The organism is Ignavibacteriales bacterium (genome assembly GCA_026390575.1).
GTDB lineage: Bacteria > Bacteroidota > Ignavibacteria > UBA10030 > UBA10030 > Fen-1298.
Genome location: JAPLFR010000006.1, coordinates 173,014 through 230,684, shown reverse-complemented (window position 1 = coordinate 230,684; position 57,671 = coordinate 173,014). Strand labels below are relative to the sequence as shown.

Below are 57,671 nucleotides of genomic sequence, written 5' to 3'. Positions count from 1 at the left end.
GCACCTCTAATATTTGCCTGGGATGGAATCGTTTCTTCTCTCCGTTCGTATACAGTTCCGGAGCTTCTTGAGTTGGCAACGACTCCCGAATCTGATGACTATACATGGGAGGCAGGACAGGTGCCCACAGCACCAGGTGATTCTATGCCTCTCACTTATCTCATTGGACTACCAAAGTAGTCACTATGCATCGAAGCCGCCAAATAAGCCGCGGCTTACTTGTCTACCTTCTTTTAGATGGAACGCCCATCTACTTGTTGAAGGTTAATGTAAAATGGAGGAGGAAATTCATATTTGAAAGGAAAAAGTTCAGATATGATTGACTTTGAGAAATTGATAGATTACCTTTGACAAGTTAAACTTGAAATATAAACAATGGGCTGACACAAGCACATTTATTAAAATTCATCTAAAGGATAAAGACTGTATGAACTTCAACCGCAGAAAAAATTTTATATTGTTCGCATGTATTCTCACATCAATATTCTCTCCCTGTCTTTTTTCGCAATCCGGCAGCATCTCCGGAAAAATTGTTAACTCTGATGATCAAGCACCTCTCTCAAATGTAAATGTCATTTTGCTCGACAAATCAGTCAAGACATCGACGAACTCTGAAGGAATGTATGAACTTGCTAATATTCCTGCAGGAGTTTACACGCTGCAAGCAAGTTGCGTCGGATTCAAAAAGGTCCGATTATCTGCGACAGTCGCTGATTCAAAAGTAATCCTGGATATTCAGCTTAAGCTCGAACCGATTGGCATGAACGAAGTGGTTATCTCTGGTTATAGGGAAAGCTATACAACAGGTGATAATTATTCAGCCTCTCGTATTAATGCTCCCATGATGACACTGCCGTTGAGCACAGGACAGGTCACGAACAAGCTTCTCGCAGATCAGAATGTTATTAATGTGAACGATGCATTGAAAAACGTAAGTGGAGTAGTGTCAGAGTTCGGCGGACCTCATCCACTGATCGTCAACATACGGGGTTTTAACGCTTCAATTTTCAAAGACGGATTCAGAGTCGGTGGATGCAATAACATGTCCCCTGGTGGTGACGATCTTCCGATCAGTGTCGTCGCCGTGGATCGCATCGAGGTACTCAAAGGTCCGTCGGCAATTCTGTATGGAAGAGGAGAACCCGGCGGGATCGTGAACTTTATTTCGAAGCAGCCTCAGATGGAACCGAGATATAACATTGAAACCATGGCGGGCAGCTTTCAGCAATACCGTATTGGTGGTTCGGCTACCGGGCCTCTGTTGAATGAATCCATTTCCTATCGTTTGGACGGTTCGTACGAAAAGAGTAATAGCTATCGGGATCTCGTGAAGATGAACACATATTTTGTTAAACCATCATTTGCGATCAATGTAACAGAAAAAACAAAAGTGTATGTGGCGGGCGAGATCTCACGTTCAGAATTCACGCCGGATCGCGGTGTTTTGATGCTTCCCTCTATGGATTCGAATGGTAAACTAACAGCATCTCTTGCTCCAATCTCCAGCCGCTCTTATAATTTTGGCGAGGAAAACGATAAGACAAATCAGAAACAGCAACGCGCTAACGTCGAAGTTGAACACTCGATTACTCCGGATTGGACTGTGCGAGTTGCGGCGAACTACGAACACGCTGACCAACAGTCCACATATGTATGGGATTGGTATTATACATACAACGGTGCAATTCCTCCAGGATTTCCACCTGTCGACCAGAATGGAAATCCAACTTTCCCACCGAACTGGACAGTCCGACCGATCAATACGATAGATTCCAAACGCTCTGATGTGGGAGGGAGAATTGAAAATTATCTTCGCGTGAGTCATTCATTATTTGGAACAGATGTCGTTCATGGAATTCTCGCTGTCGTAGACTTTCTCGAAATCGATACAAAATACTATTTGGACTATAATCCTTTTGGAATTCTCGATCCGTTCACTGGCAATAGAATACAAATGACAGTCCCGATCTATCCGCATGAAGAAATGCTTGCGAATTCCAAAGATTATGGTATCGCCGTACAGGATTTAATTACCATCGACAAACGCTGGCATGTTTTACTCGGCGGCAGGTTGGAAAGGAATACGGTCGATGCCACTCAATTAGCCGCATTCAATCCAATTGCCAATACTACTTATAATAAATCATCGGGTTTTGCACCGCGTCTCGGAGTCCTGTATCAATTACAGGATAACATATCACTTTTCGCAAGTTACATGGGAAGTTATCAATCGCCGGGCGCTGACTATGGTTTGTGGGATATCCCGGCAGACCTAAAACCGGAACGCGCGTATCAGACTGAGGCGGGAGCAAAGTTTGAAATGTTCGACAAACGTATCCTTCTAACCACTTCGGTCTTTATGATTGACAAATATGACGTCATTTCTTCGGAGAGAAATCCAGCAGGAGTTTCTCCATATCTGCTGTACTTTAATATCGGGAAAGAAGATGCACAAGGATTGGATGTTGATATCGTCGGTGAAGTGACGACGAACCTGCGGATATCTGCTGCATTCAATACGCAGACGATGAAATTTACAAGTCCTAAAAAAATGATTGTTGATGGTAAAATGCGTTACGGTACTCCGACATACAGCGGTAATGTATGGGCTGTTTATGAATTTACCGAGGGTTTGTTCCATGGTCTTGGAATAGGAGGAGGTGCTTCAACAAGAAGTTCTGTTTTTGTAAACGATGCCAACGAAGCAGAGGTTCCGGCATACACAACGGTCGATGCAATCGCTTATTATCAATATGCGAATCTTCGCTTTCAATTGAATCTATATAATATTACAAATGAACTGGCTTATACTGTCTCCAATATTGGAGGGTTCGGCGATCCGACATATCCGTTCCTTGTGATGCCAATAGCGCCGTTTCGGATGAACTTTACTGTACGGTATGAATATTGACAACCGAAGATTCCAAGACTGAATCGAATACTGTAACAATAGAAGAGTATCCACAAAGACGATTTAAGTTCTTCGTTCTTTTCTTTCTCTATGTTGCATCGTTCGTCCCAACTTTCTTTTTCCCGATTGTATTCCCGGTTATGCTTCGTCAAAGCGGAGCGCCGTTGGAGCGGATCGGACTGTTTGGAATTTTCACTATTCCAATGGTATTGAAATTTCTCTGGGCTCCGTATGTCGATGCTTATGGGCATAATAAATTCGGACATTACAAAACCTGGCTGATTGCTTCGCAGCTTTTTTGTGCATGCGTTGGATGTATCATCGCTTTCCTGAACTTTTCTGATCAATTCTGGTGGATCATAGGTTTTGGTCTTCTCTACGTGACGTCGGTTTCGACCCAATGGATTGCAACGAATGGTCTCGCAGTGCGGTGTTTGAATGAGTCCGAGCGTCCGAGGGGAAACAGCCTTGCGACGATGGGAATGGCTATCGGCACTATTACGGGTGGGAGTATGGTCATGCTTGTTGGGAGGATCGGGTACACCACCACGATGCTGCTCACGCTCTCTTTGCTCATTGTTTCAAGCATCCTGTTGCTGTTCTTCAAAGAACCACCGACCTCCGTTGTACCGTCCAAAGTCAATATAATGAGCAGCTTTAAAACGTTAAAATCGAAGCCATTGCGCCGCTGGCTTTTACTCATTAACCTTTGTGTCATCGGCGATTCAATGATCAATGCGATGGTGCGTCCGCTGCTTGTAGATAGAGGACTCTCGATCGATTCAATAGGCTTTTTACTCGGAACTATCCGCCCGCTTTTTGGAACTATTGGTGCGGCATTATGTCCGCCGATTTTAAAATTGTTAACGCAGAAATCGAACCTTGTCGTATTCGGTTTGATTAACACTCTCGCAGTTGGATTATTTCTTCTCCCTGCTTTAAACTTGACAACGGTCAATTCACTCTTTATCATATGTGCTATAGTTGGTATAACAAATAGTTTTAAGTGGACGTTAATCTATTCTATCTTTATGGATTTTTCACGCAAAGCATATGCGGCAACTGATTTCGCTGTTCAAGTCTCTATGCTCTCTATCGGAATCTCTTTTTATGAAATTCTAAGCGGAGTGATTGCATCTTCCTTTGGGTATGCATCACTCTTTACTTTAAGTATTGTTTTGGACGTTATTGGCATACTCCTGGTTGGCTTCTTCTTCCAAGGTGCAAATGCGCAGGAAAAGATAAAAACTGAGAGTACCGTTGCAGCTTTTTCAGAGGTATAAGTAATGAACGTTATCGATTTTGTGAAGAAGGAATCGAGCAAGCCGCTAAGGCCGATATTGGTTATGGCGACGATTGCCGGTATTTCGAACGCGATGGTATTAACGATTATCAATGCCGCCTCCAAGAAAATATCGGCTGACGAAGAGAGCACGCGACAATTGATTATGTTCATTGTCGTGATCATTCTCTATGTAATCGCGCAAAAGTACAATATGACGAATGGTATCGCATTCATTGAAGATATCATTCATAATATAAGAACGCGGCTGGCTGACAAAGTACGTCGGGCAGATCTCTTGAAGCTTGAACAAATCGGCGCAGCGGAAATTTACAACCGTCTGACAAAGGAATCAAATGTGATCTCGGACTTTGCCCTTCCGATCGTCTCGACCATACAATCTGCTGTCATGTTGATTGTCGTGCTGTTTTATATTCTGACACTCTCGCCGATTGCATTTTTCATTGTCGTCATTTTTTGTACGATAGCGATTTCCATCTATTTGGTTCGTGCAAAACGCGTCGGTCCTTTGCTTGTTGAAACGAATAAAACAGAGATCGGCTTCTTTAAAGCCCTCACCGATATTCTCGAAGGGATGAAAGAGGTGAAACTGCGTACAAGCAGGAGCAACGCACTGGCAGCTTTCATAAAGAAGATCTCTGAGGAAGTAAAAAATCTCAAGACATTGATTGGTGGTAAATACGCCGAGAATATCATTTTTCCACAAACATCGTTTATGATTCTCTTGGGTGCAATCGTCTTCGTTCTGCCGCGATTCAGCGAGTCATACCGTGATGTGGTATCCGATATCACGGTTGCGATTTTATTCATCATCGGTCCGGTCTATAACCTCGTGGGCTTAATGCCTTTGCTTGATAAAGTTCGGATGGCAATCGGTTATATCTACGATCTGGAAACAGAATTAGACAAGTCAGTGGAGTTGCATGAAGCACAGTTGAACAACGAAGGAGTTGTGCAAAACGGTTTCAAGAACATCCGATTCGAGGATGTTTCGTTCCACTACCATAGCGATGATGGAAAAGGGGCGTTTGAGCTTGGTCCTCTTAATCTTACAATTCGATCTGGCGAAACAATATTCCTGATCGGCGGCAACGGCTGCGGTAAAACAACATTATTGAAGCTGCTGACAATGCTGTACTTCCCGAAGAAAGGAAAAGTGTTCGTTGATAGCAAACAAATCGACAAGGCAAGCATCTTACGTTATCGTGAAATGTTTTCCGCTATTTTCTCTGACTTCCACCTTTTCCATAAATTGTATGGGATGGAAGATATCGATCCAAAAAAGGTCGATGAATTGTTGCACTTTATGGAAATCGACAAGAAGACAGAATATCGGGATGGGGGCTTTACTGACATTGATCTTTCCACAGGTCAACGAAAGCGCCTTGCGATGATCGTTGCACTGCTCGAGAACCGGTCGATCTATGTGTTCGATGAATGGGCGGCGGACCAGGATCCACAATATCGAAAGATTTTCTATGAAGTGATTTTAAAAGATCTGAAGAAAAAAGGAAAAACAGTCATCGCTGTCAGTCATGATGATCGATATTATAAATATGCCGATCGTGTTATTAAGATGGAATATGGAACCATCGTGAGCGACGAGAAGATGAAGAAAAAATAATTATGGTTATCAATCAAGATTTTATGGTGGGCCAAAGAACGCTATGAAAGAAAAATTAGTAAGCGCATACGCTTGGATAAAGAATACCATAAAGAGAGTATGGCATAAACACTGGCTGAAGATCACTATAGCCACACTTATTGCAATTCTTCTGTTTGTCTTTTTTTGGAAGGATATGGTTATCTCCATTTATTCAGGTGAACTGGGATTACGATGGTCAAGGTTCAGTGGTACGAAGCTTGATAAGATATATGACGAAGGAATTCATGTTATCTGGCCTTGGGATAAAATGTATATCTATTCGACACGATTGCAAACCCAAAATGATACGATGAACATCCTCACAGCAGAAGGTCTGACTGTGAGAGTAGAATTTTCCTACCGTTTCTATGCTCTCAAAGACTCGATCCCGACTATACATAAGAAGCTTGGTCCAACCTATGCGGACACATTCGTAAAAAATGAAGTCGAAGCAGCATCGATGGCCATCATCGGAAACTTCACACCTCAACAACTATATCAAATGTCGACTCTCATGATTCAATCAACAATTAAATATTACCTCGGCAAGCAATTGCTTGAGGAAAATGTTGTTATGGATGATTATCTGCTCAGGAAATTATCGTTGCCAGAGCTTGTTTCCAGCGCAATAGAAAGAAAAATGGTCGCACAACAGTTGGTGGAAGAATTCAACTATAAACTCATAACCGAAGAAAAAGAAAAGCGGCGAAAAATTATCGAGGCTGAAGGCATACGGCAATTTGAGGAAACATCAAAAATCCCTATCCTGAAATGGAAAGGATTGGAGGTAACCTCCGAATTTGCAAAGTCGAATAACGCCAAAATCATAATAATGGGTAATGGTAAGAATGATCTGCCGTTACTATTAAATACCGATGAAAAAAAATAAGCGGTTATTAAAGATGACAAAATTCGGAAATATGAAAAGAATGTTCTTCATCTTGGGTTTCTTAGTTCTCATCCCGTTAGCTATAAGCTGCCCGCAGAATAAGGAGTTAAAAAAAATAACATTTCTTCCATCGTGGGTTCCTCAGGCGCAATTCGCGGGTTATTATATGGCAAAGGAAAAAAAAATATATGAAAAATACGGACTTGATGTAACCATCATGGCCGGCGGATATACACATAATGTGATCACATCGTTGAAAAGCGGTGAAATTGATTTTGGAATACTGTTTCTGTATACCGGAGTTATGGAACGTGCTCAAGGAATGAAATTGGTAAACATCGGCCAGATATTTCAGCGAAGCAGTATTATGTTTGTTGCCAAGAAAAAATCGGGCATAAATACCTTAAATGATTTTAATGGAAGAAAGATTGGAGTATGGAGAACTGTCGCTACAGAATTGACGTCCGGATTTTTAAAGAAGCATAATATCCATGCCGAAATCGTGCCATTTAATAATGCAATTAATGTCTTTCTCACAGGCGCCGTTGATGTAACTGTCATGATGCATTATAATGAGTACAAACGCCTGATAAATTCTGGAATAAATCCCGATGAAGTTAATGTATTTCCTTTCTATGATTACGGAATGAATTATCCTGAGGATGGAATATACTGCATGGAAACCACCTTTCAGAGAGATCCTGAGTTATGCAGAAAATTCGTTGATGCATCTATCGAAGGGTGGACGTATGCTCTGGCTAATACAGATGAAACACTTGACGTGATTCAGAAATATAAAGAACGTGCAAATGTATCTGCCGACATATCGCATTCTCGCTGGATGTTAAATGATATGAAAGATATGATTCATTCATCAAACAAAAATGTAAAAGAGGGAAATCTTTTAAAATCAGATTTTGATAACCTTACGAATTTTCTTAATGAGAATAAATCTATAACGACTAAACCGCTTTACGATGATTTCTATAAAAGATAACAGCTGATATGTCAAAAATAACTTTAAAAATATCTAAGCCGATACTGTATTCTATCATTATACTATTGGTTACGGTTGCAATTGTCTTTGCGGTTATTGAGTCCAGTCGCATTACCAATGAATACTGGTGGAAGAAACATACTCGAGAACTGGCAGAGGAAAGACTAAACGGAGAAGTTGAAAGAATACAGAATATTATTCTTTCAATCGAACAAATACCGCAGAATTTGGCGTATGTGCTAGAATTTTCAAAAATCCGAAAAGAACAAATAAGATTTTTACTCAATGCTGTTGTAGAAAACAATGATGAAGTATTTGGAACGTGTATTGCCTTTGAACCGAATTCGTATGAAAAAGATTCAACTTTTTATGCCCCGTATTTATATAGGAAGAATGGCAATTTAGTATATACGGATCCAACGGATTCATCAGACTACTATTTTAGTAGTGACTGGTATCTCATTCCAAGGACTTTAAATCAACCTGTTTGGATTGAACCTTACTTTGATGCAGGTTCAAGCGGAGGAAACATTGTAATGGCCACTTATTCAGTTCCTTTCTATTCCTTTGACGGGAAAAAAGAGACGATTCATGGAATAATAGCCGTTGATATATCAATAGACTGGTTGGCGAAATTAGTTTCCTCAATAAAGTTATTTGATGAGGGTTACGGCATTTTGGTATCAGCAAACGGCACAGTTCTAAGCGCTCCCAATCCGGAATGGATCTACAATGAATCCCTATTTAGCCTTGCTGATGAAAATAACGTGCCTCTTTTAAGAGATATAGGAAGAGATTTGCAGCAAGGGAAATCAGGCTTCATCAATGTAGGCAAGTTCGGCACAAGAAGAGATTGGTGGATTTATTATAGGCCTATCCCGGCAAATAAGTGGGGTATTCTGCTTGTGGTACCTGAAGGGTAAAAAAAATATTCTAAAAAATCCTTTTTCATATAATATTTAGTATATTTTAATATTAAAATAAGCATAAAAGGAGGGCAAATTATACTGAGGGTTTCGGCAGACATCAAGAAGAATTGGCTCTTGATTTATGCGCCCATCCCGACAAGTCAGTGGGTCTTCAGTCTTCAGACGACCCTCTGAACAGATGGTCAGATGAGGTTATGAGATACAAATTCAATTCCGCAGTTTTAAGCGGACAACTTTACCAATAATAACTCTGGAGGTATCTATGAAAGATATTTCGAATGAAGTTATAAAAGAAACAAAAGAGCAGCCAGCGGTTGGCATTAGCAACAGCATGCTTGCAAATTCTGTTGTAAACAAGTACACTTTGTGGTCAGCGGGTGCCGGATTGATTCCCGTTCCAGCCTTGGACATGGCAGCAGTTGCCGGTTTTCAAGTGAAGATGTTGAGCGACCTTTCAGATGTCTATAAAGTACAGTTTTCAGAAAATGCTGCAAGAGCGATTATTGCCGCATTAACAGGAAGCCTCTCTGCAGGGTACTTGGCGCAGCGCTATGGTGCAAGTTTCATCAAATCTATCCCCTTCTTAGGATTCCTTAGTGCGCTCGCAATGCCTATATACTCGGGCGCAATTACATGGGCGATCGGAAAAGTTTTTGTCAAACACTTTGAGTCCGGTGGTACATTCTTGACGTTTGATGTCGAGAAGATGAAAGTGTATTTTTCCGATATGTATAAACAGGGAAAGGCAGCAGTCAAATCCCTGAGAGCTGAACCTGCGAAAGCATAAAAATGCCTATCTATTTTTGGGTTGGTATAGCAGTTTTGGTTGGAATCTTGGGACGAAAGACCTTCTTTGGCTTTTGGGGTAATTTCGTTCTCTCTATGCTTCTTAGCCCGCTGGTTCCGCTCGTAATTATTGTCGTGATTTCGATAGATCGGAAATTCCAAAGGCGTGTAAGCTCAGCAGCCTGACTGCATCGCACAATTTCAATTGCTCATTATTCGTATAGCATACCCCACGTGTAAGCTGGGGTATGCTATATTTATCCGGGAAGGATTTTTCATGAAGAAGTGCTGGACACTTGCCATTGTTGGTTCACTGCTCTTTACTACGTCTGCTATGTTACTTTCACAGTCACCTACTCCACCACCGCCTGATCATTGGTGGAACAAGAGTCCCTTTGCAGCCCCCGATAGTTTGAATCGGCTTCTCTTCCACGCAGAAGGAAATTTATCCGTCAATAACATGACCGGCAATTATGAAATGCACCAGATTCAGACCGGCACCGAGATTGATTTGCGAAAAGGATTCATGACAGGATCTCTAGCCGGCAGTTATTTCGACAATAGTACAACCGGCGACCAACAGAAAATGACACATTTTCAGTTTCGCGCGGATGTTCGATATGATTTTCTTCCATATCTTTTAGCCGAGACGGGAGTGTTGTGGGAAAAGTACGAATTGCACATGTTGAAGGATCAGTACCTCCCATTTCTGGGGATTGGAACAAGTTGGACGATTTCTCCAATGCATCAATTGAATCTCTTTGTTGCCGGTGGAAGAGTTTTCCCAACATATACAGCTCCAGTTGAGTACTTCGGAATGAAAGAAGGCCCTTACTATGGAATGTACATTTCTCAGTACTACCATTTCACCTATTCCCAGGATCTGAGTTTTGAGGAAACATTCGTTCATCTCAGGAATTTGGACGAAACGAAACGCTACACAACGACTATTTCGTTAAATCTTTACTTTGCCTTATCTCAGCATCTGAATATTATGGTAGGATATTCACGCTCTCTCAGCACTGAAGCGGGCTTTGCAGGCCATAGTGAAGTTGACGCAGGACAATCAGTTGGCATCAATCTATTGTTCTAGTGCAGGATAAATCTTTACGAATATTTTTTATCTTCAGACACAACGGACCGCTCTTTGTAGGAAATATCATCCTGCTTATTTATATCGGCGTAAGTCAAGAGGTGGATCTTTTTTTTTTATCATGTATGCTATTGAATTATTAGCCTCTCTCAAATTCACAGCTACCCGCTCTTAATTTCCCCTTACAAAATAAAAGTCGCAACGTGATTTTTCACCCCTTAAATCTACGTTTTAATATCTCTTATTATGACCTTATTTGTGCTATAAAAAATATCGGGCTGCGAAAAGGATTAATTATTTTTTCATCATTTCGGGTGATTGCTGTTAAACAATATAGTATTTACATTTTAACACAAATGCATCGATATGTGAATCTCTTTTTTCGCATACGATATAGATATCCGATTAATCGGTTCGTTCTCGAATAATACGGAATTTGTCAAACAATTAAATTCTGAATTGCGGACGAGGAAAAAGGCCTAGGAAGAGCGATACACAAGCACCTATTCCACATATATAAAAATAACAGCATCTGAAAAATTATTGAACAACAAATTATCACAGAGTTATTTATGGTTGCTTATAAAATACCGAATGCCGGTAAAATAATTACAGCAATAAATATAGTTTTAGTATTTATAGCCCTTATCTTTTGTATGAATTTTCAGGCATGTTCAAAGGATACTGTCGATGCAGCCGATAATTCAATAACTGATCCAAATGCAACTGATTATTCAAAATCTGAATATTGGTTGTCTTTACCTGCTACCGTAAACAAATCAGTAGATGTATTTTATCTTTATCCAACTGCCTGGCAAAAGGGTGCAGGTGATTCAAATATTTGTGAAATCAACAATCCTTCTATGTTAAAAGGATCGGACTTAGCATTTAAAAGGCAAGCCACCGCGTTTGATACGATAGCGAATATTTATGCTCCATACTATAGACAAGTTGATATTGCATATCGCATGTCCTTATCCTTGGAAGACGGAGAAAAAGTAGTGGCAGGAATACCAACAAAAGATGCAATCGCGGCATTCGACTATTATGTCAAGCACTACAATAGTGGTCGTCCGTATATTTTAGCAGGCCATTCACAAGGGGCAAATGTATTGAATTATCTTTTGTCAATATATATGAAAGAAAATCCGCAGGTGTACGCCAGAATGATTGCTGCCTACGTTATCGGTTATTCGGTCACTAACGCGTACCTTGCTAATAATCCACACTTAAAATTTGCTCAGGGTCCTGACGATACGGGAGTGATAATATCTTATAACACTGAATCTCCAGACGTTGTTCCGGGAACCAATGTTGTCTTAACGCCTGGTGGTATTGCTATCAATCCAATTACCTGGACAAGAGATGAAACTCCGGCAACTGCAGATAAAAATTTTGGGTCAATAATATTAAATAGTGATGGTACTGTGGCTGCAGGAATACCCACACCTGTAATGAACTTTGCTGATGCCCGTGTTGATAAAGCGAAAGGTGTTGTGATTTGCACTACTGTTGATGTAAATAAGTGGTCTCCGGGAAATTCAATTTTCGTTAGAGGAGTTTTCCATAGCTTTGATTATCCGTTTTATTATTACAATATTCGTGCAAATGCAGCCAACAGAGTTGCAAAATATTTTGGGAGATGATTGTAGATATTGTAAATCAAACACAAGAAGAATAATCACACAGCTCGCACATTACTCCAATAGGTTCTGTATTATCATGTAATTTTTAATAAAGTTATTCACTTAATATTAATCCATAGAGCCAGTAGAAATAATTCGCATTAATACTTTCCCCAGAGAACAAATCATTCCATTCGATCGTTTCGAAAAATCTTAATCTATCAGGATAATCGAACTCTTTGATGAGCGTTAAAGTTTTTTTTAGATGGTGGCAATTGAGATTCGTAGCGAGGGCAGGTTATTTCGTAAGATTAATCTATATCGCGATGTATTCTTTTTGTCTATTAGGAATATTCTATACTTCATTTCCGAATCAACTTGTCTGCGTTATAAAAATTTATGGCTTGAGAATTACTTAGGAAGAAAAATTTGTATTTTTATAACGAGTTTAGAACTTGTGTTCCAGGCTTGCAAAAAGTGTTAGCAATTAGGAAAGGAAAATTCTAAAACCCTTGTGCCCCCAACCAAGCATACACACCATTGAATGAAGAAAATAGCCTATTATACAAGATTGTTGAGCTGTAAAAAGGGGTTGATATGTATAAAATATCGTTTCTTTTTGGCTCGACTATTCTGTTACTGCTTTGCAGCTCTCCTGAAGGGCTGTTTTCACAAAATGAGCCAGAAGAATCAGACACCGTCACTATTTACCATGAGTATTATTCCGCCGCTTTCAGTAATTCGAAGTAATTTCCTGTAGTTGTTACGTATTGATTCACAAAGTCGATGCTTGATTGTGAACGAAAGTATAAGCGTTCCAAGAGATTCAAACCGGATCAATTGCTTCCTAAATTCACGAGTCTAGATAAAGAATACAAGAATTCTGAAATTGATCGAGGACATCAGATGGCTGTATATGATCGCGGGTACGATTCAATTGAGATGATCGAGAGCATTTACTATTCAAACATGACATCACAATTATCGGCTTTGAGTCGAGGCAGTTGGGAGAGACTTGAAGAATACACTCGGAAACTGGTAAAAATAATACGATAGCGCTCTTGTGTGGTGTGGTTCAGTCCATCTTGTCAATAGGAATATCGGAAGAGTATCTATCCCATATTATTGCAGGAAAATTATCTACGTCAAGAATACTGATATCATTAAAGCATATTCGTTTCAGAATTATACAGCTCTCAAAAGGAAATTACATTCCTTTGAAATATCGATAGATTCTGTTCTTAATCTGACTTGTCTTGTTTTTATTAAACATTAGCCATTGCCGGAGTATTTACGCAAGATACATTAAAAAATGCATAATGATTAATCCACAGAATTTGTGAATCCTTTTTTCTGCACCCTAAAACATAATGCAGAAATATAGACCCAAGGCCACTAATAATTACCGGTAAATTGCTAAATGAACAGAAATCATTTATCTTACACGCGATGAATATTTTTGCATCGATTTAACTTGTGAGCGCCCTTGATTTTCCTCTTAAATATAATCACTGATTATCATACAAAACAAAGTCGATTAACAACAGAAGAGGAAAAACGGCTTCTCGAGAGAGTGCGTAGAGGTGATACAGCGGCGTTCGAAAAAATTTATCGGCTCTATGTAAAAGAACTCTGTTCATTTGCAGCATATTATGTAAAATCCTTTGATGCAGCTGAAGACATTGTTCAGAATTTATTCCTTCTTCTCTGGGAACGCAGGGAAACTATTCGGATCGAAGGATTCCTTAAAACATATCTTTTTACTTCAGTACGAAATCTTTCGCTAAATTTCTTGAAACATCAAACGATAGATCGGAACAGTTCAGACGCATATTCAAAGCTGTTTTCACTACCCTCAGCTACGCCGCACGAAATTGCTGAACATCAAGAATTGGATGTTTTGATAACGCAAGCATTGGAAAAAATACCTGAACGCTGTAGAATTGTTTTTATCTTAAGTCGATATTTCAATATGAAATATACAGAAATAGCAGAAATACTGGAAATATCTATGAAAACTGTCGATGCACAGATGGTTAAGGCAATAAAAATTCTTCGATCTGACCTCCGCTTCGAATAAATCTCAAATTATAAGTCCTTCCCTATAGGGAACTTTTCCAACTCAGTTGTCTTAATATCAATGAATCGATAATTCTACAATAATATGAATGGAAATCCTATGAGTAAGAATCCACAAGCCCTTCGCCTTTTAATCAGATACATTGTTAGTGAGGCAACCGATAAAGAAAAACAAAAAATAGAACAATGGTTGAAGAAAGATATCACTCATCAACAGCTCTTGCGATCATTGGAACAATTGCTTCATGAATCACAACTCGATTTAGCGCAATGGAATGAAGATGAACTTTGGAATAAATTCGCATCCAAAGCGGGCATAGCACTTTCTCAAGCTGAATCACCTGATGAAATAAAATTAATACCAGACACGAACATTTCCCGATGGCTGATTCTTTCGGTGATGCACTGGTGTTTTGGTATCAATAGATCATCATCTCAGTATGTCTTTAGACTTGCTGTAATTGCAATATTGATTCTGGGGGGTGCAATTGGGACAGCTGTTTATTTCAAGCAGCTTCAGCAGAAAAGAGAATTGGCGTATCAATCCACATACCAGGAATATAGTACGCAAAAGGGAGAGAGATCCAAGCTTTTACTAAGTGACGGCACAAGCATCCATTTAAATTCTGCGACCAAGGTTCGGTTTCCTATTGTGTTCGCAAAGGAGAAACGTGAAGTCTTCTTAGATGGAGAGGGTTTTTTTGAAGTCGCCCGCAATGAATCTTCTCCGTTCACCGTACAAACTGCAAATGCAAATATACGTGTATTAGGGACTATTTTTAATGTCACATCATATTCAGAAGATAACAAGACACAGGTGGTTGTTTCCGAAGGACAAGTGGCATTTGCAGGAATCCAACAACAAGATGTGGTATTGTTAAATCGCAATCAGATGAGTCGGATCATTAAAGGCGGGCATCCGACAACAGCGGAGGTAATTAGGACGGATAAATATTTAGCGTGGCTGAAAAACCAAATGGTATTTGAAAATGCAACCTTGGCGGAAGTCATTAAGCAGCTTTCCCGCAAGTACGATGTTGTATTTGAAGTTCATGATCCAGAATTGTTGAGTCGGCATATCGTTGCCACGTATGGCAATGAATCTCTATCTCAAATTATACGATCGCTTTCTTTTTCTCTCCGTTTTCAATATGAACAGCGAGGAAAAGTTGTGTCGTTATATCGTCATCGAGATTCTAAGGCGCTCTAATATTATTAGCACATGACAGGATACAACATTGTTCTGTTGTCGTATAAAACTCAATATTGGACCTGTTTACCTAAGGAGAATGTGATATGAATTATCGCTATGCGTTGTTGTTGATATCATTATTCATTGTTGGGCTCTCCAGCAGACAACTGAATGCTCAAGATGCTCAAGAGGAAACTCCAGAGCAAGTTCAAGCAAGTACATCAAAAATGGTGGAAAAGCCACTTCAGTTAAACTCACACATCATATTAGGTCCTATCACAATCAAGTTGGTCAATGAACCGTTGATTAGCGCTATAAAAAAAGTTGCTCAAATTGTGCAACTTAGACCCGTGTTAGATTATGACATAATTAAATCAGATAAAAAAATCAATCTGACACTTAATGTAACAACCTTGCCAGAAGCACTTGATCAAATCCTTCAGGGCATAGATGTCCAGTATTCAATTACAGAAAGCGGCCTCCTTGTTTTTCGCCAGGATGAAAAACCACAACCGCAACCTGGTACAGTACGAGGTGTTGTTACTGATGCAACGAATAATGAGACACTGATTGGTGTTAATGTTACTATTCAGGGGACATCCTTAGGTACGGCAACTGATATTGAAGGTGCATTTAGAATTGTTGGAATACCAGCACGTACTTTTATGTTGAAGGTCTCGTGCATAGGATACGAAACACAAAAGAAAGAAGTTGACTTTTCCAAAACGAAGGATATAACAATAAACATCCAATTGAAACCAGCTGTTATACAAGGTGAAGAAGTTGTTGTTACCGCTCAGATGCGCGGCCAACTCGCTGCAATCAACCAGCAAGTTACATCTAATACCATCGTGAACGTTGTATCGGAAGAAAAGATTAAGGAATTGCCGGACGCAAATGCTGCAGAAGCAATAGGGCGCTTGCCGGGCGTTTCCATTATTCGCAGTGGCGGTGAAGCTACGAATGTGGTGATGCGTGGATTAAGCTCCAAATTCAGCAACATTACGTTGGATGGAGTGAAGATTCCTCCGACCGATCCTAATTCTCGCGATGTAGATCTTAGCACGATGTCGCAGGGATCGTTATCGGGTATTGAATTATTTAAAACGTTGACTCCAGATCAAGACGCGGATGCTATTGCGGGCACTATCAACTTGGTAACAAGGAAAGCCCCATCAGAGAGAGAAATTCGTCTCGATCTCAAAGGAGACTATAATAATCTCATGAAATCGGCGAATCAGTATGATATCGCTCTTCGGTATGCTGAAAGATATTTTGACGATTTTCTTGGTGTTCAAATACAAGGTAATACAGAAAAGAAAATACGAAGTAAGGAAGACGTCTCATACGGATATACGTACAGTTTCAACGGCGATACAACTACAGCCCTCAATCCGAATGGAACAAACGACTGGAATAGAACTACATTTGTGGTCGATTTTACAGATGAAATCCGCAAAAGAAATGGCGGACAAGTAATTTTTGATGTCAATACACCGGATAGTGGTTCGGTCAAATTAACGGGCGCGTACAACGAGACTAATAGAAATTTTATGCTGCATAATCGAACGTACCCATCGGGTGGAAACAATGCCTGGCAATATAATTATGAGTATACAGAACAAACGATTAGTACGATCAATACATCAGTGCAAGGAAAAAATAATCTTCTTGGATTAACAGTTGATTGGAATGCTTCTTACGCTCGATCGAAAACCGAGACACCTTTTGATTGTCGCCTCTCATTTACAGAACCGGGAGGAAGCGGAGGATTTACCGATGCGACCAAAAATCCTCCGGAGACAGCTACGATCCCTCTTGCAGATAATAATTTTGCAATTGCTACACTTGATAGCACACAATTCTTGAGTCTCAACACCAACGATGCTGAAAAGACATTCTTACTCAATGTGTCGAAGAAATTTTCATTTGGAGATTTTTTTTCCAATGACACTAAAATAGGAGGTAAATACAAAGGTAAAACACGTTCGATGACGAATGGAAATCTTTCATGGAATAACTATAAGAAATATGTTTTGAGTACGGTAAGCGGGCCGATCAGTGTTGATGGAACGCGCTTTGAAGGTACACAAAATAGTGCGGTGTCATTGCTTCGATTTCTTGATCAACCGATACAAACCCGTAACCTTTTAGGTGTGTATAGTATGAATCCTTTGATGAATCAAGATGCTTTGAAGCAGTGGTGGGACCTTAACAAAAATGGTATTAATCCTGGGGCTGCTCAAGATTATGGGCCCAATGGTATGGTATTATTAAACGATTATAGTATTGAGGAACAAATATTAAGTGCGTTTCTTATGAATACACTTGATGTTGGACAATTTGCCACACTCGTTTTTGGTGTTCGAGTTGAATCAGAATCAAATGATTATCATGGGAAATATTCGGATGCATCTGTAGGCGGTACTGGCGCAGTTCAACTTCTCACATCTCCGGTCATAGACACAACGGCAAAATACTCTGAAACTATATGGCTGCCGAGCGTACAAGTAGCGTTAAAGCCAACAGAATTTCTCCGACTTCGTTTCGCCGCATATAGAGCATTAGCACGTCCGGATTATAATTTACGGTTGCCGCAATTTTCCTATAACACATCTACGACAGCCCTTGTCGTTGGCAATCCTAACTTAAAGGATACAAAGGCGTGGAATTATGAAGCAAATGCACAGATATATAGCAATACGATTGGGTTGATATCGATTTCTGGATTTTATAAAGTATTGGACGATCTCTATCATCAAATGAGAAATGTGAATATAAGTTGGGCTGATTCAAGTGCATTGATCGGAATAGCACATACTCCCAACACTGGCTATCATCGACTAGATGAATTGATGGCATATATTAATATGTCGTCGTGGAATAATAATCCGCTTATCTTTCGTCAATTGCATACAAACACTAGTTATACTGCCAATTTAGCCTACAATTCTCCTGATCGCTCCTATGCATGGGGTTTCGAATTGGAACATCAAATGAATTTCGGTTTTATTCCCGTTGCCTGGCTTAAAAGTATCACATTATCATACAATATTTCGATAACACGTTCTGAAACAAATATTATTATTAATCAAGTCGTGCAAGACTCGGTATGGCATCCGGCTGCGAGAAGAACCCCGGCGTACTTTACTGTCTTAGATGATCATAACTATTTGTTAGTGACAAGACGATCAGAGAACCAACCGGAGGTTTATGGTAATGCAGCTCTTGGTTATGATGTATCTGGATTCTCTGCCAGGTTGTCGGTTTTCTATCAAGATAAATATACAAGACAGTACTCGGGTGACGGATCACAAGATAATATTGTCGAAAGCTTTACAAAATGGGATCTTGCATTTAAGCAAGTCATCTCCCCTGTCCTTTCTGTTTTTCTAAATATAAATAATTTGTCAAACAGCAAAGAGACACGGTCGCAGGTAGATACTTTCATGGATTGGAGTTTGCCCAATAGAGCAGAATTATATGGTACAACAGTTGATTTTGGAGTACGCGTGTCACTGTAATGATATAAGTAAATGTAATCTAACTAACTAATTACTTAACATTCTGTAAGGAGTGCGTCATGAACAAAGGACGGTACGTTTTTTGGCTTCTGATGGTTTTATTGCTTCCCTTGAAAACCTTTAGTCAAGTGGAGGACACATGTTTTATTCCCAATTTATTGGGTACAGGTCTTTTTCTTAATCAACTCATAATTCAGGATACGGCGGGCACAGGATGGCAGGGTGCGCATGGAACAGAGGCCTGGCAAAATCATACACGCGTTTATGTATTAGAGAAGAATGGAATATACCCGTGTAACAGCTCATTCACACTTCCCGGAGGAAATAAGTTGTCTATTCGTGGGGAATCAGGAAATTACGCCATCCCATCGAGAGGAAATTTGGCAATTGATTGGTTACCAATCATTAGATTTGAACCCTCAGGAACTACGAGCAACCCCCAAGGTCAATTTGTGCAGTGCACTGGTGCGAACGATACGGTGATGTTGAAAAATATTGCCATGTGCGGGTATGACGAAGATTTAGTAGGAGGCCTTGATAGGATACAAGGTGCTTTATTAGTCATCGCAGCAAGCGGCGGCGGCAGTATCTATGTTGATAGTTGTATTATGAAATCCATTAACGGTCAAATTATTCAAACGGCAGGAAGAGCAAATACTATTCAAGTAACGAATTCAATATTTGCAGATTTGGGATTTTTAGGTACATCCAATTTTGGAGCAGGCAAGGGGATAGATTTAAGGAATTCGGAGGTTGATGCAGTGATAATGGAAAATAATACTATTGTAAATTATCAAGATCGTATTATTAGACATTATCTTTCCCTAAAACCGATACATAGCATAAAGTTTAATCATAATACTGTCATCAATGGTATGAGCTATGATGCTATGCTTTCCTTTGGTGATATAGATTCTCTTGGTGAAGGTCCGTTTGAAATCAAAAATAATTTGTTTGTCGATAATTTTGCCATGGGAGCCGATACCGATTACATACGCCAAGGTGAATTAAATGACAGTCCCGATCTTGATCCAATAAATGGAAAATCGCAGATGAGCTGGGTTGTTGCAAAACCCAATCCGACTGCTCATATTACACCATGGAATATCTCAAATAATTATTATTGTATTTCGGATTCAGGCGTTGCAATACGTAATACAGTTACCCCGCTCCATACACCATATCCAATTGTGGAACCAGAGCCGATTCTCACATCAGATATGAAGAGACAGTTGATTGCGAATGGTGGCGATGCGGTAAAAGCATTTACAAAAATAGCTATTCAACCCATAAATGTTCCAAAGCTGATGACTAAATTGATACGATGGTATTGGTCGCCAGAAGGAGATGGGGTGGGCGGCAACACAGTGGATAATGTTGGAGCTGGCGCCGGGAAAAAGAAGACCGGTTCGAGCGGTACACCTGCAACTCATTTTATAAAGGCCGCACCTGGAGTGTGGGTGTATGATTATGATCGTAAAAGGACAGATTGGTATCTTGATAGTCTCGATTGTTCATTCTCTTCTTCGGTAAATTTATCCTTTGCCGCTAGTGATGGAAAAGTTGTTGGCGCTTCGCGGTGGTCGTGGACAGGATATTTACCCGGAATTGTGGTTTTCTCTGGATTGCCGAAGACACTTGATTTTGGCACGGTGGCAAAGAATGCAAATAAGGCAGATACAATTATTGTTTCGAGTGATGGAAGTTCACCTCTCGTTATTGATTCAGTAAAGTCTTCTGCTGCAGAATTTGCAGTAACACCAGAAAACGCGACAATTGCAGTTGGAAGTACTCAAATATTTGTGGTGACGTATCATCCGACAACACCAGGTGCAAAGACCGCATCGATCGTTTTCTATCATAATGCTCCTTCAATGATGGACACGATTTCTGTTAGCGGCGATGTTGCATTAGAAGCAAACTTCAGTGCAACGCCGACCTCTCTCGCATTCGGCATAGTTAATATCGGAACGGCCAAAGAAGACAGCTTGACTGTGACGAACCATGGTACGGTCGACCTGACGGTAACATCCATCGTCTCTTCGGATCCTGCCTTTACGGTTAATCCGACAACGGCAACAGTAAGTGTGGAAGGGACACAGAAATTTTATGTTACATTCATGCCGACAACAGTTGGTGTCGTTTCTGCGAAGATTGCATTCAATCATAACGCTCTGACGCAGGACACAATCCTTGTCGGTGGCGAAGGTCAACCAGGCACAGGCGTAGCTGGATTGCAATCAGGTATCCCCAAAGTATATCAACTACACAATAACTATCCCAATCCCTTTAATCCTTCGACGACCATTCTTTATGACTTGCCGCAACAAAGCATTGTCACGATCATAATCTATTCGATTCTTGGTCAGCAAGTTGCCACATTGGTCGATGGTGTTGTTCCCGCAGGTTATCATCAGGTAACCTGGGGAGGTGAGCAGGATGGTGGCACGGCGATGGCCGGAGGAGTCTACTTCTTCCGTATGTCGGCACAGCCACTCGACAAAGGAACCGGTCTTGTGCAGACAAAGAAAATGCTATTGCTTAAATAAGGACATTTATATAGAATAAAAGTAGAATGTGAAGCATCCAGTCGCAGCATAGTGCGTGCTGGATGCTTCTTTCGTACTAATAAATTCGAACGAAAAAGCAGAGGGAATTACAATGAATCGGTATGATCTTTCAGGCAAGGCAGCTATTGTTACCGGTGCAAGCACCGGACTTGGCAAAGGCATGTCACTTGGATTGGCTGAGGCGGGTGCGGATTTAGTTTTGGTGGATTATGTTGACAGTACTGAAACCGCCGAGGAAGTCAAAGTGATGAACCGAAAAGCAATAACCATTGTCGCTGATCTTATGACCGTCGATCCGATTCAATCCATTGTGAATGAGACAATCCGTACGTTTGGAAAAGTTGATGTGCTCGTGAATAATGCAGGCATTATACGACGAACACCGGCAATAGATTTTTCTGAGAAGGATTGGGACGATGTAATGGCGATTAACTCGAAGACCGTATTCTTCTTTTGTCAAGCGGTGGCCAGAGACATGATGAAACGAAAGTCCGGGAAAATTATTAATGTTGCTTCGTTGCTGGCCTTTCAAGGTGGAATCCTCGTGCCTTCGTATGCTGCAAGCAAAGGAGCTGTTACTCAAATCACAAAAGCGCTTGCGAATGAATGGGCACAGCATGGCATTAATGTAAATGCTATTGCGCCGGGGTATATGGCAACAAATAATACAAAAGCACTTCGAGAAGATTCCGTTCGTTCAAAAGCAATTTTAGATCGTATTCCAGCAGGTCGATGGGGCATACCGGATGATTTGAAGGGTCCGGTGGTTTTCCTCGCTTCGCAAGCTTCTGATTATATGAATGGCCACGTGCTGGTCGTCGACGGCGGTTGGATGGCAAGGTAAATGTATAAAGAGTGATAATGGTCTATGGATAAACTACTAGAACAAATTGGTTCGCTGGGAATTCTTCCTGTTGCGATCGTGGATGATGAAAAAAAAGCGGTCATACTTGCTCGAACGCTTAGCGAGTGCGGATTGCCGGCAATTGAAGTGACATTCCGGACACAAGCAGCTGCAAGCGTGATAGAGCAGATTGCGAAAGACTCGCAACAAATGCTCGTAGGAGCCGGAACTGTTCTTACAATAGATCAAGCACGAACGGCAATTGACGCTGGAGCACGTTTTATTGTATCACCGGGTTTTAATCCAAAAGTTATAGAATTCTGTCTCTCCAATTCAATTCCAATCATCCCTGGTATTGCAACGCCGACAGAAATCCAGTATGCGATTGAATACAATCTTGAAGTTGTGAAATTCTTTCCGGCAGAAGCGAGCGGTGGCACGGAATATCTGAAGGCGATTGCAGCACCATTCAAAGAAATGCAATTTATTCCCACTGGCGGCATCGAAGAGTCGACTTTACTCTCGTATCTTCGACTCCCGCAGGTTCTTGCTTGCGGCGGTAGTTGGATGATACCATCGGCATACATTAATTCTGGCAGCTTTGATGAGATCATGAAACTCACACGCAAAGCAATCGCCACAATGTTAGGATTTGAACTCAGGCATATTGGAATAAATATGCCCAATATCAATGAAGCAAAGCAAATTGCCACAACAATAGAAAAATATTTCGGTTTTGGAGTAAACGAAACGAATGGTTCATTCTTTGTCGGAACTCAATTTGAAGTCCTCAAGCAGCAGTATCTCGGTGCGAAAGGTCACATTGCTATTGCCACTCATTTCGTTAAACGTGCAGTTGCTCATCTAGCTCTGAAGGGAATAAACATTAAACCTGAAACGAAAAATGTGCAAGACGGAAAACTATCTACTGTATACCTTGATCTTGAAATAGGCGGTTTCGCAATCCATCTCGTTCAAGTGTAATGAAAGCTGTGAACGGGGGAGCCGTAGAACAATGAACGATGAAATTAATTTGAGATAAAGTCGATAGGAGCGTAACTATGGAGGTGCGATACACAACGGATCCGAAAGGATTCAAAGAGATGACAACCGACGAATTACGAAAATCATATTTCATTGAAACTCTGTTTGTTTCTGATGAAGTGCCGATGATCTATTCGGATATTGATCGTTCTATAACAGGTTCTGCCGTACCTGTGAAAAAAACTCTAACGCTCCTCTCGGCCAAAAAGGAAATGGCTGCTGATTTTTTTGCAGAGAGGCGTGAAGTCGGTGTCGTCAATATTGGAGATGAGGGAATTATTGAAGTTGATGGCAAAGCATTTACACTTCACTCGAAAGATGCGCTGTATATCGGTCGGGGAGCAAAGCGTGTTGAGTTCAAAAGCACCAATGCTGCCCAGCCTGCAAAGTATTACTTTGTAAGCTATCCTGCACATAAAGAATATGCTACGACATATATTCATTTTGCCGATGCAGCTCAATCTAAACTCGGAAGTCAGCGTGATGCAAATAAACGCACGATCCACAAGCTCATCCATCCTGGAAGCGTGCAAAGCTGTCAGTTAGTCATGGGATTGACTGAATTAGAAGAAGGAAACGTCTGGAACACCATGCCGTCGCATACTCATCAAAGGCGTTCGGAAGTATATATGTATTTCAATGTAGCACCTGATGCGCTTGTGGTTCACCTTATGGGACAGCCGAATGAAACGCGGCATCTCATCATGCACAACGAGCAGGCAGTATTGAATCCAAGCTGGTCCATTCATACAGGCGTTGGTACACGTAATTACAGTTTCATTTGGGCAATGGGTGGTGAAAATCAGGTGTTCGATGATATGGATGGGATTACTATCGATGAACTTCGATAGGAAATGAGTATGAAAATAAAAATACGAACGGAAAATGATACGATGATCATGGTGGTCCTCCATGTAATCATTCTCTTATTTACCATAAACATGATTCATGCTGAGTCCTTTGCTCAAGACAAGCGTATCATTGTGAAAGCTACGAATCCATTAGACATCAACAGATCGCATGAAATGATCGTTCTCAAATGGAACATCCTTGAAAAATTGAAATCAATACCTGATCCGGCGGCAATTTGTATTTTTGATGCGAAGACATCTGAAGAACTCACGACTCAAATAATCGATGAAGATAAAAATGGCAAACCAGAGGAAGTGATTTTCTTTTCTAGTTTCAAAGCTAAGGAAACGAAACAATTCATTATCGATATGCCATGTACCAAAGATCCAAAATCTATTCTGCCGCTTACATACGTAGGTTATATGATTCCGCGGGAAGATGTAGCGTGGGAAAACGATAGGAATGCTTTTAGAATATACGGTCCTGCACTTGCAAAAGAGGTGAACAATGGAATCGATGTCTGGACGAAACGAGTACGATATCCCATCATAGAAAAGTGGTATAAAGGGGATGAAGCACCGGATGCTGCACGGGTTTCATATCATGAGGATCATGGAGAAGGAGCAGATTTCTTCAGTGTTGGAAAAACACTTGGCGCAGGGAGTTGTGCTCTCATCCAAAATGATTCTCTATGCCAGCCGGGTGTTTTTTCGACGTATAAGATATTTGCGACCGGGCCGATTCGGGCAATATTTGAGGTCACGTATAATCCGGTTCAGTTGAATGGCAAAAGTATTTCTGAGAGAAAAAGAATTACTCTTGATGCAGGAAGTAATCTCAATAAGGTTGAAGTGATTTACACATGTGCTTCATCAAAAGGTAAAGTACCGTTTACAGCCGGTCTTGTGAAACGCAAAGGCATCACAACGTATTTTGATAAAGAAAATCGATGGATCAGTCTTTGGGGGCTAACGAACGAAAAAGAAGAAAACGGCTCGCTGGGTACCGGTATTATTATGACGAAGGAGGATTTCAGCGGAATACGGGAAGACAGTGTTCATGTTCTTCTTCTTGGAAATGCAGAACTCGGTATTTCTTCAACGTACTATACAGGAGCAGCTTGGGCACGCAGTGGCGACTTCAACAATGCAGATGAATGGAATAACTACTTGAAAGAATTCACGCTTCGCTTAAAATCTCCGTTAGAAATTACTCTAGAAATAAACTAAGCAAGAGGAAGGCTACTAATAAAGGATTAAAAAAAGAGCTCGACGAATGACGGATATGAAAGAGATAAACGTAAAAATCGGTAATAAACGTTGGACTATTTGTGCATTGTGGTTTTTTGCGACTACTATTAATTATATCGATAGACAAGTTTTAGGAATACTGGCTCCCGTACTTCAAACTGAAATTGGATGGAATGAGATTGACTATGGCTATATTGTGACAGCGTTTCAGTTCGCATATGCGATCGGTATGGTGCTCGTCGGTAGGCTTATGGACAAGCTTGGAACGAAAATCGGATATTCTATCGCCATGGCAATCTGGAGTCTAGCAGCTATGGCGCATTCTTTTGCCTCTTCGGTTATTGGATTTGCTGTTGCACGTTTTTCACAGAGCTTAGGCGAATCAGGAAATTTTCCCGCCGCAATTAAAACTGTTGCTGAATGGTTTCCCAAAAAGGAACGGGCTTTTGCAACATGAATATTCAACGCGGGTTCGAATGTAGGGGTTGTGGTTGCTCCGTTGGTTGTCCCTTGGCTGTCCCTTGGATCACTCTTGCATACGGATGGCAAATGGCGTTTATTATGACTGGTGCTATCGGATTTATTTGGATTATATTTTGGATTCTGCATTATGAGAAGCCTGAACAACACAAGCGGCTCAAAGCCGAGGAATTAGCATATATACAAAGTGACCCTCCCGATACACAAGAAAAGATTCCCTTGGTAAAATTGATGAAGCATAAGCAGGTCTGGGCATTTGCGATCGCGAAATTCATGACGGATCCTATTTGGTTGTTCTATTTGTACTGGGTGCCGAAATATCTCAATAAGAAGTATGGATTAACATTGGATAAAATCGGACTGCCGCTTATTGTGATTTATTTAATGGCGGATGTCGGCAGTGGTGGCGGCGGATGGTTTTCATCGTTTCTTTTCAAGCGCGGATGGAGTGTCAATAAAGGCAGGAAAACAGCAATGCTTGTTTGCGCGTTATGTGTTATACCAATTGTATTTGCCTCACAGGCATCAGAAGTGTGGATAGCAGTAGCATTGCTCAGTCTTGCAACGGCAGCTCATCAAGGTTGGTCTGCGAATCTTTTTACAACTACATCGGATAAGTTTCCACGAAAAGCAATCGGATCTATTGTAGGTTTCGGCGGAATGGCAGAGCTATCGGTGGTATGCTGATTGCAACGTTAGAAGGTTTTATCCTTGAATGGACCGGCAGTTATCTTGTGCTCTTTATTATTTGCGGTTCAATGTATGTTCTTGCTTATATAATATTTATACGATTAGCTCCGAGGCTTGAGCAGATCGAAATATAAGGAGTAAAATGATCTGAGTACGTATTATCGAATAAACCTCAGAAAATCATTCAAAGAATAGAAATAATTCAATTGTTGTATAAAAGTGAAAAATTATGACGTTGAAAATCAAATCTGCCTCTGAATGTGAACTTGATTTGCTGACACTTGGCGAGTGTATGCTCAGACTGAGTCCTCCCGGCCATCAACGCATCGAATTAACACCAGTATTTGAAGCATATGCCGGAGGCGGAGAGTATAATGTTGCATATGCCCTTTCCCGGTATGGATTGCGGGCGGGATGGATATCCCGTCTTGTAGATAATCCTATTGGCCACTTCATTCGTAACCATGCCATCGCAAGCGGGATGGATATCAGCGAAATGGTCTGGGTTCCCTAAGATGGAGTTGGTATGACAGATCGAATTGGTATCAACTTTACAGAAGTTGGAATTGGTGTTCGTGCCAGTACATCAATCTACGATCGCAGTAATACGGCAGTTTCTCACTTGAAGCCGGGCGACATCGATTGGAAACGGATTTTTACAAAGAGGAAGGTGCGATGGTTCCATACAGGTGGAATATTCGCAGCATTGAGTGACAGTTGTGCAGAGGTAGTGCAGGAAGCGATGAAAGCAGCGCACGGCGCAGGAACGATTGTGAGCTACGATCTCAATTATAGAAGCAAGCTGTGGTCTGCAAAAAAATCAATTGACGTGACGAAGAATCTCATTCCCTATATCGATGTTATTATCGGCAACGAAGAAGATTTCCAGAAATCTCTTGGATGCGAAGTGCAGGGGATAGATGAAAATCTTAAAACTCTGCCCGTAGAGGCATATATAGAAATGGTAAAGAGTATCGTTGCACAATATCCACGTTTTCGAATTGTTGGTACAACATTACGTGAAGTAACAAGTGGATTGCTCAATAATTGGTCGGCGATTATGTATTCCGATGGTATATTCTATCAATCAAGAAAATATGAAAATCTTGAAGTAGAAGACCGAGTCGGAGGTGGAGATGGATTTTGCAGCGGTATCATGTATGGTATGTTGAATGGTATGACACCGCAAGAATGTGTAGAGTTAGGTGCTGCGCATGGAGCGCTCTTTCAAACCACGCGCGGCGATACAAGCATGGTGACCATGGAAGAAATTAAATATGTCATGAATGGTGGCTCTGCAAGGATTAAGAGATAAATTCAAGAAGTAGATGAATATGAAAAAGATTTTGTTCTTCGATTCCTGTTTGAAATCATTCGTTGTAGGTATATTGTTTTTCGCAGAGAGCTATGGGCAATCGGCTTCTGCAACATGGGCATTGACCGTTGATACAACTGTGATTATCAGTGGCAGTATTAGTGCACCGGGTCAAGTGCTTAGCACATCGAGCGATACAACTCAAACGATGACTATAAAGGACTTTACGGGCGGCGGTGCATACAATCCTGCGGAGCGGCTCTATCTCAATGGAACATACTGGCCGCAGGAAACGGCGCAGAACGATGGCCGCTTTGTCCAATTTTCCATTTCTCCTCAGTCTGGAAAAGCTCTCACTATCCGTTCCGTGGCGATGAATCTTGGTTGTTATGGCACGAACGGTCACTTCCTTGCAAACATCTATTATTCTCTCGATTCGACATTCGCTGCGCGGACGAAACTAAATGCAAGTGCGCTAACAGTTGTGGATATCAGAACCACTCCACCCGCACCACTTTCATATACACTTAGCACAGTCGTTAATGATGAACAAACATTTTACGTGAGAATATATCCCTGGTATAATACTACACCAAGTGCTACAAAGTATATTTGTCCTTCACAAGTAGTCATATCAGGAACTACTGCCTCAATCGGTTTGCCCTCCATCAGTGTCTTTCCGACACAGCTTGCATTCGGGGGCGTGAAAGTCGGTGCATCATCAGAGAAAAGCTACACGCTCTCCGGAACATTACTTAATCCTGTAAGTGATACGATTACAGTCACTGCGCCATCGGGCTTTTCTCTCACAACATTGAGCGGTTCTGCGTATGCATCATCGCTCAAGCTTGCCTACACGGGAGGCATCCTGAGCGATACGACGATCTATGTAAAGTTTAGTCCCGGTCAAGAAATCGCATATTCGGATACCATCAGAAATAATTTGGGAGGAGCGACCGCCGGTGTAGTTGGTGTTTCAGGAAACGGATTGCCTGCTGCGGCTATATCAGGTATCTATGTCTCGACGACAGGAAGCGATACGAGTGCGGGTACATACGCGCAGCCGTTTTTGACAATCTTAAAAGCAATCTCAACGGCTCAACTGGGTGATACGATCTTTGTGCGGGGCGGCCGATATATGCTCAGCACAACGATCGGCATCTCAAAAAGTGGTACGAGTACGCAGCGATATTGTCTCCACACGTATCAGAATGAGCGACCTATTCTCGATTTCTCAGGTATGGCAGTGAGCAGCAGCAACAGAGGGATTCAACTCAGCGGCAACTATTGGTACTTCAAAGGTTTCGATATTTACAGTGCTGGCGATAACGGCATGAACATCAGTGGTTCGAACAATATCATTGAGTTTTGTGCATTGTATGAAAACCACGATTCCGGTTTGCAATTGGGCGGCGGAGCGTCATACAACCAGATTATCAATTGTGATTCGTACTACAATGCAGATCCATCGCAGGGTAATGCGGATGGCTTTTCTCCTAAGTTAGATGTCGGAACGGGGAATTCCTTCTACGGATGCCGGTCGTGGCAGAACTCCGACGATGGGTACGACGGCTATCTTCGTCCATCAAACAATATCACGACCACGTACGAGAACTGCTGGGCATTCATGAACGGATATCTGAAAAACTGGACGGTCGGAGCCGGAAATGGTAACGGTTTTAAGACCGGTGGAAGTGATGATAAAACGCTGATGCATAATGTCGTCCTGAAAAAATGTCTTTCCTTCGATAATCTTGTCAAAGGTTTTGATGAGAACAATAACCGTGGTTCAATGACACTTTACAACTGCACAGCATTCAGGAACAATCCCAATTTCGGCATGCCGGGTCCTGTCAATACGGACAGCGACAAAGTGATGACACTTATTAATTGTATTGATTATAGCGGCATAAGCTCAAGTGTCATAATGAGCACGGCGGTACAGACAACAAATAGCTGGCAGGGATTTTACGTGACTGCTGACGACTTTGCTGCATCCAGTGGTTTGGATACTTCAGGGGTGCGCGGCCCGCGCAATGAAGATGGCAGCTTGCCGGTTTTGAATTTTATGCGTTTGAATTCCGAAAGCGATCTTGTAAATCACGGCACGAATGTCAGGTTGCCTTTTATAGGACAGCAGCCCGACCTTGGCTGCTATGAAACAATAGTGACGGATACTGCAGGTTTTTCTGTATCGACGCAATCTCTCAATTTTGATTCCGTGTATGTCGGAGATTTCAGAGATGATAGCATTGCTGTCACAAACACAGGAACGCTGCCGTTGAATATCGATATCGTGATTTCAACGAATCCGAAGTTCTCCGCTGTACCAACATACGGGATTGCCGGTGTCGGAAGTACGATGTGGATACATATCAAGTTTTCTCCAAGTGCGGTAGGAACACAAATAGGAAAAATCATTCTCCATCATAACGCTTCAAATCTTCAGGATACGATCATAGTAAATGGTGTCGGAGGCCTTGTTCCCGTCCCGATTTTTTCCATCACGCCCCGAACGTTGAATTTTGGAAGTATCGCAATTGGCGATTCTAAGAAAGACAGTGTCCTTGTTGCCAATCCTGGGACGGCGACTCTTCAGATCAACACAATTGCATCGACCAATGCGCGATTTACCTTCCATCCTTTAACGATGACGCTTGCTCCATCGATAAGCGCCTATCTCATTCTGACATTTTCGCCGCAGGATACGGTAAACCAGATAGACACGCTCGTGCTCACCCATAATGCAGCGACCGTACAGGACACGATTTTCCTGAGCGGTAGGGGAGAAGTGCTTGTCAATGTCGATAGTGTGATATATGCTCCGATTCGGTACATGCTGACTCAGAATTATCCGAACCCGTTTAATCCATCCACTACCCTTCAATTCACTGTGGCGAAGAAAGGAATGGCAACTGTGGATGTGCTGAATGTGCTTGGTCAAGATATCGCCCAGCTCTTTTCCGGACGCATGGAGCCAGGACAACTCTACTCCATCCGTTTCGATGCGTCGCGATTTCCTTCCGGCATCTACTTCGCGGTTTTTCAGAGTGGAGGACAGCGATTCGTAAAGAAAATGGTTTTCATAAAATAAGATATAACAGGACTACGTACATGATAATGCAAAGAGATCTGCGAAAAATGATACCGATGAACCGGAGAGGACGCGCCTGTTTCATTTTTTCATTCGTTTATGTTATTCTTTCTCTTGATGTGTATGCACAAATGGATTCAACTGCAGGATGGCAAACGATGCCTTCTGTGTTACAACGGATTATACGACCATCATTTCCCGATAAGAATTTCGATATTACAAACTTCGGAGCAAAAGGCGATGGCGCAATTGATTGCACTGCTGCATTTGAGAAGGCGATTACCGCATGCAGCGCATCAGGCGGCGGCCGGGTGATCGTTCCTAAAGGCACATTTCTTACGGGCGCAATTCATTTAAAAAGTCATGTGCATTTGTACATATCACGAGGTGCGGTCATACGTTTCAGTGTCGACCCAAAGAAATATCTTCCGCTCGTGTATACGCGGTGGGAGGGAACAGAATGCATGAATTATTCTCCGCTCATATATGCATTTGAGCAGGAAGACATCGCAGTGACGGGCGAAGGCATCCTTGATGGTCAGGGATCGAACGAGTATTGGTGGAGTTGGAAAGGAAAGAAAGAAGCGGGATGGAGGGATGGTATGCCGAATCAATTGGCGGCTCGCAAAAGACTCATGGAAATGGCGGAGAAGAACATTTCCGTTGTGGAACGTATCTTTGGGGAAGGAGCATACCTACGGCCGAATTTCTTCGAACCGTACCAATGTACGAATGTGTTATTGCAAGGTGTGACATTTAGAAACTCACCGATGTGGTTTATTAATCCCGTTCTTTGCAAGAATGTGTCTATCATCGGTGTGACAATCGATGGACTCGGGCCGAACAACGATGGCTGTGATCCAGAATCCTGCACCGATGTTTTAATCGAAAACTGCGTTTTCAATAATGGCGACGATTGTATTGCTCTTAAGTCCGGAAGAAACGCCGATGGCCGGCGTATCAATGTTCCATGTGAAAATGTTATTATTCGCGGATGTACGATGAAAAATGGACATGGCGGTGTCGTGATCGGCAGTGAAGTCTCCGGTGGAATAAAGAATGTGTTTGCTGAAAATAATATCATGGATAGTCCGGAACTTGATCGAGTATTGAGGATTAAGACAAATGCCATGCGCGGAGGTGTAATCGAAAATATATTTCTCCGTAACATAAAGGTTGGACAAGTGGCAGATGCGATCGTGAAGATTGATTTCTATTATGAAGAAGGGGACAGCGGAGGTTTTGTACCGACCGTAAGGAATATTGATGTGCGAAATATCAACAGCAAGAAGAGCAGGTTCGGGATATGGGTTCGTGCATTTGATCGTTCTCCAGTAAAAAATATTCATATCGAAGATTGCGTTTTCGAAAATGTCGCGGAAGCAAACGTGATCGAGAATGTAAAAGATCTAACCCTTATAAATGTACAAACGAAGCAGAAGAATAACGAGAACGTGAAGTGAGAGCAATGTTGATTTGTCATACAAGGATAGGCAGATGATCAAGAGACTTTTTGTACGTTATATATTTTTCTTTGCGTTGGCAAACATTGCCGTTGGTGCTGCACAGACATCAGCGAAACATGAAGAACCCTGGTCGGAACGCATTGCAAAAAGTTTTCTCTCGATGCACCCAGATTCTATTTCTTATCCAACAGAGTTAAAGTCCCGCAAATGGAATTACGAACAGGGCGTAATGATGGAAGCGTTTTTTCATCTGTGGCAGGAGACCGGAGACACCGAATACATTCGGTACATCAAGAAAAATCTCGATCATTATGTGGACGCTAATGGCGCGATTCATACGTATCGTTTCGACGAATATCAACTGGATAATATAACTCCGGGAAAAGCTTTGCTGAGAATATATGATCTTTCGGGCGAAAAAAAATATCGCATAGCTGCTGATACGCTTCGTCGACAACTCGCAGAGCAGCCCCGTACAAGTGAAGATGGTTTCTGGCACAAGAAGATCTATCCATACCAAATGTGGTTGGACGGCATGTATATGGCAGAACCATTCTATGGTCTCTATTCCCGGATGACGAATGACTCCGCCGCCTTTGACGACATTACAAAACAATTTATCCTTTGTGCCCGTTATTGCTTCGATAACAAGAGCGGTCTTTACTTTCATGGGTGGGATGAAAGCAAACAGCAGCGATGGGCGAATCCCGAAACTGGCTGCTCGCCGAGCTTGTGGGGACGTTCCATCGGTTGGTACACGATGGGACTTGTGGATGTACTGGAATATATTCCAGTACATCACCCTCAGCGCAAGGCGCTTCTGAAAATTCTCAATGATATCTGTAGGAATCTCCTGCCGATGCGCGATGAAAAAACCAAGCTGTGGTATCTTATTGTTGACAAGCCGAATGAAAAGGGAAATTATCTTGAGTCATCCGCTTCAGCAATGTTCGCATACATTTTTGCAAAAGGTGCAAACTGTGGATACCTTCCGACTGAATTTCGACTTCGAGCGGAAGAAACATTTAATGGACTCTTGAATCATTTAGTAACTGTAGATTCGTCGGGTATTGTTCATATCGAACATGTATGCAGCGTCGCCGGACTTGGCGGCAATCCATATCGCGACGGGAGTCTGGCGTATTACACTGGCGAGCCGCAGCGCACGGATGATTTTAAGGGATATGGTCCGTTTTTAATGGCAGCAATAGAATTGGAGCGCGGCAGTTATACTGTCGATGCCTCGACTCTCAAACCGAAGAAAACAGTTGCGCTGGATTATTATTTCAACAGCGAGTGGAAACGCGTGGATACATCGCTCGTGCAGTATCATTATGTGTGGGAAGACACGATGAATTCCGGATTCTCGCAGCTTGGTGCAATCATTAAAAGTCTCGGGGCTGAAATCGCTGCAGTGCATGAATCTCCCACCGACATCCTACTGCATCAGTATCAAGTTTACATCATTGTTGATCCTGATACTCCTGAAGAGACAGCACATCCCAACTATGTGTCGGAATCCGCCATCAAAGCTATCGTTCCATGGATTAAAGCCGGCGGCGTGCTGGTATTGATGGCGAATGATTCGGGAAACGCGGAATTTTCCCATTTCAACAAATTGGCAGAACAGTTCGGCATTCATTTCAATGAAGATAGTTATCATCGTGTTAAAGGAAAAGAGTATGACATGGGGAAGAGTGATGAATTTCCGCCGCATCCTGTGTTCAAAGATGTGAAACAGATATTTCTCAAAGAAATATGTTCTCTTACATTGCAAAAACCTGCCGAACCGATTCTCACTGAAAATGGCCTCATTCTTATGGCTGTTGCACATTCAGGCAAAGGTTTTGTGTTTGCTGTGGGCGATCCTTGGTTCTACAATGAATATATGGATGCACGAAGGCTGCCACCGGAGTATGAGAATACAAAAGCAGGACGAAATCTTTTCCAATGGCTTCTTTCTCAGGCAGTGATTTCAAAGTAATAATAACTCTTTTTATTCACAGAATACTAATAATGGAAATATTTAAATATGACTTCTGAGTTAAAAGAAATACTTGATCATTGCTGCGAGAGTCCTGATTTCAATAATAAACTTTGCAGTGTCTTCAAGATCATGAAGATGTATATTATCAATTTATTGTAAAGCACTTCAGGCGACATATTGATCCGATTATTTATCCCAGGAATAAATAAGATTTTCTAAAGAAATATTATATAAAATGCATACCGACTCAATCATTGACAAATATTCAAGAACTGTGGCCTTCTTGATATTCTTTGTTGCTCAATTTACGTTTATTGTTTTTGCTCAACCTATCCCTGCGAAATATAAAAGTGGATTGCCTTTCAGCATGCCCGAAATTCAGTTGCCTACTTTTCCGGATAGAACGGTGAATATTATTGATTATGGTGCAGCAGGCGATGGATATACGATGAATACCGAGTTTATCAACGCTGCCATTCAGGCCTGTGCAAAAGCCGGAGGTGGAGCCGTCATTATTCCGGCCGGTAGTTGGATTACCGGACCCATCAGGCTTGAAAGCAATATTAACCTTCATGTAGAGAAAGGAGCGCTCGTTCAGTTCAGCAAGAATCTCAATGACTATCCGTTTAGTGAAATTGCGGAAAACAAGTATAGAAGAGCTCAACTAATCTCTGCCTATCAGGCAAGGAATATTGCAATTACCGGCGACGGGATCTTCGATGGAGCCGGAGAAGTCTGGCGCTATGTACTAAAGGAGGATTTAACTGAGCATCAGTGGAAAGTTCTTGTTGAATCTGGCGGAATTGTTACGGCAAACGGTGAAGAGTGGTGGCCTTCAAAAGAATCGATGGGAGCCGAGAAATTTCTTAAAGAAAGTGCGGATGCAAAGAAGATACTGACAAAAGAGGAATACGAATCGACAAAAGAATACAATCGGCCCAATCTCGTCAATTTTGTCCAGTGTAATGGTGTATTGATTGACGGACCAACATTTGAGAATTCCCCGAAGTACCATATTATTCCTCAACAATGTGAAAATCTGATTATACGCAATGTAAAAGTATTTGCACCGGTATGGGGAAAAAATACCGATGCCATCGATCCGTCAGCGTGCCGTAATATGTTTATCTATAATTGTATGATCGATGTCGGTGATGACGGAATATGTCTAAAACCCGGGACCATCGCCGCCAATCAGAAACCGGGTCCGGCATGTGAAAATATTGTAATTGCGGATTGTGTGGTATATCATGCCCATGGGGGCTTTGTAATTGGGAGTGAAACCTACGGTGGTGCACGCAATGTTTCTGTCCGCAATTGCGTTTTCATTGGTACAGATGTGGGACTGCGTTTTAAATCGGCACGCGGAAAGGGTGGAGTGATCGAGAAAATTTTTATCGATGGGATACAAATGAGGGAGGTAGTGACCGATGCGATTCTTTTTGATATGTATTATTCCGGCGGTTCTCCTGATGTTGAAGCCAGGAAGGACCTGACTATACGAAAGATGGAACCGCTAACGGACAGAACACCGCAATTCAGGGATTTCTATGTAAAGAACATCGTTTGCAACGGTGCAGACCGTGCCATTGTAATTAATGGTCTTCCTGAATTATCGATCAAGAATATGATCATTAATAATATTTCTATTAAATCAAAACGAGGAGTCTATATCGCCGATGCGTATGGAGTCCAGCTGGATGGATGCAGGATCGTTCCGCAATCAGGAAATGTATTTAATATTATTCAAAGCCGGAATGTTGCTATAAAAGGCGGAACCTATCCGGCGCCGGTCGATCTGTTCCTAAAGGTTTTTGGCGAGAGATCGGAAAATATCCGTTTATCCGGTGTGGACTTCAAGCAAGTGAAGAAAGGGATTGAGCTTGAGAAGAATGTAAGAGCCGATGCAGTGAAGCAAGAATAAAAAGTACTGAAAGGATGTCATAATTATTGATGATGGTTGCTGAAATTTCCCATATAATCAAACTCATACTTATATAACGATATGGAAAAAATATTTTCTTCAATTGCCATACTGCTGTTCGTTTTTGCATTCCATTCCGATATGTTTGCGAATGAAAAAGCAAATATAATTGTCGCAAAAGATGGAAGTGGAAAGTACACCGGCATCCAGGAAGCTATTAATTCTGTACCGGCTGACAATAAAAAAAACGTCATTATACTTATCCGCAAGGGAATTTATAATGAAAAAATATACATCACTAAAAGTCATATAGCACTCGTAGGTGAAGACCGCGATAGTACAAGAATTATCTATGCCGAGTTGCGAAGGAATTGGGTAAAAGAACATCAGGGTTCGGATTGGGGATCGGCTGTGATTAATATCGACTCTCTCGTTACAGACATTACGTTAGCTAATATAACAGTACATAATAATTACGGCGGTTTGTATGGAGAACACGATCATCAATTTGCCGTTCGTGGAGGCGGTATCCGTGTAATCATCGTGAACTGTAATATTTTAGCCGATGGAGGTGACACACTCAGTCTCTGGAATAAAAAAGATGGTATGTACTACCACACTAATTGCTTTTTCGAAGGATGGGTTGATTTTGTTTGCCCGCGAGGATGGTGCTACATTACAGATAGCAGATTTTTCGGACATAATATGAGCGCCAGTATCTGGCACGATGGAGATTCGGATAAAGATCAGAAGTTCGTTATACGATATTCGGGTTTTAACGGTGTTCCCGGATTTCCGTTAGGGCGGCATCATCGAGATGGTCAATTTTATTTAATCGACTGTATCTTCTCGTGGAATATGGCCGATCGTCCAATATATCACCCAATCTCCCCTAACTCGGTACCTTGGATATGGGGAGAGCGTCATTACTTTTATAATTGTCATCGTGAAGGGGGCGACTATAATTGGTTCTCGGATAATTTAGAATCAGCCGAAGGTAGTCCGAACGAAAATGAAATAACAGCAAAATGGACATTTAGAGGAATTTGGGATCCTGAAGAGACAATGCCGTCGGTTTTGCCGTTCGTATTTTTACCCGGGCCAAGAAATGGATTATATAATGTTCAAAGAGAAAGAGTAGAATTAAAATGGACACCGGCACGGAACGCAGTCTCCCACAATATTTATTTCGGGAAAACTAATGCACCGGAATTTATTAGAAATCAGAAAGAGAATAAGTTTGCTGCCAGTAAATTAGATACGAAGACAACATATTTCTGGCGTATTGATGAAGTTACGAAAGAGGATACACTTCGCGGACCACTCTGGCACTTTACCACGAAATAATGAAATAAAAAAAGTCAACACATTCTCGAGTCGGCTTTTCATTCTATAATCTTACAATCTTCAATGCTATGTGTGCCCCCAACGAGATTCGAACTCGTGTTCCAGGCTTGAAAAGCCCGTGTCCTAGGCCTCTAGACGATAGGGGCAAAACAATTGCGAATTTTCAATTATCAATTTCGAAATTAAAAATTCGCAATTTCTTGGGTGACCAGTGGGAGTTGAACCCACGACCTCCAGGGCCACAACCTGGCGTTCTAACCAACTGAACTATGGCCACCATGTCCTAATTTCACACAACTTAAGGAACGGAGTAAAATTAAGTTAAAAGTGAAATTGCGCCTGCCTGCGGTAGGCAGGGATCCCGCTAAGCGAAGCGATAGCGGGAACAATAAATATGCATCTGTAAATCCTGATGCTTACTTTAGACAGTAAAGCCCGTTATTTGCATAACAGGCTTACCTGACGCAATGCTAAGATACCGAAATGTGTCTGCAAAGGCAAGATTATTTTCCGCGCTCGCTTTCGTAATTGTTAGATCGAAAGTATTGGAATTACGAACATCAACATGTAAATTATAGAAGTTTCTGGTTCATCCTGCACATTTTCCGATATAATTCTATTAGTGAATTTCGGCATAGAGCTTGATGTAAAAAAATACTTCTCTTGATTTGATGCCTGCCTGGTTTGTGCCACGAGAAGAACTAAGAATTGATAAAATATTAACTCGCTTGATAAAGGAGCCTTTGTGTATCGCATCGTTGAAAAGAAAATACTTGCACCTACTATTACGAAATTTATTATTGAAGCGCTTTACGTAGCACGGAAACGTAAAGCCGGCAACTTCGTGATTATTCGAGTGGAAGAAACCGGCGAACGCATTCCTCTTACCCTCGTGGATAGCAATCTCCATGACGGCACTATTACTTTAATTGTACAAGCGATTGGTAAAACAACGAAAGCATTGGCGTTGAAGAAGGAAGGCGATCTGATCATGGATGTAATGGGTCCATTAGGTAACCCTACACCGATTGAAACTGGAAAAACAATCGCTTGTATTGGCGGCGGTGTTGGAACAGCAGAATTGTATCCCATCACGAAAGCTCTCAAGGATGCCGGTAACACCATTTACACGATTGTTGGGGCGCGCTCGAAAGATCTTGTGATTCTTGAGAAAGAAATGGAAAGCGTTTCAGATACGCTTTATATCACGACGGACGACGGCTCATACAAGCGAAAAGGATTTGTGACTGATCAGCTCAAAGAATTGCTCGATGCAAGTCTTGGTATCAACATGGTGTATGCCATCGGCCCCTTGCCGATGATGAGGGCGGTTTCGAATCTTACGAAGCCCTATAGTGTTCGCACGCTGGTAAGTCTGAACGCGGTGATGGTGGACGGTACCGGTATGTGCGGCGGATGCCGTGTAACGGTGAATGGTAAAATGAAGTTCGCGTGTGTGGATGGTCCGGAATTTGAAGGGCACGAGGTGGATTTTGATGAAATGCTTTTACGCAACCGCAGTTACACGGATATGGAAAAGATTTCCGTTGATCGGTTCCTTGAAGAACCGCACGTATGCAGAAAAGAGGGGATGGCATCATGATCACGGTAAATAAAATGAAACCCTCAGAACGGATGAAAATTCCGCGACAAGCTTCCATTGAACAAGAACCGAATGAACGAAATCATAACTTCACTGAAGTCTCGTTTGGCGTAGATGAAGAGCGGGCGTTGATCGAAGCGGCACGTTGTCTTGAGTGTCAAAACCCAGTGTGCCGGGAAGGATGTCCCGTCAATATCGATATTCGTTCTTTTATCCAATTGGTGTACCAGAAAGATTATATCGGTGCAGTGAATAAAATCCGTGAGTCGAATTACCTCCCTGCTATTTGCGGACGTGTGTGCCCGCAAGAAGAACAGTGCGAGTTAGTCTGCACACTTGGAAAGAAACATGATCCTGTAGCGATCGGAAAATTGGAGCGCTTTGTCGCTGACTATGAGTTGAAGAATAATCTTTTCACTCCACCAATGATTAATGAGAAACGACCTGAGAAAGTGGCAATCGTCGGTTCCGGTCCAGCCGGATTAACGTGTGCTGCCGAATTAGCGAAGCTCGGTTATCAAGTAACAATCTTTGAGGCACTCCATGCTGTTGGCGGAGTATTACGATACGGTATTCCGGAGTTTCGACTTCCGCGCACGATTCTCGATCTGGAAGCAGAACGTATTAAAGCCCTGGGTGTGAAGATCGAAACAAACTTTCTCGTTGGACGGACAGAAACGATTGATGAATTGTTCACTGAGTGGGGTTTCCAGGCAATCTTCCTCGGAACAGGTGCCGGCACGCCGCAATTTATGGGAATTCCCGGAGAGAATCTCAATGGCGTGTACTCTGCAAACGAATTCCTGACCCGCGTTAATCTGATGAAGGCATACAAATTTCCCGAATACGATACACCGATCAAAATTGGAAAAAGTGTAGCGGTTATTGGAGGAGGTAATACTGCGATGGATGCAGTGCGTACCTCAAAACGTCTCGGAGCCGAACACGCCTATTTGATTTATCGTCGTTCGCGGACGGAAATGCCAGCACGTTTAGAAGAAGTGCATCATGCTGAGCAGGAAGGTATTGAGTTTATGATGCTGACAAATCCGACTCGCATTATCGGTGATGAGAATGGACGTGTCTCCGGTATCGAATGCCAGAAAATGGAACTTGGCGACCCAGATGAATCTGGACGCAAAAAACCGGTACCATCGAACGAACCGAAGTTCATCATTGAAGTTCAGACAGTTATAGAAGCCGTCGGTCAATCGCCTAATCCCATTATCCAATCGACTACTCCGGGTTTACAAACAGGGCGTAAAGGAGTTGTGATCGCGGATGAATTACAAAGAACAAGCAGGGAAGGAATTTTCGCTGGAGGTGATCTTTCCCGCGGAGGGGCAACTGTGATCCTAGCAATGCGCGATGGAAAAATAGCTGCAAATGAAATTCATAATTATTTGCAGAAGAAGTATCACTAATGTTTTTTAAATGAATCGTTAAGAAGGCGCGAAAATTTTTTGCTCCTTCTTTTTTCTTTCTGAATTATTACCTCGTTTGGATCAATTTTCTATAGAAGTAAAACCGTTATTTACCTATTCTATCTATCTATTCGCCGAAATTTCTGCAACTCTTTGCCATTCGTATAGTATTATATAAATAGATTTTCATTTGAAGACCGAACACCAATTCGAATTCATTATAAAATCTTAATGATAAAAAATTGACTGAGAGTGTAACTTTTATTATACTATATCGTAATAAATGACTAACAGTCAATAATTATAAGGTTATAAAATGGGTATACCAGAACGTAAGGAACGCGAAAAAGAGCACAGAAAAGAGGAAATACTCGATGCTGCTCAAAAGGTTTTCTTTGAAAAAGGGCTTGTTATGGCAACCATGGACGAAATTGCCGAATCGGCCGAACTTAGCAAGGGGACTCTTTATATCTATTATAAAAGTAAGGAAGATTTATATCTCACAGTAATGATGCGCGGTATGGAATCGCTTTATGAAAAGTATGAGCGTATTGTTGCAACTGATTATTCTGTCGTTAAAAAAGTAGCAATGTTTGTCGAAGTGTATAATGATTTCTTTAATGCGAACCGCAGTTTTTTCAGGATGTTTCATTTCTTCCAGACGCCGCAATTTCATAAACAGGTCTCGGATGAGTTAAAACAAACCTGCGATACACAAAGTGCAAGGTTGTGGGATTCGGTGATCGGAGTTTTAAAACAAGGAATGGAAGAAGGCTCGATCCGTTCCGATTTAAATCCTGTTGAGGTTACTATTATTCTTTGGTCGAGTGCAACAACATTGATGCTGCGGAATGACAGTGAAGGGGAAGTGTGGAAATTGCGAAGGAATATTGATTTGACGCACACTCTAGAAGTATCCAATGCATTGCTCCTCGAATCGATTTTTACTGACCGCGGGCGCACGGAATTTGCAGCATTGAAACAAAGATAAATTGAGGGTACGGTCTATTTTAAATATGAGGAAACGATGATAAAACGATTAACAAAACAATTCATGCTGCTGCTGCTCGTTGTGCTTCCGGCTTTTGCGCAGCAGAAATTATCATTAACAATTGAACAAGCGCTTCAAATTGGAATGGAGAATAGCAAGGCCCTTCGGACATCGAAGTTCAAAGTTGATGCAGCGGATGCACGTGCAAGCGAAGTGAATACGCTGGGATTACCGTCATTGAAATTCACAGGTGCATACACGCGGCTCAGTGATGTACCTGCCGGTACATTATCGATACCAAAAGGATTGTTCGGTACAATTCCGGGCGGGCCGTCATTGCCGCCGCAGGATGTCAACTCGGTCTTATCGCCGACGATTGTGAACAACTATACTCTCAGAGCCACAGTGCAGCAGCCGTTATTTACGGGCGGCAAAATATCCGGTGCATCAAATGCGGCGGAGTATCTTTCGCAAGCAACAAAAGAAGACTTTAAAAGAGATCAGGCAGAAATTTTATACAACATCAAGACGGCATATTGGAACTTGTTCCGAGCAAATGAATTCAAAAAGTTTGTCGATGAGAATGTAAATCAAATTAAGTCTCATGCCAGGGATGCAGAGAATCTCATGAAGCAGGGGATGCTGACGACGAATGATTTGATGAAAGTGCAAGTGCAACTCTCGGATGCCCAGGTCCGCCAGATAGATGCTGTTAATGGAGTAAAACTAGCAATGTACGTATTAAATAATACGCTGGGTCTTCCATTGCCAACAGAAATCACGCTGGCTTCAACAATTCAAATCATTACTAGATCTTGGGATGCTGTTGATTCATTGATTGATGTGGCATTTGTAAAACGTCCGGATGTTCTGGGAATGAATGCGCGTGTGAAAGCCGGAGAATTCGGTTTGACAGCAGCCCGGGGCGGATGGTGGCCGCAAATTTATCTCTTAGGGAATTATAATTATTTACGTCCGAACTCCCGGTATTTCCCCGCGGTGGATGCATTCAAGGAAACATGGGATGTCACTCTGTCGGTTTCATTCGATATCTGGAATTGGTGGCAAACTGGGTACCAGTCCAATCAAGCCCAGGCACAGCTGGCTCAGGCGCAGGAAGGATTGTCGATGATACGAGACGGTGTGATGCTGGAAGTAATGCAAAGTTACCTGGGTGTGAATCAGTCAAAAGAACGGAAAGCGGTCTCCGAGCTGGGAGTAAAACAAGCGGAAGAAAACTACCGAATTATGAATGATAAATATAAAAAGGGGCTTACCCCGAACTCTGAATTGCTTGATGCGGAAGTCGCATTACTACAGTCAAAACTGAACCTGACACAGTCGTTAGTGGATTATGAACTTTCCATGGCGCGGCTTTCAAAATCAATAGGCGAATAACAAGGATTGATAACAAAAGGATACGAACAATGAACACGACAATAAAATATTTCTTATTAGGCATAACGCTGATAGCATTGGTCTTTGGCATCTATTCGTGCAACAAAGCAAGAAGCGATAGTCAAAACAGTGCAGTAAAAACAATATCCACATCCTATTCTGTCTCGGTAATCACAGCGGCTAAGAAAGATATGACGGACAGCTTTTCTCAGGTCGGTACCATTGTAGCATACAATGATGTTGCCGTGGTCTCAGAAACCTCGGGGCGGGTTGTGAAAATCGATGCAGAAGTTGGTGACTATAAAAAAGCCGGAGCGGTACTGGTTGAAGTAGACAGCGAGTTGAAGGAAGCTGCCTATAAAGCAGCGAACGTCTCGTATGAGAAGGCAAAGAAAGACCTCGAACGATATGAGGCTCTTTATAAAGAAGGGTCCATCTCTGATTCGCAGATTGAACAGGCGCGCTGGAGTTATCAATCGGCGGAAGCACAGTATATCGTCGCCCGGCGCCAGTTTACCGATACGAAAATTACGACACCTATCTCAGGTATTGTAACAGCACGGTATGTCAATATTGGCTCCATGGTGATGGGTGCGCCGCAGGCAACGCTCGTTGCGAATGTGGTGGATATCTCCCGGCTGAAGGTGAAAGTGAGCGTTGCAGAAAAAGATGTCATCCGGTTGAAGGTCGGTGAGAAGGTTGAAGTGACAACGGATGTGTTTCCGAATTCGGTGTTTACGGGATCCATTTTTAGTATTTCATCAAAGGGTGATGAAGGTCATACGTACCCCGTGGAAGTCGTGTTGAATAATTCCAAGCAGCAAATCAAAGCCGGGATGTTCGGCAGAGTCAGATTCACTCCAAAAATATCCGGCGCCGCTATTGTGATTCCCCGTGAATCCATTGTTGGAAGTGTAAAAAATGCAGCGCTGTATGTGATCAAGAATAATGTGGCAAACCTCCGTTCAGTGGTCACGGGAAAAGAATTAGGGACGGACATTGAAGTCCTGAGCGGTTTGCAGGAAGGTGAACAGATCGTGGTGAACGGTCAAAATAATTTAAGTGATAACGCTCCAGTGATTGTCCGAAAGTAATGAGAGATAAAGGAATAGAACAATGACGATTACTGAATTATCTATAAAACGTCCCACACTTGTGGTGGTAGTCTTTACGGTCATAGCTGTGCTGGGATTATTCAGCTATTTCCAGTTGAAATATGAGCTGCTTCCGAAGATGTCCATTCCCGTGGTCGTGGTGCAGACGATTTACCCCGGTGCATCTCCATACGAAGTGGAAAATAACGTTTCCAAAATCATTGAAGATGCTGTATCGGGAATCGATAAAATTGACGCTGTCAGCTCCAGGTCGTTTGAAAGTATGTCGCTCGTGATCATTGAATTCAAACAGGACGCAGACATCGACAATGTGGTGCAGGACGCATCGCGCAAGGTGAATGCGATTCTCGCTAAGCTTCCGACAGATGCAAAAGCACCGGTTGTATCCAAGATTGCCTTTGATGAAATTCCGGTCTTGCGTATGGGTGTGACCAGTCAAATGGATTCTCGGGAATTCTTTCAGTTTTTAACAGACCGTGTGCAGCCGCGGATATCCAAAATTGCCGGTGTTGCCCAGGTCTCTCTTACGGGCGGAGAAGAACGCGAGATCAAAGTAAACATGGACGCTCAAAAGGTGCGTGCGTATGGGATGTCTATTCTGCAGATTGTTCAGGCGGTGCGGTCCGCAAATATGGATTTTCCGACGGGAAAGATAAAGGATGAGGATGCACAGTTTGTGGTTCGCATCGCAGGGAAATTCAAAACTATCGAAGATCTCAGGGATCTTGTTGTGGGGCGATCACGTCAGGGCGGAGATATTCGCTTGCGGGATGTTGCAGAAGTGCAGGATGGAATCAAAGAATATGAACAAATGAACCGTGTCAACGGACTGACCTCTGTTGGTATTCAGGTTGTCAAGCAATCCGATGCCAATGCGGTGAGCGTCAGTAAACTCGTGCGGGAGGAATTACAAAAGATTCAGGCTGAGTATAAGGAACAGGGAATCATTTTTGATATAGCGCAGGACACATCAACCTTTACACTCGACTCCGCAAATGCAGTGAAAAAAGATCTCATGCTTGCAATTATGATGGTTGCGATCGTGATGCTGCTCTTCTTGCACAGCATTCGGAATTCACTGATCGTGCTTGTCGCTATTCCTTCTTCCTTGATCGCAACATTTGTGATTATGTATGCGTTGAATTTTTCTATGAACTTGATGACGCTGCTCGGGTTGTCGCTCGTGATTGGCATCCTGGTCGACGACTCGATCGTCGTTCTGGAAAATATATATCATCATATTGAAAAAGGAGAAGAATCCCGTACGGCAGCAATACGCGGAAGAAATGAAATCGGTTTAGCTGCGCTCTCCATCACCATGGTGGATGTGGTCGTGTTCTTGCCGTTGTCGTTAGTCTCCGGTATTGTCGGGCAAATTATGCGGCAATACGCTCTTGTTGTTGTTGGTGCAACCTTAATGAGTCTCTTTGTGTCATTTACTATTACGCCGACGCTCGCATCGCGTTTCGCGAAATTGGAACGATTGACAGATAGAACCTTACTGGGAAGATTTGCGCTCGCATTTGAACGGTTCTATCACAGGTTCTCTGATGTTTATCAGAAGATGCTCAAATGGTCTCTTGTCAACAAGGCAAAAGTTGCTCTCGGAGCAACCGGCGTATTTATTTTAGCTCTATTGATTCCTGCCTTCGGACTCATCGGGAATGAATTCATGCCGCAGTCGGATCGAGGTGAGTTTGGTGTGTCTGTTGAATTGATGCCCGGTTCCTCAGTGGAGCAGACCAACCAAACAGCGCTACAGATAGAACGGATATTATCTCAAATGCCGGAAATAAAGAAAGTTTTCACAGGAGTTGGTGCACAAGAAAGTGGTGCTCTTACTCTGTCAAGCAATAACCTGGTACAGTTTAATGTGGCACTTATTCCGAAGGAAAATCGCAAGAAAACCACTTCGCAGGTGGGTGAGGAAATCAAAACGAAGGTGCGCGAGATTCCGGGAACAAAGGTCTACGTCAATCCGATCGGTATCTTTGGATCTTCCGATCAAGCTGCGATTCAAATAGGTATAAGCGGTACGGACAATAAACTCATCATGCAGGCCGCAGCGCAAGTAAAGCAGATCCTGAATTCTGTGGAAGGCACTACAGACGTTCGTCTTTCCTCGGAATCGGGAAAACCGGAAATGCAAGTTGAGATCGATCGTGCAAAATTGGCGCAGCTCGGTTTATCCGTTGCGGATGTCGGTACAACATTGCGCGTGGCATTGACAGGAGACAACGATTCGAAATTCCGTGACGGTACAAATGAATATGACATTCGCATACAGTTCGATAAATACAATCGATCGCAGACAGAAAGTATCGGCAGTATCACTTTTATGAATAACCGAGGCCAGCTAATAGAACTGAAACAATTTGCGAATGTGTTCATGTCTTCCGGACCAACAAAGTTGGAACGGAGAGACCGCATTGGTGTCGTCTATGTCTCGGGTCAAACACTGGGCAGGCCGACAGGTACGATTATGCAGGATTTTAAAAATAAAATTGCGGGTGTACAGCTTCCAACCGGAATCTCACTTTCGTACCTCGGTATGGAAAAGATGCGCGGCGATAGCTTCATCGATCTTTTTCTTGCTATGTTAATCGGGATTCTCTTTGTATACCTGATTATGGTGGCGTTGTACGATTCGTATGTCTATCCCTTTGTGGTTCTTTTTGCGATTCCACTCGCAATGGTCGGCGCAATGGTGGCACTGGCTGTTTCAGGAAAATCACTCAGCATCTTTACAATCCTCGGCATTATTATGCTGATCGGCCTTGTGACTAAGAATGCAATTCTCCTTGTTGATAGGACGAATCAGACAAGGCTGGAACAAGGATTATCGGTGTACGATGCGCTGCTCGAAGCGGCGAAATCACGGCTGCGTCCGATTTTGATGACGACATTTACTATGATTTTTGGTATGATGCCGATTGCATTATCGACAGCGTCCGGCTCAGAATGGAAGTCTGGTCTGGCATGGGCGATCATCGGCGGATTGACAAGCTCGCTTTTCCTGACGCTGATCGTTGTTCCTGTGGTCTATATGAAAGTGGATGAATGGAAGGAAAAGATTCCTGGATTCTTTAAGAAACCTTCATCTCTTTTTGACAAAAGAAAAAGACGCACTGTCGTCACATCAGACGGCGAAATAGAATATGCTGATGTGAAATAAAAGCTCCTGAAATGAAGAGGCACGGACTGAACTTCGTGCCTCTTTTATTTTATACCTGTTTTCATGCGTACTATCGTAGATTTATTCAGCAAATAGTAGTAACGTAAATTTAAAACATTCTGACGAGGGATACATGGTCCGAAAACGAACAGTACTGCTCTTACTTGTGCCATTGATGCTCATGGTTTTTATGGAGCGTTCGCGGGGGCAGGATACGACAGCACGGCGCCTGACATTAGAAGAAGCTGTGCGCTTTGCAATAAAACACAATCCGGATTTGGAAAGTGCGCGTCTGGAAGTGAAAAAATCGGATGCCCGTGTCCTCGAAGCGTGGGGATATGCGATGCCTTCAATCGACCTATCCGCAAATTTTGTTCACCTGATCGATAAACCGATCACATATTTCCCCGATTATCTTTTATACCCGTTGTATAAACTTATGGGCGATTCAACGCATTATCCAAAACCGACCGGCGAGTTAATACAATTGCCGGGGTCTATGTCGCCTGATTATTCGGCAACTGCATCACTGAATTTTAAACAGGTTATTTTTAATGGTGCTGTATTTGTTGGAGTCGGAGCGGCGCATGTGTATTCGCACCTTGCGCGTGATTTATATCAGGCGAAACATATCGAGACAGTGACCAAGGTGAGAAAAGCGTACTACCAAACATTGCTTGCACATGAAGCTCAGGAATTGATGCACTCGAGCCTGCAAAATGCAGAGGATAATCAAAAGAATGTGCGGCTCATGCTGAGTCAGGGAATTCTTTCAGAGTATGATGAACTGCGGGCCTCGGTGGGAGTAGAAAATCTTCGCCCTGCGGTCATTCAAAGCGAGAATAATTATAATCTTGCACTTGATAATCTTCGAAATACGATCGGACTTTCGAACAATGAGAATATCGTGCTCTCCGGTGATCTCAAGTTTGTGCCGGTTGACGATTTAATAGTGTCAGAAGCGGAATCACTTGTTCTGGAGACCAATCCGGGATTAACGGCGGCAAAACGTCAGATAGAATTAAATGGAGCCGTGATTAATGCAGAGAGATCAAATTATTTGCCGACAATTGCCATGTTTGGATCGTATTCTTATTCGGCGATCAACGACCGATTTAATTTCTCAACAAACGATTTTTACAAGTCTTCTCAGGTAGGATTAGTTTTTTCACTCAGCCTGTTCCAGGGACTTCAAACATATTCCAAGGTTGAACAGGCACAGTTAGAACAACGGAAGAGTGAAGAACAACGGACGACTGTAGAACGGAACTTATATACAGGTGTGCATTCGGTAAAGAGCAATTTACAGCAGGCACGAAAGCGTGTTGAAGCACAGGACAAAACCGTTGAGATGGCAGAGCGCGGCTACAAGATTGTCACAACGCGTTTTCTCTCGAGCGCTGCTACGCAATTGGAAGTGAACGATGCACAACTTGCGTTAACACAAGCGAAAGTAAACCGTATTCAAGCAATTTATGATTACCTCGTCGCTTCGGCCGAGCTGGATCAACTCATCGGTCACCTCCCCAGTTATGCGATAGAAACTGAAGAATAGAACCCACCGTAGAAGGAATACTTCAATGAACAATATAGCAAGAATAGTAACGGTTCCAGTGCTTTGTACCGGTTTGGTGTTTTTCTCCTGCAAAAAGGTCGATGAAAATACCTCGCTCAAGATTCAGCCGGTCGACGTAAAAATTGAAATCATTAAACCGACGCGTCTTGTAGATGCTATCCAAGTAGCAGGAACTGTGAAGGCTTTTGAGGATGTCAATATTAGTCCTGAAGAGGGTGGAGTAATCAAAGAATGGATAGCTCAAAAAGGCCAGCATGTAAAAAAAGGCGATCTGATAGTAACATTGAAAGATGAAGTGATCAAGGCCGGGTACGATGCTGCTGAAGCGCAATACCGTATGGCGGATTTAAATGTTGAGAAACAGCAGAAGGTATTTGAACAACAGGGTATTAGCGACCTTCAGATGAAGAATTTCCAATATGGCCGCGATGCTGCAAAAGCCAACGCTGACTTAATGAAAGCACGCTGGGAACGGACTCAGATTCGCAGCACGATCGACGGTGTTGTAGAGAATACTCCAATGGGCAACCTCATGAACGAGGGAGAATTCGCGCCGCCCGGAGTACCGATTGTCCGTATCGTCAATAATTCGAAAGTGAAAATTCAGGCAGAAGTACCGGAGTTATATTCAGGCACACTTCCTCTTGGCATACCGGCCGTTGTGACATTCGATGCATTGCCAGGCGATACACTCAGAGGAAGGGTGTCGTTTGTCAGTTCAGCAGTATCTGCAGCAAACCGAACAATGCAGGTAGAACTCATTCTATCGAATCCATTCCGAAAGCTCAAACCAGAAATGGTAGCAAAGGTAAAATTACTTCGCGAGGCAAAGAATAATGCAATTCTCGTGAGTGAAAACATCGTGCAGCTGGTAGATCGTGATCGTATTATTGTCTATGTAGAACAAGACGGTAAGGCACAAGAGCGGCGTTTAAAACTCGGCGGCCGCCAGGGAATGATGATGGAAGTGTTGGATGGTTTGAAGATAGGTGATCATCTCGTTGTCACCGGCTATCAAAAACTCGTCGATGGTACAACAGTCAATGTCGTAAAATAGACGGAGCAATGAAAATGAAAATCTGGAGTATGGCTGTAGATAATAAAATCGTCGTCTATATTCTAATGGTGCTGATTGTCATGTTCGGCTGGAGTGCCTATCAAGGGCTTCCACGCGAAGCGGCACCTGACATCACCATTCCACTTGTGATTGTGGCGACACCGTACATCGGTGTATCGCCAGTTGATATCGAAGGGCTCATCACACAACCGCTTGAACGTGATCTCAAAGGCTTAAAGGATCTCAAACAAGTAACATCCGTCTCAAAAGAAGGCCTTTCGACGATTCGTGTGGAATTTAACACCGGTATTGATATTGATGAAGCATTACGCCGTGTGCGTGATAAGGTAAATTCAACACGTCCGCAGCTTCCAACCGATATTCTTGATCCCGTTATTTCGGAAATCAACATCAGTGAATTTCCGATTATGTTCGTCAACGTCGGTGGCGAGGTTGGATTAGCACGGCTAAAGAAAATTGCCGACGATATCCGTGACAGAATTGAAGGAATATCGGGCGTTATTAGTGCAGATGTTACCGGCGGTTTAGTACCAGAAGTACAGGTGAATGTTGACGTCTATAGGATGAACGCCTATCAAATTAGCTTTGATGATGTGGCAAATGCAATCCGTGCAGAAAATCTATCTATCCCTGGTGGGACAATCGATACCAGGGAAAAGACTCTAACGGTGCGTGTACCCGGCGAATTCAAAGAAGTAAAACCCCTTGAAGATATTGTTATAAAAAATCAGAGTGGTAAACCGATCTATTTACGCGACGTAGCAAAAGTGGATTATTCCTTTGAAGATAGACAAACGCATGCACGTTTAAATGGGACAGAAGTAGTATCACTTGCAGTACGCAAACGAGCCGGTGAAAATCTTATTCGAATCTCAGAGGAGGTAAAGCGAATTGCAAAGGAAGAGCAAACAAAACTACCGGCTGGTATCAAACTCGATATTTCCAACGATCAATCGGTCTTTGTTATTCGTATGGTAAAAGAATTGGAAAATAGTATCTTGAGCGGCATGTTTCTCGTGATTATGTCTCTGTTCATGTTCTTTGGCTTTAAAAATGCAATGTTGATCTCAACTGCAATTCCATTATCGATGTTTGTTGGATTTGTGGTATTGTCGACACTCGGAATTACGTTGAATATGGTGGTACTATTTTCACTCGTGATGGTGCTTGGTATTTTGGTAGATGATGCGATTGTCGTTATTGAAAATACGTATCGGCACCAGCAGGAATATGGCGAACACCCGATTGTTGCAGCAAAAGCTGCGGCAGGAGAAGTTTTTGTGCCTGTTCTTACATCAACCATTACCACATTGTCTGCATTCTTACCTTTGATGTTCTGGCCAGGGATTGTAGGCAGCTTTATGAAATTTTTCCCGATTACACTTATTATCACCTTAAGTGCTTCACTCTTCGTTGCATATGTCATCAGTCCGGTGCAAAGCGCTCAATGGATCAACTACAAACGTGAAATCAAAAAGGCAAAAGAGGATCGCGAACATCCGCATTGGTACAAAAAATACAATGTGTTTAATAGTTTGTACCATGAAGTAGATACAGTTGTCTTTCCGTGGTTCCAGAAGGAATACGTGAAAATCCTTCGCTGGACATTGGAACGTAAATGGCTTACTATTGGCGGTTCGTTCGGACTGCTTGTATTCATCATGATTCTTTTCGGATTATTCAACAAAGGTGTTGAATTTTTTCCGACAACAGAACCGTCGCAAATAAACGTGACCATTGAAACTCCCGCCGGTACTTCCTTGAATGTTACCAACGGCATCTCTGAAATCTTGGAAGAGCGTATCAGTCAAATACCGCACATAAAGGATATTGAATATTTTGCAACAAGCGTTGGTACTTCTGATGACATATTTGATATGGGCGGGCAGGGGACTCCGAACAAAGGCCGCATTGCTATTAATTTCTTTGAAAAAAAACTGCGGAAACAAAACACGTTTCAAACGATTGAAGAGGTCCGTAAGACGACGATCGGAAATGCGGGTGCTACCTTGCGCATAGTAAAGCAACAAATGGGACCGCCGGTTGGTTCACCGGTGAATATAGAAGTATCCGGTGAAGACTATGCGCAATTGGCCTCACTCAGTCGTTCGATACGTGAAAAGATTAAGGATATAAAAGGCCTTGTCGATTTGAAAGATGACTATAATACCGGCAGGCCAGAAGTAGAAATTATTGTTGATCGTGAAAAAGCGGGACTTTTCTACACGAGCACCGGCCAGATTGCTTCCACGATTCGCGCTGCAATTGCTGGTGTGGAAGCATCCAAGTACCGTGTTGGCGAGGATGAGTACAAAATACGTGTTCGCTTGCAGGAGGATCAACGCCAGTCACCGAATGATTTAGAGAATCTGCGTATTACGTTTATGAATCGTCGCGGACAGTTGCTTTCGCTGCCATTGACATCGCTTGCCGAAATAAAGCGTACAACATCAGTAACAGACATTAGGCGTAAAGATCAGAAACGGGTCATCACTGTCAGCGGCGATGTAGAGGGTCGCGTACAATCTGAGGTAATCAAAGAAGTGAAAGCACGCCTCTCGAACATGGATCTTCCGGCAGGGTACGGAGTCAAACTGACTGGTTCAGAAGAAGAGCAACAAAAGGCCGCAGCTTTTCTGGGGAATGCATTTATCATTACACTGCTGTTGGTTTTCCTGATCATGGTGGCAGAATTTAATTCGATGAAAGTGCCTTTTGTCATTATGATTTCTGTTATTCTCTCGCTTATTGGTGTTATGTTTGGGCTTGTCATTACACGCACTCCGGCCAGTGTGATTATGACCGGAGTTGGAGTTGTAGCTCTTGCAGGTATCGTTGTTCGAAATGGCATTGTGTTATTGGATTTTGTTAAGCACAAACATGGCGAAGGGGGAATGTCACTCAATGATGCGTTGCTTGAAGCAGGACGTATTCGTTTGCGGCCTGTGCTTTTAACTGCAGTTGCCACTGTTCTTGGACTTGTACCAATGGCAACGGGTATTGATTTTGACTGGCGTGAATTTCATTTTATCTTTGGTGCAGAGAGTGCGGAATTTTGGAGACCACTGGCGGTCACAATCATTTTTGGTCTCACCATCTCTACATTTTTAACGCTTGTTGTTCTACCGACAGTGTACTCGTTGCTTGATGAGTGGGCAGAGAAGGCCGGACAATTGTGGAAGAATAAATTTGGAACAAAAGAGATAGACAAATAGGAAAATGCTGCAAAATAAAAAGGATTCTTTTCCACATAGAAAAGAATCCTTTTTTTGTTCTCACTTGAATGGCAGAAGTTCAACGTGACATGCGAAAGTCAATTGGTATCATGATTTTTGAACTTACAGGACCTGTAGACATCATGGCTGGTTTAAAAGTGTACTTCATAACAGCTTCAACCGCGGCTTCATTAAAAACATCGCTGGCACTTTTAACAACCTTTGCTTGAATTGGTTTACCCTGTGCATCGATAGTTACTTCAACAGTTACCCTGCCCTGGAGTCCCATTTTTTTTGCAATTTCTGGATATACTGCCGGTTCACGATGGATAAATTCCGGTTGAGATTCAATGGCAACAAATGGCATTGGTGCAGGTGTGCTTTCTGCTGGTTTGGTCTGTTGTTGAGCCGGTGGTTGCGTTGATGGAGTGTTCACAACTGGCTGTTGTGATGGCTGTTGGGCCGGTTGTGTCTGAGTGCGTATTGGCTGCGTTGTTGCAGGTGTCTGGACAGGTTTTTGCTCTGAAGTAACAGGTTTTTTTATCTCGGGTGTTGTCTTTTGAACTTTCGCCGGCTCTTTCGATTTCTCCGCGATTGGAGCAGGTTCGTTTCCAGATTGGGGAGTAGAAGTCGTCGTCGTGGGTAGTGTCGGTGTTGCACTTTCCTGCGAGACAGGAGGCTGCTGCACTGTTAGTTGCTCACTCGGTTTGCTTGCGGAATTTTTTGAAAGAATAAACCAAGTTCCCACTAAGAGAATAACAACTGCTGCCGCTGCCATAATGAGTATCTTTGGTTTATTAGATTTAGCGGCAGGTTTATCTTCTTCTTCTCGTGCTTCAGCAATAGGAATGGTGGTCTTGCTTTCCTTTACTACTTCTTCCTGTGGTGCCGGAGACTCTCCACGTATTTGCAGAGCGGCGAGTTGCTCAATTTTTTTCTCATATTCTTTTGCAACAACACTTCCCGGTTCGATGATATAAATGCGCCGGATCTCTTCAAGGGCGCGCTGATATTCCTTCTTCTCTACATAGTCATCGGAACGCTGAAAGTACTGGCTTTTTAATTTTTCAAGCGCCGCTTCTTTTTGTACTTTTTGTGAATCTTCTTTTGGAACAACTGCACGGCGTTGGACATCGCTGATAGCGCGATCAATCATGGGGGGAAGCGATTTGATTATTGCTGTGCGGTTTTCTGCTTGAAGTGAAGGATCGTTTAATTTAGCAATTTGTTTTTCAATAGCGATGAGGTATATGTTCTTCGCATCCGCTGCCTTTACCTCTTTCATAGCCGTCAAAGCTTCGGCAAAATTACTTGCTTCTGCTTTACGGTGAATATCCTGCAATCGGTCGATGATAAATTGCTGTGTATCTATTTTTTCTTGCGGTTCCATGCTGCCGTCTCGTTGTGAGTGCTTTTATCAGCTTCCACCCATCGCTTTTTCATTCGGGTAGACTAACTTTAGCGTTTGACCAGTTTGCTGCGCATGACGAATCTCGTTCTGCCGTATTCGAATTTCTGCTTTCTTCACTTCCTTGTTCAATGGGTCGATGACATAAGCTTTTGCCAACTCATCAAGCGCTTGTGCAAACTCCTTTTGTTTCTGAAGCTCGTCTGCCGCCCTCAGATGAATCCATATCAACTGATCCCGTTCTTCATCCTTAATGGTTGAATCAGTTGTTCCTTCTGTCATTTCTAATTCGGCGATCTCAGCATCAGCTTGAGCTTTCACGATGTCTTCTTCGAGAGTTTTTAATTCTGCATTCTCTTGATCAATTGTCATTCCAAGAGCAATTTCCATCAGCGCTTCATCGTACACTTTCTTGGCAAGATACTCACGTGCTTGACGCAGATGCTGTTTGAGTGATTCCTGATGAGCATTCTGATCTTTTTGTGATTGCCAATCAGCTAAGTCTTGCTGTGTTTGATTTTTGAGATCGAGTAAATCTTCGCGCGAAGGATCAATGACGAGCGCTTGATCTATTTCCGAAAGAGCTTCTTCATAACTTCGGAGAACTCTGCACTCCTTTGCGCGGAAAAGATGTTTCTGGATGACTTTATTATTCTCTTCAGTCTGTTTCCGTTTTTCAAATGCTTGTTGTGCCTTTTCGATTTCTGCTTCAATTGCTTTCAGTGTGTCGCGTTCCGGATCGAGTACAATCGCTTCGGTAATGGTCTTGAGGGCATCTTCAAATAATTCCTTGTTCAGGTACTCTTTCGCTTTTAAGACAAAGTCTTCTATTTTTGTATTCTTTTCTTCTTGAGCGAGTTTCTCTTGCCATTGTTGATGTGCGTCCTGTATCTGCTGTTCAAGTGCCCGGAGTTCTGAACTGTCCGGATCGTACGAATATCCTTCTATGACTTCGGTAAGTGCTTCATCAAAAGCTTCACGGTCAAGAAATTCCCTCGCGCGTGTTTTATGCTTATTGAGTGCGTTTTGCCGAGATTCCTCTTCTTGCTTCTTGTGTTGTTTTTCCTGGTGCTCGTGAAATTCGTTTTGAAGTTGAAATTCATATTTTTGCACTGCTTCACTCAATGGATCCAGCAGAAATGCTTTGGCAACTTCGTCAAGCGCTTTGCTGTATTCATATTCAGAGGCGTACTGTGATGCTGCTGCAAGATGCTTGAAAATCTGCTCTCCGGTTTCATCAGCGGGCATGGCCGCTGCATTTTCTTCTGCCGTTGCAGTCTCTTGCGCCTTTTTCTGGTTCTGCGATGTAATAATTTCATGTTCCATCCGTTTCACATCTTCATCAAACGGATTGACAATAAAGGCGAGTGCAACTTCGCCAAGGGCGTCTTCGTACCTTCCGTCGGACATATATCCGCGGGCTTTAGTAAGGTAGAGGAAAACTTTCTCTTTGTCGGCACGGCGTTTCGCTTCTGTTTCTGCGCTTTCGCCAAGCATAGCACGTTCGCGTTCTGCTTGCTCGAGCTGGCGAAGCTCTTCCTCCTGCCGACGGCGCACAGATTCTTCCGATACTTGACGTTGTTCTTCGGCAATGCGCAATGCTTCTTCCTGAGCCGTCTGAATGCGTTTCTCGCATGCCTGCAAAGCGTCGTTCATGGGATCCAACACATACGCTCGCGTAATAACCCGCAATGCCTCTGACCACTTTTGTTGACCGGCGAGAAGATCGGCGTTTTCTATGTGTTTCTGAATGGCGGTGATAATTGCTTCACGTTTTTTACGCTGTTCCTCTTCGCGACGGCGATACTGCTCCAATTGCTCGCTCTGTTCCCGCTCTTGTGCGTCACGAATTTTTCGCTCCAAACTGAGGACTTCCTCGTTCAGCGGATCCACCACCACGACAAATGCTAATTCGCTCAATGCTTCGTCAAGCCTGCCGTTGTTCAAGAATTCTTGCGCGCGGTTTAAATATTGGGAAATTTTTTGTTGTTGTGCTTGATTGCGGGCTTCTTCTTCTCTGCGGCGCTTTTCTTCTTTCTCCTGTTGCATGCGCAGCACTTGAGCTTTGAGAAGCTCCTGGCGCTTCTGGTTATCTTCTTGTTGTTTCTGGAGCCGTTCTTGGTCAACACGTAAGCGTGTTTCTTCTTGCGATTTCCTGATTTGGTTCTCCGCTGCATGAATTTTGTCATTGGCGGGATCCAGCAGGTACGCGCGAGCTACTTCATCAAGAGCGCGGTTAAAATCTCCCTTTCCTAAATAATCCTTTGAACGATCAAGAAAGACGATAATTTTCGATTCGATGGCTTGGTGACGGAGTTCTTCATTCCTTCGGCGTTCGTCATCCTCCTTTTTGCGGAGAGCCACATCTTGTTCTTGTTTGGCAGCTACAGCGGCAGATCGTTGTGCCTCTACGATGGCAAGATTAGAAATGTGTTCGAGGGTAGCCGACATTGGCGGCGGTTCTACTGGCTGTGGAGGCGCGCCATCATCGAGCTCTGGCTTTTTCTCTTTTTGTGCAGCGACAAGTGAACGTACACGTTCTTCGTACGCGAGAGCGTACAGATTCCTTGGATCTCTTCCACGCGCCTTGGCAATTTCTTCAAGTGCGGTGGTATAGTTACCTTCCCTCACAAGTTTGTCAGCTTGCTTGAGGAATATTGCAACTTCTTTTAACTGTTCAGCGCTTCTTGGAGAATCTGAAGCTTTTGCCATTACTCGCACCTTATCGAGGAGACTTTATTATCTGTCAAATAAAACCCACTTCGGCATCTCATGGTAGATAATTTCCAAATTATTGTCAATAAAACAAATTATTAACTGGAAAAATGACGGCATAGTATGAGGTTGTCTTA

The 57,671-nt window shown here is 42.6% G+C and carries 38 protein-coding genes and 2 tRNA genes (1 of these 40 running past the window's edge); 36 read left to right on the top strand and 4 right to left on the bottom strand.

Annotated features, from left to right (window positions below; translation table 11 throughout):
• From NTX44_04710 to NTX44_04580, 27 genes are all read left to right on the top strand, one after another.
• On the top strand, positions 1-180 hold the end of the coding sequence (locus tag NTX44_04710; protein ID MCX6120896.1) for a hypothetical protein. Its footprint begins 615 nt before the window's first position; the window shows 180 of its 795 coding nt (coding positions 616-795); its start codon lies off the left edge, out of view; the stop codon is at positions 178-180.
• A 247-nt stretch (positions 181-427) separates the two neighbouring features.
• A complete protein-coding gene (locus tag NTX44_04705; GenBank protein MCX6120895.1) occupies positions 428-2,911 on the top strand; it encodes a TonB-dependent receptor in 2,484 nt (827 codons plus the stop codon).
• Entirely contained in the window at positions 2,908-4,194 is a 1,287-nt protein-coding gene (locus NTX44_04700) for an MFS transporter (GenBank protein MCX6120894.1), read from the top strand. The genes NTX44_04705 and NTX44_04700 overlap by 4 nt, the downstream gene beginning before the upstream one ends.
• A gap of 3 nt (positions 4,195-4,197) precedes the next feature.
• Complete coding sequence (locus tag NTX44_04695; protein MCX6120893.1) at positions 4,198-5,838, top strand: cyclic peptide export ABC transporter; 1,641 nt, start codon at positions 4,198-4,200, stop codon at positions 5,836-5,838.
• A gap of 43 nt (positions 5,839-5,881) precedes the next feature.
• Entirely contained in the window at positions 5,882-6,748 is an 867-nt protein-coding gene (locus NTX44_04690) for a prohibitin family protein (protein MCX6120892.1), read from the top strand.
• Between the two features lie 40 nt (positions 6,749-6,788).
• Positions 6,789-7,745, top strand: a complete 957-nt coding sequence (locus tag NTX44_04685) for an ABC transporter substrate-binding protein (GenBank protein MCX6120891.1) — start codon at positions 6,789-6,791, stop codon at positions 7,743-7,745.
• Positions 7,746-7,753: 8 nt separating this feature from the next.
• Positions 7,754-8,668 carry a cache domain-containing protein gene (locus NTX44_04680; protein MCX6120890.1) on the top strand — a complete coding sequence of 305 codons (915 nt, stop codon included), beginning with the start codon at positions 7,754-7,756 and terminating at the stop codon, positions 8,666-8,668.
• 268 nt (positions 8,669-8,936) lie between these two features.
• Positions 8,937-9,461, top strand: coding sequence for a DUF697 domain-containing protein (locus NTX44_04675; GenBank protein MCX6120889.1), 525 nt, complete (start codon positions 8,937-8,939; stop codon positions 9,459-9,461).
• A 276-nt stretch (positions 9,462-9,737) separates the two neighbouring features.
• Positions 9,738-10,553, top strand: coding sequence for a hypothetical protein (locus tag NTX44_04670; GenBank protein ID MCX6120888.1), 816 nt, complete (start codon positions 9,738-9,740; stop codon positions 10,551-10,553).
• A gap of 572 nt (positions 10,554-11,125) precedes the next feature.
• Positions 11,126-12,199: a DUF3089 domain-containing protein gene (locus NTX44_04665; protein ID MCX6120887.1), complete on the top strand. Its 1,074-nt coding sequence runs from the start codon at positions 11,126-11,128 to the stop codon at positions 12,197-12,199.
• Between the two features lie 1,465 nt (positions 12,200-13,664).
• Positions 13,665-14,258, top strand: a complete 594-nt coding sequence (locus NTX44_04660; GenBank protein ID MCX6120886.1) for an RNA polymerase sigma-70 factor — start codon at positions 13,665-13,667, stop codon at positions 14,256-14,258.
• A 99-nt stretch (positions 14,259-14,357) separates the two neighbouring features.
• On the top strand, positions 14,358-15,467 hold the full coding sequence (locus NTX44_04655; GenBank protein MCX6120885.1) for a FecR domain-containing protein: 1,110 nt from the start codon (positions 14,358-14,360) through the stop codon (positions 15,465-15,467).
• An 86-nt stretch (positions 15,468-15,553) separates the two neighbouring features.
• Complete coding sequence (locus NTX44_04650) at positions 15,554-18,973, top strand: TonB-dependent receptor (GenBank protein ID MCX6120884.1); 3,420 nt, start codon at positions 15,554-15,556, stop codon at positions 18,971-18,973.
• A gap of 59 nt (positions 18,974-19,032) precedes the next feature.
• The gene (locus tag NTX44_04645; protein MCX6120883.1) at positions 19,033-21,522 is read left to right on the top strand and encodes a choice-of-anchor D domain-containing protein; all 2,490 of its coding nucleotides are present in this window, start codon (positions 19,033-19,035) and stop codon (positions 21,520-21,522) included.
• Between the two features lie 112 nt (positions 21,523-21,634).
• Positions 21,635-22,387, top strand: a complete 753-nt coding sequence (gene kduD / locus NTX44_04640; GenBank protein MCX6120882.1) for a 2-dehydro-3-deoxy-D-gluconate 5-dehydrogenase KduD — start codon at positions 21,635-21,637, stop codon at positions 22,385-22,387.
• A gap of 24 nt (positions 22,388-22,411) precedes the next feature.
• Complete coding sequence (eda, locus tag NTX44_04635) at positions 22,412-23,371, top strand: bifunctional 4-hydroxy-2-oxoglutarate aldolase/2-dehydro-3-deoxy-phosphogluconate aldolase (protein ID MCX6120881.1); 960 nt, start codon at positions 22,412-22,414, stop codon at positions 23,369-23,371.
• 77 nt (positions 23,372-23,448) lie between these two features.
• The gene (gene kduI, locus NTX44_04630; protein MCX6120880.1) at positions 23,449-24,282 is read left to right on the top strand and encodes a 5-dehydro-4-deoxy-D-glucuronate isomerase; all 834 of its coding nucleotides are present in this window, start codon (positions 23,449-23,451) and stop codon (positions 24,280-24,282) included.
• A gap of 9 nt (positions 24,283-24,291) precedes the next feature.
• Positions 24,292-25,512 carry a DUF4861 domain-containing protein gene (locus tag NTX44_04625; protein MCX6120879.1) on the top strand — a complete coding sequence of 407 codons (1,221 nt, stop codon included), beginning with the start codon at positions 24,292-24,294 and terminating at the stop codon, positions 25,510-25,512.
• A 55-nt stretch (positions 25,513-25,567) separates the two neighbouring features.
• Positions 25,568-25,990, top strand: a complete 423-nt coding sequence (locus NTX44_04620; protein ID MCX6120878.1) for an MFS transporter — start codon at positions 25,568-25,570, stop codon at positions 25,988-25,990.
• Positions 25,987-26,700 (top strand): MFS transporter, encoded by a 714-nt coding sequence (locus NTX44_04615; GenBank protein ID MCX6120877.1) that lies wholly within the window; start codon positions 25,987-25,989, stop codon positions 26,698-26,700. Before NTX44_04620 ends, NTX44_04615 begins: the two co-directional genes overlap by 4 nt.
• 232 nt (positions 26,701-26,932) lie before the next feature.
• Positions 26,933-27,217, top strand: a complete 285-nt coding sequence (locus NTX44_04610; protein ID MCX6120876.1) for a PfkB family carbohydrate kinase — start codon at positions 26,933-26,935, stop codon at positions 27,215-27,217.
• A 12-nt stretch (positions 27,218-27,229) separates the two neighbouring features.
• The gene (locus NTX44_04605) at positions 27,230-28,018 is read left to right on the top strand and encodes a sugar kinase (GenBank protein ID MCX6120875.1); all 789 of its coding nucleotides are present in this window, start codon (positions 27,230-27,232) and stop codon (positions 28,016-28,018) included.
• Positions 28,019-28,037: 19 nt separating this feature from the next.
• Entirely contained in the window at positions 28,038-31,112 is a 3,075-nt protein-coding gene (locus NTX44_04600; GenBank protein ID MCX6120874.1) for a choice-of-anchor D domain-containing protein, read from the top strand.
• Between the two features lie 20 nt (positions 31,113-31,132).
• A complete protein-coding gene (locus NTX44_04595; GenBank protein MCX6120873.1) occupies positions 31,133-32,575 on the top strand; it encodes a glycoside hydrolase family 28 protein in 1,443 nt (480 codons plus the stop codon).
• A gap of 34 nt (positions 32,576-32,609) precedes the next feature.
• Positions 32,610-34,562, top strand: a complete 1,953-nt coding sequence (locus NTX44_04590; GenBank protein ID MCX6120872.1) for a glycoside hydrolase family 88 protein — start codon at positions 32,610-32,612, stop codon at positions 34,560-34,562.
• A gap of 370 nt (positions 34,563-34,932) precedes the next feature.
• A complete protein-coding gene (locus NTX44_04585; protein ID MCX6120871.1) occupies positions 34,933-36,489 on the top strand; it encodes a glycoside hydrolase family 28 protein in 1,557 nt (518 codons plus the stop codon).
• A gap of 81 nt (positions 36,490-36,570) precedes the next feature.
• A complete protein-coding gene (locus NTX44_04580) occupies positions 36,571-37,836 on the top strand; it encodes a pectinesterase family protein (protein MCX6120870.1) in 1,266 nt (421 codons plus the stop codon).
• Between the two features lie 73 nt (positions 37,837-37,909).
• On the opposite strand, the gene NTX44_04575 is transcribed toward NTX44_04580, so the two are convergent.
• Both NTX44_04575 and NTX44_04570 read right to left on the bottom strand, forming a co-directional pair.
• Positions 37,910-37,982, bottom strand: a tRNA-Glu gene (locus NTX44_04575).
• 57 nt (positions 37,983-38,039) lie between these two features.
• Positions 38,040-38,113, bottom strand: a tRNA-His gene (locus NTX44_04570).
• A 468-nt stretch (positions 38,114-38,581) separates the two neighbouring features.
• Here NTX44_04570 and NTX44_04565 point away from each other — a divergent pair.
• The 9 genes from NTX44_04565 to NTX44_04525 all read left to right on the top strand — a co-directional run bounded on the left by NTX44_04565 (position 38,582) and on the right by NTX44_04525 (position 53,411).
• A complete protein-coding gene (locus NTX44_04565; GenBank protein ID MCX6120869.1) occupies positions 38,582-39,439 on the top strand; it encodes a sulfide/dihydroorotate dehydrogenase-like FAD/NAD-binding protein in 858 nt (285 codons plus the stop codon).
• Complete coding sequence (gene gltA, locus NTX44_04560; protein MCX6120868.1) at positions 39,436-40,863, top strand: NADPH-dependent glutamate synthase; 1,428 nt, start codon at positions 39,436-39,438, stop codon at positions 40,861-40,863. Before NTX44_04565 ends, gltA begins: the two co-directional genes overlap by 4 nt.
• Positions 40,864-41,179: 316 nt before the next feature.
• On the top strand, positions 41,180-41,854 hold the full coding sequence (locus NTX44_04555; protein MCX6120867.1) for a TetR/AcrR family transcriptional regulator: 675 nt from the start codon (positions 41,180-41,182) through the stop codon (positions 41,852-41,854).
• 36 nt (positions 41,855-41,890) lie between these two features.
• Positions 41,891-43,252: a TolC family protein gene (locus NTX44_04550; GenBank protein ID MCX6120866.1), complete on the top strand. Its 1,362-nt coding sequence runs from the start codon at positions 41,891-41,893 to the stop codon at positions 43,250-43,252.
• A gap of 29 nt (positions 43,253-43,281) precedes the next feature.
• Positions 43,282-44,346 carry an efflux RND transporter periplasmic adaptor subunit gene (locus NTX44_04545; protein MCX6120865.1) on the top strand — a complete coding sequence of 355 codons (1,065 nt, stop codon included), beginning with the start codon at positions 43,282-43,284 and terminating at the stop codon, positions 44,344-44,346.
• A gap of 22 nt (positions 44,347-44,368) precedes the next feature.
• Complete coding sequence (locus tag NTX44_04540) at positions 44,369-47,542, top strand: efflux RND transporter permease subunit (GenBank protein MCX6120864.1); 3,174 nt, start codon at positions 44,369-44,371, stop codon at positions 47,540-47,542.
• A gap of 133 nt (positions 47,543-47,675) precedes the next feature.
• Positions 47,676-49,097 carry a TolC family protein gene (locus NTX44_04535; protein MCX6120863.1) on the top strand — a complete coding sequence of 474 codons (1,422 nt, stop codon included), beginning with the start codon at positions 47,676-47,678 and terminating at the stop codon, positions 49,095-49,097.
• 25 nt (positions 49,098-49,122) lie between these two features.
• On the top strand, positions 49,123-50,175 hold the full coding sequence (locus tag NTX44_04530) for an efflux RND transporter periplasmic adaptor subunit (protein MCX6120862.1): 1,053 nt from the start codon (positions 49,123-49,125) through the stop codon (positions 50,173-50,175).
• Between the two features lie 14 nt (positions 50,176-50,189).
• The gene (locus NTX44_04525; protein ID MCX6120861.1) at positions 50,190-53,411 is read left to right on the top strand and encodes an efflux RND transporter permease subunit; all 3,222 of its coding nucleotides are present in this window, start codon (positions 50,190-50,192) and stop codon (positions 53,409-53,411) included.
• A gap of 79 nt (positions 53,412-53,490) precedes the next feature.
• Here the strand turns inward: NTX44_04525 and NTX44_04520 are convergent, their stop codons facing one another.
• Complete coding sequence (locus tag NTX44_04520) at positions 53,491-54,801, bottom strand: TonB family protein (protein ID MCX6120860.1); 1,311 nt, start codon at positions 54,799-54,801, stop codon at positions 53,491-53,493.
• Positions 54,802-54,828: 27 nt separating this feature from the next.
• The gene (locus NTX44_04515; GenBank protein ID MCX6120859.1) at positions 54,829-57,531 is read right to left on the bottom strand and encodes a hypothetical protein; all 2,703 of its coding nucleotides are present in this window, start codon (positions 57,529-57,531) and stop codon (positions 54,829-54,831) included.
• Positions 57,532-57,671: the final 140 nt, after the last annotated feature.

Bases quoted from the DNA above. Each gene is read 5' to 3' on its own strand.
- NTX44_04705 (MCX6120895.1), top strand. From the start codon at position 428: ATGAACTTCAACCGCAGAAAAAATTTTATATTGTTCGCATGTATTCTC.
- NTX44_04695 (MCX6120893.1), top strand. From the start codon at position 4,198: ATGAACGTTATCGATTTTGTGAAGAAGGAATCGAGCAAGCCGCTAAGG.
- NTX44_04690 (MCX6120892.1), top strand. From the start codon at position 5,882: ATGAAAGAAAAATTAGTAAGCGCATACGCTTGGATAAAGAATACCATA.
- NTX44_04685 (MCX6120891.1), top strand. From the start codon at position 6,789: ATGTTCTTCATCTTGGGTTTCTTAGTTCTCATCCCGTTAGCTATAAGC.
- NTX44_04680 (MCX6120890.1), top strand. From the start codon at position 7,754: ATGTCAAAAATAACTTTAAAAATATCTAAGCCGATACTGTATTCTATC.
- NTX44_04675 (MCX6120889.1), top strand. From the start codon at position 8,937: ATGAAAGATATTTCGAATGAAGTTATAAAAGAAACAAAAGAGCAGCCA.
- NTX44_04670 (MCX6120888.1), top strand. From the start codon at position 9,738: ATGAAGAAGTGCTGGACACTTGCCATTGTTGGTTCACTGCTCTTTACT.
- NTX44_04665 (MCX6120887.1), top strand. From the start codon at position 11,126: ATGGTTGCTTATAAAATACCGAATGCCGGTAAAATAATTACAGCAATA.
- NTX44_04655 (MCX6120885.1), top strand. From the start codon at position 14,358: ATGAGTAAGAATCCACAAGCCCTTCGCCTTTTAATCAGATACATTGTT.
- NTX44_04650 (MCX6120884.1), top strand. From the start codon at position 15,554: ATGAATTATCGCTATGCGTTGTTGTTGATATCATTATTCATTGTTGGG.
- NTX44_04645 (MCX6120883.1), top strand. From the start codon at position 19,033: ATGAACAAAGGACGGTACGTTTTTTGGCTTCTGATGGTTTTATTGCTT.
- kduD (MCX6120882.1), top strand. From the start codon at position 21,635: ATGAATCGGTATGATCTTTCAGGCAAGGCAGCTATTGTTACCGGTGCA.
- eda (MCX6120881.1), top strand. From the start codon at position 22,412: ATGGATAAACTACTAGAACAAATTGGTTCGCTGGGAATTCTTCCTGTT.
- kduI (MCX6120880.1), top strand. From the start codon at position 23,449: ATGGAGGTGCGATACACAACGGATCCGAAAGGATTCAAAGAGATGACA.
- NTX44_04625 (MCX6120879.1), top strand. From the start codon at position 24,292: ATGAAAATAAAAATACGAACGGAAAATGATACGATGATCATGGTGGTC.
- NTX44_04620 (MCX6120878.1), top strand. From the start codon at position 25,568: ATGAAAGAGATAAACGTAAAAATCGGTAATAAACGTTGGACTATTTGT.
- NTX44_04615 (MCX6120877.1), top strand. From the start codon at position 25,987: ATGAATATTCAACGCGGGTTCGAATGTAGGGGTTGTGGTTGCTCCGTT.
- NTX44_04610 (MCX6120876.1), top strand. From the start codon at position 26,933: ATGACGTTGAAAATCAAATCTGCCTCTGAATGTGAACTTGATTTGCTG.
- NTX44_04605 (MCX6120875.1), top strand. From the start codon at position 27,230: ATGACAGATCGAATTGGTATCAACTTTACAGAAGTTGGAATTGGTGTT.
- NTX44_04600 (MCX6120874.1), top strand. From the start codon at position 28,038: ATGAAAAAGATTTTGTTCTTCGATTCCTGTTTGAAATCATTCGTTGTA.
- NTX44_04595 (MCX6120873.1), top strand. From the start codon at position 31,133: ATGATAATGCAAAGAGATCTGCGAAAAATGATACCGATGAACCGGAGA.
- NTX44_04590 (MCX6120872.1), top strand. From the start codon at position 32,610: ATGATCAAGAGACTTTTTGTACGTTATATATTTTTCTTTGCGTTGGCA.
- NTX44_04585 (MCX6120871.1), top strand. From the start codon at position 34,933: ATGCCCGAAATTCAGTTGCCTACTTTTCCGGATAGAACGGTGAATATT.
- NTX44_04580 (MCX6120870.1), top strand. From the start codon at position 36,571: ATGGAAAAAATATTTTCTTCAATTGCCATACTGCTGTTCGTTTTTGCA.
- gltA (MCX6120868.1), top strand. From the start codon at position 39,436: ATGATCACGGTAAATAAAATGAAACCCTCAGAACGGATGAAAATTCCG.
- NTX44_04555 (MCX6120867.1), top strand. From the start codon at position 41,180: ATGGGTATACCAGAACGTAAGGAACGCGAAAAAGAGCACAGAAAAGAG.
- NTX44_04550 (MCX6120866.1), top strand. From the start codon at position 41,891: ATGATAAAACGATTAACAAAACAATTCATGCTGCTGCTGCTCGTTGTG.
- NTX44_04545 (MCX6120865.1), top strand. From the start codon at position 43,282: ATGAACACGACAATAAAATATTTCTTATTAGGCATAACGCTGATAGCA.
- NTX44_04540 (MCX6120864.1), top strand. From the start codon at position 44,369: ATGACGATTACTGAATTATCTATAAAACGTCCCACACTTGTGGTGGTA.
- NTX44_04535 (MCX6120863.1), top strand. From the start codon at position 47,676: ATGGTCCGAAAACGAACAGTACTGCTCTTACTTGTGCCATTGATGCTC.
- NTX44_04530 (MCX6120862.1), top strand. From the start codon at position 49,123: ATGAACAATATAGCAAGAATAGTAACGGTTCCAGTGCTTTGTACCGGT.
- NTX44_04525 (MCX6120861.1), top strand. From the start codon at position 50,190: ATGAAAATCTGGAGTATGGCTGTAGATAATAAAATCGTCGTCTATATT.
- NTX44_04520 (MCX6120860.1), bottom strand. From the start codon at position 54,801: ATGGAACCGCAAGAAAAAATAGATACACAGCAATTTATCATCGACCGA.
- NTX44_04515 (MCX6120859.1), bottom strand. From the start codon at position 57,531: ATGGCAAAAGCTTCAGATTCTCCAAGAAGCGCTGAACAGTTAAAAGAA.